We start from the raw sequence: 57,671 nt of genomic DNA on the forward strand, positions 1-57,671 counted from the left end.
TGATCTGGATTATGTCCCGAACATTGCGCGAAAAACTGATCTTACTATAGGAATGTCTAACTCCTTTGGTTTCGGTGGGCATAATGCGGTCATTGTAATTCGGAAGTTTGAAGACTAACCGTTCATCCATAAAATGGGGTTCCAATTAGTCATTCTCAGGACTAATTGGAACCCCGTTTCTACTGTTAATTCCTTGGAGGTTGCGTTACAAGATTGCTGAGTACATCCGTAATTCCATACTCATATCCATATACACATTCGTAGTGAGGTTCCGCTTACGGACCATATTGCACTTATTCCCTGCTATGAACGAATTAGTCAATACCCCTGTTTTCCCCTTTAAACCAAAGGGTTTTCAATTCCTTGGGCACAGAGACAAAATGCGAGTCGTCGGCTGGCAATCTGCTATCCGTGGGTTGGTTACCACATATTATGCCTACGTCGAAGGAGCTTCCGCAAACTAATTTCGCACGTCAGATCTGGGATCCTGTGCATAGGGAATTCACGGATTCTCCTCGTACCTTTCTCTTTGTCTCCATGCCCCAAGAATTCAAATCTTTTGGGTATACTTTTTGTGTTTTTTTCATTTCACCTACGCCATTTTCCGTTCTGCATCTACCGCTATTGACCAGATGAATCCAACTAACTCACGACCTACCGCAGCCATAGTTAAATTTCGGTGTTTCCCACGTCTGACTAACTTTAAATACTTGCTGTGTAACCGTTCTTGGGCTTTCCACGACGTTTCATGGACATGAGCACTCTGACCCTCTAAGCGCACTGCTAAATCTCCTTTAACTGCAGGACGGTGACGGTAACTCCATGCGGACTCCACCAGTGCACGTCGCACACCGGAATTTCCGGTTTTTGTAAGACTTCCTCTTTTGGTACTTGCTCCCGATGAATACTCCCGTGGCACTAGTCCCAGGTAACTCATGAGCTGAGCCGGTGAACGAAAACGCTCAAAATTTCCAATCTCGACAACTAAAGTCATAGCCGTCAGCAGGGCAATTCCCCGCAGACCTTGCAACGCTTGAATGACAGGTGCGTATGGACAGATCTGTGCTTCTTCTCGCATTGCGGCTTCAAGTCGCTTGATTCGCTCCTCCACTTCCCGGAGCTGTTGCAGGGATTCCGCGAAAACTTTTTCTTGAGCTACATTATTAAACTTCAACATAGACAGCCATTCCCGGTACCTTTTGGTCCAACGTTTTTTCATGCCTTCTGGCTTGTGAATCTGGTGACGCAACAGAAAATGAATGAGCCGTTGCCGAACCCGATGTAAGTCCTGCCTAGCATCTTCTCGTGCACGAATGAGATCTCTTAAGGCTTCGAGTTCAGGAGTCGGCACATGGATCGCAGTCAATTCTCCTGCGCGGTGCAGTTGAGCCAGTTTTTCAGCATCCCGTCGATCGGTTTTTATAGCATCGCCGGGACGCTGTGGCATACGCGAAGGTGCGATTACCACGCAGGAAATCCCCATTTTCGTCAGCCAGCGATATAAGTCGTACCCCGTAGGCCCGGCTTCATAGCAGACCTCCAGTGTAATCCCTGTACCTTTGATTTTCCGAATCATTCGAGCCACAGCATCTGGGGTATGAGATATGGCTCCATAATATCGTGCGGGTTCTCGACCCTCATCTGCAATCGCCACCGCAATTTTTTCTTTTGATACATCCAAACCTACGTATTTTATGGTATTCTTCATATTAACAGCTCCTTTCGCATGTAGCTCTGAAATGGTTGTCCTTCAACTTCCATTTTAACCTACGGTGTGCGAACAGGGGCTGCCTTTCGTTCATCATAACTAATAACAAGCCCATTCCCGGGTGATTCAGGGCGGATAACGGCGCAGGCTCGTTTACGTTACCGGCGGCACTTTGTATTCGGTTTTTCGCATACATTTGGCTCGTTTACGTTACCGGCGGCACATTGTATTCGATTTTGCGCATACATTTGGCACGTTTACGTTACCGGCGGCACTTTGTATTCGGTTTTTCGCATACATTTGGCTCGTTTACGTTACCGGCGGCACTTTGTATTCGGTTTTTCGCATACATTTGGCTCGTTTACGTTACCTGAGGCACATGTATTCGATTTTTCGCATACATTCGGCTCGTTTACGTTAACGGCGGCACATTGTATTCGGTTTTTCGCATACATTTGGCTCGTTTACGTTACCGGCGGCACATGTATTCGATTTTTCGCATACATTTGCCTCATTTATGTTATCGGCCGCACATTGTGTTCGATTTTTCGCATACATTTGGCTCGTTTACGTTAACGGTGGCACATTGTATTCGGTTTTTCGCATACATTTGGCTCGTTACGTTAACGGCGGCTCATGCTACGAAATATGGTACTTCTTTAGCTTCTTCCGGTACTCAGCGGAGGCAAACTGGCTCCCGCGAACCTAAACAATAAAAAAAACGCCAAGCCATCGAAATGGCCTGACGTTTCCTTTTATATTTTACGTAAACAATCTGCTTAATTAGCGCCTTCTTGCACCAAAACAGGTTCTGGATAAGCGTTCTTAAGCACACGTTGTCTATTCTTAACAACTGCCGGCGGTTCCACCTTAGGAGCCATCGGATGCATTAGCCAAGACTTCACCATATGGGTATCCGAAACCTTATACATAGGGGGCTCTTTCTCCATATCGATTTGCATAGCATAAGTACTACGAAGTGCGAAAGCATCGCCCTTAGGCGGTTTGATCAAATCTGGAGGCGTACCAGGAATTGCTGTAAGCAAAGAACCTTTGCTCTCCAAACTTGGCATGGAAGCTAGCAAGCCCCAAGTGTATGGGTGTCTTGGATCATAGAAGATCTCTTCCGCTGTTCCCATTTCGACAATTTGTCCGGCATACATTACAGCTACACGATCTGCCATTCTTGCTACAACCCCGAGATCATGGGTAATAAAAATAATAGCCGTATTAATCTTCTTCTGCAATTCCTTCATCAAATCAAGGATTTGTGCTTGAATGGTTACGTCGAGCGCTGTTGTAGGCTCATCCGCAATCAGAAGTTTAGGGTTCGCAGCAAGTGCCATTGCTATAACAACACGTTGACGCATACCACCACTGAATTCATGCGGATATTGAGTGAAGCGACGTTCTGGTGAAGGAATACCTACAAGATTGAGAAGCTCAATCCCACGTTTATTCGCATCAGCCTTAGAAATGTTCTCATGCTTGAGCAGCACTTCAGTAATTTGTTTGCCGACCTTCATCATTGGGTTCAGAGAGGTCATCGGATCCTGAAAAATCATACCGATCTCTTTACCGCGAATTTTCTGCATCTGCTTCTCAGTCTTGCCAATCAAATCTTGTCCATCGAACAGAATCTGTCCGCGTTTATATTCTCCTGGCGGTGTAGGAACTAGCTTCATAACCGCTTGTGAGGTTACACTTTTACCGGAACCTGATTCTCCAACAATCGCAAGAGTTTCACCTTTATCTACATGGAAGCTAACACCACGGATCGCTTGTACCTCTCCACCGTGTGTTTTGAATGATATCGCTAAGTCTTTTACCTCTAAAAGGCGCTCCATCTTGTCACCCTCTCATTTCCTCGTCAATTATGATAATGATTCTCAGCATGTTGTAAGCAATAAGTATTATTTTATCTAGTTTTAAGGGCTCTAGTCAAGATTTTTCTGAAAAAATACGGCTAGCCGCATACTTTAGTACTAGTTCTGTTTATTGCGTGTAATATCAATGACAGATACTACGTGAAAATACGCATAAATAGATTAGGAAGAACTACTAGTACTGCTGTAACCACGCCAGGTGTAAACATTTTCAAATGAATAGTCTTTTCCAGATGAGTGAATACATGGAAGAAGATTGCTGCAAGCACTGACAAATACAATAAATAATATGAAAAGAATGCTGCGATGCAGATTAATCCCACTATCAAAATATACACGAACAACACTTCTAAAGCAAAGTTACGAGAAGTCACGTGCATCATCGAGTGATACATTTTGCGCAAAAATGCTCTAGAAACATAAGTTGTATCGGCAGCAGCCACAGCAAGCTTACGGTATCTATATGTACACTAAGCCATTCAAGCGTCAGTATCTCCCTTTTCCTGCTCTTCCTCCTTATCTTCTATATTGTACTTGTGTCAAAATTGTGTTAATTCATAAACCGATCCCAGCCCTCAAGCAGATTATCATGCGCCCATTTAAAGTGTCCTTGGCTGTCGTACTTACGCGAATAATACTCGATGAAGTAAATTAAGTCGATATATAAGTCGTAGAGTTTTTTGCGGGCACATTCATTTGGGCTGTCGAAGCTATTCCCATACCCTCTGCAGAAATGCTCTGAATTCTCAATATAACGAAAATAATATTCCATAAGTGGATCGCCCCAAAGTGCCCGCTCCCAATCAATCAACGCAACGATACGGCCCTCTTGCACAAACACATTGCCATCCCATAAATCCCAGTGTATTAGACGAGGCTCAGTGACTGCGTCCATAACATGTAAACGACTTATGATCTCTGCCTCAACGATTTCTAACGGAATGGGCATCTTCGCTTCTAAACGACGTGCATCGTCAAGCAAATTCATCATCAAATGCTTAAAGGTTTCCCGCCATGAAGTCCCTTTTACTTGTGTGGATGCACTAAATAGCCCGAAACGTTCACCATGAATCTCATTAATTAAGCGGCAATAACGACCTAACTCTGCCTCAATACTAATTCTCTGCTGCGGACTTAGTTCTTCCTTAATTTCATTATAGGGCTGGCCGATTATTTTCTCCATGAAAAAAAACTCACTCGAAATCAAATTTTTACTGTTATCATAAGCGTATACCTCAGGCACAGGTACTGTCGCTTTTGACTTCATCAATCGCATCGCCGCAACTTCAGTAGCCATAATATCATGTTCATAACTAAGGGTGTCTGTTTCATCTGATGGCGCGATCTTTATAATCATTGCTCTACCGTCTGACAATAGAAGGTCATATGCTGCGTTAAAATAACCTCCCGTCAGTTCCGTACTTCGAATAATGCTCACATGATTTCCAAAAGTAGCACCAACCAGAATATTCTGTTGCTCTGTAGTTAATTTCGTTTTAGTAGAACTTTCCAAAATCTCACCACCATAATGAATTAAGTATCAAACCATAAACAATCCTTCTCCAATGGATCAAAAATTGTTAAAATTAGAACTATCGAGTATCTTTAGCCAGCTTTTCATGAAAGAGAGGAAAAACATTATCATGATTATAAAACCTAGAACACGCGGCTTTATCTGTACTACCGCCCATCCGCAAGGTTGCGCTCGTCAAGTAGAGCGACAAATCGAATATATCCAGGCACAACCCGAGATCAAAGGACCACGTAAGGTGCTTGTCATTGGCGCCTCTACAGGATATGGCCTCGCCTCACGGATTACAGCCGCCTTTGGGGCTGGAGCCAGCACAGTAGGCGTCTACCGCCAGAGCAGCAGCAACGGAGCCCGTACAGCCTCTGCTGGTTGGTACAATTCAGCAGCTTTTGAAGAGCTTGCAGAGAAATCGGGTCTTCAATCCTTTAGCGTAACCGGTGATGCCTTCTCCAAAGAGACTAAGGATAGAACTATACAGCTGATTCGTAGTGAATTGGGACAAGTTGATCTAGTCATCTACAGCGTTGCTTCCGCTCGCCGAACAGACCCTATGACGGGTGAAATTTATAACTCCGTAATTAAACCAATAGGGGATACCTATACCAATAAAACTGTAAACTTTCATACGGGTGAGGTAAGCCAAATTTCCATTGAGCCCGCTACCGAAAAGGAAATCGATGATACCGTTCGAGTCATGGGTGGTGACGATTGGCAGCTTTGGATTGAAGCACTTCAACAAGCCGGAGCATTGGCCGATCATGCCACCACAATCGCATTCTCTTATATCGGACCAGAAATCACCCAGTCCGTATATCGCAAGGGCACGATTGGGCGTGCAAAAGATCATCTTGAATCCACAGCACATAAGCTTAACGAAGAACTATCTATTATAGACGGTCGGGCATATGTAGCGGTTACGAAAGGTCTCGTCACACAGTCTAGCTCAGCGATTCCTGTCGTACCCTTGTACACTTCTGCTCTATACAAAATCATGAAAGAGAAAGGACTTCATGAAGGCTGTATTGAGCAAACCTATCGATTGTTCGCAGAGCGTCTATATGCACTAGAGGGGACTCCTGTGGATGAAGAAGGCCGCATCCGAATAGATGACTGGGAGATGTCCCCGGCTGTACAAACTCAAGTGGCTCAAATCTGGGATGAACTCGCTACAGACAATATCTATGAATTGACAGATCTGCATAGCTACAAACAGGAATTCTTCCAGTTATTTGGATTCGAGACTGAAGGTGTAGATTATGAAGCAGAAACTGACCCAGATGTAACGATTACCAATCAGCGATAAACAATAAATTATGTTGCGGACTATCTTCTATCAGGCGTTAAAGGTTGCTCAAGTGCATACAATTCTTCTTCAATGGAAATCATCCTTTGCTCAATCACTTTACGGGCGTCTGCCAGTGCCTGATTATAAATATAAGGCGAGAGTTCTTTGAGCATAAAATCGAGAAGATTCTCACTTGCTAATTGACCAATTTCGCTGGACAACTCCGAATCAAAATAATCTTGAATGCTGGATGTAATCTGGAGCTTGTGTTCTCTTTGAATTTTTATCGGTTGCATGCTCGTCCTCCAATGGGTATGTTTAGTAATTCAGAATATCAATACAGGAAAAATGACGTGCTTGCGCACGTCATTTCTTATGTTCTATTAGACCCACCACATTTCTGTCAGTGGCTCCTCAATCAATACTTGTTGAAGATTACTTACAGCTTTGGAGAAGCCTTCTTCCACAGACATTAACCCATCTTCATGCTCAATACTAACCACATAATCATATCCTACCAAACGAAGAGCACTCATAATGTCAGCCCAAGTCTTAAGATCATGTCCAAAGCCGACCGAACGGAACTGCCAAGCGCGATCAAGCATTTTGGTATAGGATTGCATATCTGTTAAGCCATGCATATTGACATTGACTGGATCAATAACCGTATCTTTAGCGTGGAAATGATGAATTGCACCTTGGCGCCCCAAAATATGAATCGCCTGTACCGGATCAATCCCTTGCCACCACATATGACTTGGATCAAGGTTAGCTCCGATCACTTCACCCGCAGCTTCTCTCAAACGTAGCAGAGTACCTGGTGTGTGAACGGAGAATCCGCCGTGTAGCTCAAGACCCACCTTTACATCATGCTGAGCAGCAAATGCTCCCCACTCCGTCCAGTACGGAATCACTTTATTCTCCCATTGCCAATCCAGAATTTCTTGATAATCATTTGGCCATGGAGCTACCGGCCAGTTCGGATACTTGGCACCCTCATGATCACCCGGACATCCTGAGAACGTATTAACGACTGGAATACCTAGCTTCTGCGCCAATTTGACCGAGTTTACGAAATCCTCATGATCTTTCTGTGCAAGCTCTTTTTGTGGGTGCAGCGGATTTCCGTGACAGCTTAGTGCACTGATCGTTAATCCACGAGATTCTACAGCATGCTTGAATTCTTTCAATGCCGTTTCATTCTCGAGCAACATCTTAGGATCACAGTGACTGTTGCCAGGATTACCACCCGTACCAATTTCTACTGCCTTTAGTCCTTTGGACGCTACATAATCAAGAGCATCCTCCAGCTTACGGCCGCCAAACAAGACCATAAATACTCCAAGTTTCATTGTAAGTCACCTCTCATGCTAATAGTTTACTTACCTTCACCATACAAATCGAAGTCTTTCAGCACTTGATTCTTCTCAGCAGATTCAAAAATAGCCTCAATTAAATTCTGAACACGCAGTACTTCGGCATTCTTAACGATTGGTTCTGCTGTTCCCTCAATTACGGCTGCGAAATTGTCATAGAAGCTAGAGCCTAGCTCCGCTGGTTGAGGTAAAGCTTCAGTAATCGTAGCCCCTTCCGAAGGAGGCGCCATAGTTTTAGTTAATCCAACACCTGCACGTATAGGCTTAGGCTCGATCTTTTCACCTTCATGGTTTCTAGTTACTAAACGTCCAGTTAAAGACCAATCCTCGATAATTCCAGTTCCTTCAATACCCTTCACATACCATCTAGGCAGCGTAATAAAGTTGGTTGTGCCAACCTCTACGATTGCTTTTATCCCATTCTCAAATTGCAGGATAGCCTCAAAACCATCATCTACATCATTGCCGAGAATAAAGCTCAGACTGCTGCTCACACTGGTGACTTTGCTGTCGATCATAAATAAGAGCTGATCCAATAAATGAACGCCCCAATCCAGCAGCATTCCTCCACCTTGTGCCTTGACATGGCGCCAGTCTCCTGGAATACCATTCGCCCCGTGTACGCGAGATTCGATCTGGAACAAAGAACCGATAGTCTCTTGATCATACATTTTTTTGATGGTTAAGAAATCCTCATCCCAACGTCTGTTCTGATGTACCATGAACACACGTCCTGCTGCATCTGCAGCGGCCAGCATTTCTTGAAGCTCTTCACTCGACATAGCGACCGGCTTCTCACAAATAACATGTTTGCCAGCTTGCAGCGCACGTATAGCAATTTCTTTGTGCACATCATTTGGTGTAGCAATAAGAACAATCTCAACTGCAGGATCTGCTAATACTTCTTCATAACTTTCATATACCTTGTAGCCAGCTTTGATGGAGTCCGTACGACGTGCTTCAAGCAGGTCGTACGTTCCTACCACTTCTAAGGAATTATTCACCTTAATCAATTCTGCGTGATATTTCCCCATTCCTCCAAAGCCAACGATGACTACGGAATGTATGTTTGAGCTCATGACTTCCACTCCTATTTCCCTATTAATTATCTGATGTGCCGTCAAAATACACAGCGCGACCTGTACGTGAAGATTCATAAATAGCTTCCAAGATTTGAGTAACGACGAGGGCCTGCTCAGGTTTAACTACAGGTTCCTTATCTTCTCTAACCGCCTCAAGCCACAAGCGAGCTTCACGATCAGATTCATTTTCCTGTCCTCCATCAAAGAAAGCTACTCCACCAGCAGACAAGTCTACTTTGGTCTCATACAGACGTCCACCACGGTCACCATTTAGGCGCAGACCATCCTTCATATCTGCACCACCTTCTGTACCTGCAAGAAGCGTCTGAGCTTCACGATATTCAGATACATTAAGTGCCCAGCTGGATTCAAGTACAATTGTAGCACCATTTTCCATGGTAATAAATCCAAAAGCCGAATCTTCTACCTTAAATCGCTCAGGATCCCAAGGACCAAAAGCATTTCCAGCGTTCTTTCGGTTACTCAGCTTATGGAAAGACGAGCCCATAACACTGCGTGGTTTATAATTATCCATCATCCATAAAGTAAGATCAAGCGCATGTGTACCGATATCGATCAGTGGTCCGCCGCCTTGCTTTTCTTCATCCAAGAACACTCCCCAAGTAGGAACCGCACGACGACGTAGCGCAATTGCTTTTGCATAATAGATATCTCCAAGTTCGCCGTTTTCGCAGAGCGCTTTCAGGTATTCACTATCCGAACGATAACGATTCTGGTAAGCGACAGACAACTTCATACCTGTACGCTTGGCAGCATCCAACATTTCTTGTGCTTGAGCGGTAGTTTTAGCCATTGGTTTCTCACACATTACATGCTTTCCAGCTTCCAATGCTGCAATAGTAATCACGGAGTGACTGTCATTCGGTGTACATACATGAACAATATCAAATCCGCCAGCTTTTAAAAGCTCGGTGTAATCTGTATAGACAGCAGCACCTTCAGCGCCATAAGTCTTTGCCGCTTCTTGTGCACGTTCTTCAACGATGTCGCAGAAAGCTACCATTTCAGCATCCTTCTGACGTGACAAACTCGGCATATGTTTTCCATTCGCGATACCACCGCAACCTACAATAGCAATTCTCAACTTATTAGACATTAACTTTTCCTCCTTGATTTGCGTATGCTTTTACCCATTTCAAACTATCTTCTACACTTTCTAATGGTGAACGTCTGCAGAAATCTTGCTCTACTACCGCCCACTCCACATTTGCCTGTACAGCTGCATCTAAAATTGCTTTAAGGTTCACTTCACCTTCACCTAGCACAACTGTTTCCGGAGTACCATCTTCCTGTTTCTTCAAATCCTTCAGATGGATGATCGGTAGTCTACCTGCGTATTTATTGATATATTCAACCGGATCATAGCCAGCATGATGTACCCAGCAAGTATCCATTTCCACTTTCAGTAGGTCAGCTGGCACTTCTTCAAACAATCCATCAAAAGCTGTGCGGTCACTATCACCATATTTTTCTGTTAACTCGAAATCATGATTGTGATACAGAAGAACTGCTCCACCCGCTTTGCACTTTTCACCAATAACTTTTAGATTCGCAGCAACCTCTTCATAGTTACGTTGTTCTTCTGACAGATAAGGAACAATCAAATTAGGATTTCCAATCTCAAGATTGTAAGAGATCTCTGCTTCTGTATCATTCAGCAATGCGTCATAAGGGCGATGTGCGCCAAGGGCTACCAGTCCAAGCTCATTTAGCAATTGTTTAACTTCTGCTGCGGTACGACCGAAAAAGTGAAAAAACTCTACGCCTTTATATCCAAGGGCTGCTACCTTGCGCAGTGTTCCTTCAAAATCCTGTTCCAGTTCTTCTCTAAGTGTGTACAATTGCAGACCTATCTTCAGCATTTTCTAATCACTCCAATGGGTTTAGGGTTAACTTGCTAATTCGTATAAACTTCCTTCCGCTGCTCGTCCCCTAAGAGATTAATAGCGGATTTCACTTGAACAATAATGCTGTTGCAGAATTGACTAATCTGATTCCCATTAGTTTCCTTTAACTACCATTCTTGTTTGCATAGCTAATATCGACTCCGCATAGCGTTGATGGTCGATTTCTTTCTTTATTGCTTAGGTACATAGTAATATGAAAGCGTATATAATAAAATGAATAATATGATTAAAACATGAACAATCTGATTATCATTTCTAGACATCAAGGAGGAGCTATGACTCAATCAACTACCTGTCACGTATTATCAGCTGGATTCTCATTTCATCGTAAACCATTTCATATGTCTCATAGTCATGGAAATCAGAACTATTTAATTCGTCTGCAAACGGAGGGCCGAAGCCGAGCCTTGATCGACGGTGTCATGACTCCAGTAGAGAGCGGCGATATCATGCTGTTTGCTCCTAACGATCCTTACTATTTAATCATTGATAAGGAAGAGTATCCTGTAGGTAAGCCGCGAATTGAAAGCGGAGATTATCATATTTTTTGTGAAGGAACTTGGATTGAGGAGTGGTGGCAGCGCGCTCAAAGACCCACTCGTCTAAGTGTGCCATTAAGTGAGAATTTTCTTGGTCTGTTTCGGCAGCTGATTCTTGAGCACAGACGTCTATCCGATTTCTCACCAGCGATATCCGCCTGTTATCTGCAAATCCTATGTATGGAAATCGACAGACTCATTACAGATCAACCAGCGATTACGCCTAAAGGTTATCTAGCCTACCGAATGAAGCAATATGTTGAGGAGCATGCAACCTTACCATTTTTGTTGGAGGATGTTGCCGCTCATGTAGATATCTCCGTCTCCCGTGCCGTCCATTTATTTAAAGAAGCCTTCGACACGAGCATTATTAAATATGTAAATGATGTCCGGCTAGAAATGGCAAGAGAACGAATAACCTTCAGTCCTATGCCGCTGGAGCAAGTAGCAGAAACCTGCGGGTTCGCAAATTACACCTATTTTCACCGCGTATTCCGTAGTCGTTTCGGCATGTCACCTAGACAGTACCGTGTGCATAGCAGAGCACAAGTATAAAAAGATACGAGACGCATAAACAAGCAAAAACGCCTACGGCGTCCCTAAAGGACGGTAAGCGTTTATGCGAGAAATATAAGGATAATGTATTACGTGAAGCGTATCTTCATAAATTTTAAAAATAGGGCTGTCCCTTTAGTAGATAAACTACTTCAAGGATAGCCCCTGCTTCTATACTCAAACAAAAATCATGATAGTGAGATTATAATTCTTTTACGGCTGAAATGATTAGGAACATCGGTCTTCGATCCTCGTCCTTCATCCATGGATCATTGCACATTTCTTCAGAAGGCTTAGGCTCCCTAACTGCTTTGATAGCAAAACCAGCACCAATTAAATCATTGAAGTAGGTTGAAATCGTACGATGATATTTAATCACATGTTCTGTTAAGAATGTGGTTTCACGCAGTCCCTCAGACTGATAATGATCTACAGGCCAATGGAGGCGATTTCCTTGGTCATCCACGTACCAGTCCTGTTCATTTCGAGAAGTAAAGATGGGATGTTCCACTGAAAAAATAAAGCTTCCGCCTGGCTTAAGATAAGTATTAACCTTGCGGCAGATGGCTTCAAAGGACTCGATATAATGTAAGGCCAACGAACTAATGACCACATCAAATTGCTCGCTTGCAAATTCAATGTCCTCAATCGGTTTCTGGATAAAGGTTATGGCAGGATCGTCTGTTTTTTCACGCGCTTCTTGAAGCATTTTTTCAGAGATATCCACTCCTATGACCGAACTTGCTTGCTGCTCACGTGCATATAAACAGTGCCAGCCAAATCCGCAGCCTAAATCAAGAACACTTTTATTATGTAAATCTGGGAGAAGTGACTTTAATACATGCCATTCCCCCGCAGCTTCAAGTCCACCAATGGAACGAGGCATTTGTTTATAGGCTGAGAAGAAATTTGAGTCATCATATTTATTTTGTTTCATCAGTTACACATCTCCTATGCAGTATGTCTTCAATCAGTATATTCTTAGTGACATATTCTTTTCAAATCGCCAAATGAAAAGGAGCATCATCTTGGAAGATCTGCTCCTTGTGTTTATTCTTATTCAGTTGCTGCTGCTTGCTCGGTGTTAACCGTACATGCTGTGAAATGGCGCCATAATCCCCATTGGATCTTCGACTTTGAGCTGCGCACCAGGTTCCTGAGCGCTCTGCCTTTAGCAAGGCTTTTTGTGTTTTGGTACGTGCCATGTGGCACCACACTCCTATTCATTGGTGAACTATGAGACAACTACATTTTAACATATTCCAGACTATGAGTGCAGCCAGAATTCCGTTACAATGAGATCACTGATAGTTATCTAACTTATCTAAATAGATTCGGAGGTTTTTTAGGATGAAATATGATGTTTTGTATGAGGGTGCTTTTGCTATGCTGAAGGTATACCTAAACCCAGGCGAAAGCGTTAAAGCTGAAATGGGCGCAATGGTCGCAATGTCACCAAACGTAGAATTAAAAGGAACCGCTGATGGTGGCATAATGCGAGGCCTAGGCAGAATGCTAAGCGGAGAAAAGTTTTTCTTTCAGGAACTAAGAGCTACACGTGGTCAAAGCGAGGTACTGCTATCTCCTGGCTCATTAGGTGATATCCAAGCTATCGAATTAGACGGATCCTATAAGCTGTTAGTTCAGAAGGATGGATTCCTAGCTGGAACTGAAGGCATTCAAGTGAATACCAAAATGCAAAATTTAACGCGAGGTCTCTTCTCCGGTGAGGGCTTCTTTATTGTTGAAATCAGTGGAAGAGGAACTGTATTCCTGTCTTCCTTCGGAGCGATCCACGCCATTAATTTAGCACCTGGTGAAGAGATGGTTATCGATAATGGGCATCTTGTCGCGTGGCCAGATTATATGGACTATAAAGTTGAAAAAGCGGCCGCCGGTTGGTTAAACAGTTTAACCAGTGGTGAAGCACTCGTCTGCCGATTCCGTGGAGAAGGTGTTATCCTCGTTCAGAGTCGTAACCCTGGAAGCTTCGGAACGTGGATTAAATCCTTCGTGCCTACTCGAAGCTAAAGAAAAAACGCATGCTGTCTCCATAGCTGGATTTCCTATATCTATCAAAAACGCAAAGCAACGCTTCTCCTGTTAGTTGAGACGCGCTGCTTTGCGTTTTTTTGCCTCACTGTGGCTTACTCAAGCATGTTCTGGAAGAAGATTGTACAACGGTGCGATCGCGGAGTGTCCTCAAATAAATAGGGAATTTCTCCCTATAAATTAAATGATTTATTATGAAATATAGGGAATTCGCCGATTTATAGGGAGGATTTCCCTATGACCATTCATATAGGTCAATTATCAGTTATTTTCAGAGAGTTTTTCCCCATTTACTCACAGAAAAAGAAGCTGCCCCTAAGTAGCATTTACTACTTTTGAGACAGCCTCTTCTTTTAGTTAGAAAGCGGGCTTATGAGACCGCTTTGTTTGCTTTTTCTTTTTTGCAGCCCGTTCGTTTACACGTGCCATAAGTACCCTTGAAATCAAGACGGTGATCCGTGACGTTAAAGCCATATTCACGTTCCACTCTTTTCTCTAGCTCCACCAGCCAGTCATCCTTAATTTCCTCCAGCCTGCCGCACACGCTGCATATCAAATGATGATGCATGTGAGCATGATCATTCCCGCGCAGATCGTAACGTGCGACTCCATCTCCGAAGTTCATCTTCTCTACAATGTGAAGCTCACATAAGAGCTCTAGTGTACGGTATACCGTTGCCAATCCAAGATGCGGATAGCTGAGCTTTACTATCATATATACTTCTTCTACACTAAGATGCTCTTTCTCATTGTCGAGCAATATGTTCACTATAGCTTCACGCTGGGGCGTTAATTTATATTTTTGCGCCGCAAACAGCTGACTGATATTTGAAATTTGATTCATTTCATCTCCTACCTTCCCGGAATGATTTAACATCCGTACCCACTGAGACGCACCCATGTATGCATCAAAATATTAAGCGTAAATAGTAATCGTTACGATATAATCATAACAAAAATAACCACAAATGAATAGAGCCTGACATCATTATAACATCTCAGCTCATTTATCCAAAGTTCTTCATCCAAACAAGCCCATATTTCTACCGAAATCTACTTTTTCGTGAAATAATGTTGGATTGACCGCAACTTTTCCATATTTTTCTACGTTTAAGGATTTGATAGCGGCCACGAGGCCTATCCATACAACGAGGTGAAATGACCATGAATATGAAAAAAAGTACGTTAGCCGCAATAACAACGGTGACCATTCTCTCCTTCTCTTTGGGTGGCCAGATGTTTGCAGCTGGAAACACCTTTAAGGATATTGACAACATAAACGGCAAAGAAAAAATCATTTCTTTAAAAAATCAAGGCCTAATCAAAGGGGTTAGTGAATCCCAATTCCTGCCCAGCTCCAAAGTAACAACAGCACAAGGTATCCAGTTCATTTCAGGTGGTCTCCAGCTTAGCCTCGCGGCCATCGATTTCAACAAAGCTCCTATTGCCAGCGGCTTGTTTACAAAGGTTAAAGATAAAGCTTGGTATGCTGAAGCCTTCATCAATGCTTACTACAATCGTGTCGAGCTTCCTAAGGATATTGATCCTACCAAAACAATAACTAAAGAAGAGTTCACCAACTACCTTGTGCAAGGGGTTGAAGGCATTGGTAATCTGCCAATGATTAAAATAGATCCAGTAGATATCACTGACGAAGCTGCGCTGAACCCCTCTTATCAAGGCAGTATTCAACGTTCACTTAAATACAAGATCAATAGCTTAGACGCAAATGGGAAGTTTAATCCGAAAAGCGAAATAACCCGCGCCGAAGCGGCAATTATGCTCTATAATGCTTTGGAATTTCTAAAGACTGGCATTAAACCCTAAAATAAAAGAGTCATCTACAGTTCTAAAAAATGCACTTGATGATGCACACGAAAAAGCAGCCCAGGTTTAGTCCTGAGCTGCTTTTTACGTTTCGCTCTTCGTTTATACTTCTTCACCACTAATTCTGTTCAGAAATTGCAAGGCGCGAGGATGCTTCGGATGCTCAAGCACTTCTTGCGGAGTCCCTTGCTCCAGAATATGGCCACCATCCATCAAAATGATCCGGTCAGCCACATCAGCAGCGAATTTCATCTCATGGGTCACAATCACCATGGTCATTCCTTCTGCAGCTAACTGCTTAATAACCTTAAGCACTTCCCCCACCAGCTCAGGATCGAGCGCCGAGGTAGGCTCATCAAACAGAAGTACCTCTGGATCAACTGCCATGGCTCGAGCTATGGCTACCCGTTGCTGCTGCCCCCCAGACAGTTGGTGCGGATAAGCATCCGCTTTGTCAGCCAAGCCTACTTTAGCTAACAATTGGAGAGCACGTTCGCGTGCCTCTTCCTTAGATCGTTTCTGGACAGTTACCTGTCCCTCCATCACGTTACCAAGTGCAGTCATATGCGGGAATAGATTATAGGATTGAAAGACCATCCCTGTTTTTTGACGTAACGCCAAAACAGAATTTTGCGGAATTTTCTTATTATCCGTAAAATTAATTTTAATATCACTGAGCGATAAGCTTCCTTGATCAGGGATTTCAAGCAGATTAAAGCAGCGTAATAGTGTCGTTTTGCCTGAACCCGATGGGCCAATAATAACCAGCACCTTGCCATGCTCCATTTTGAGATCAATGCCTTTTAAGACCTGCAGCTCACCGAAGGATTTATGCAAATTAAGTATTTCAATCATAACTATCTCTCCTTTAGCTCGCAGAGTAACGACTCAGTCGTTTCTCCAAGTAATTTTGCAGTGCTGACAACACAGAGCAGAATAGTAAATAGAACAATCCTGCTTCGCAATAGATCAGCAGTGGCTCGTAGGAGGTGGAAGCAACCTGCTGTGCTGTTCTGAACATCTCCGTATAGGTAATGGTCGCTGCAAGCGATGTGTCTTTAACCAAGCTAATAAAGGAATTCGATAACGGCGGTACAGATACACGAGCAGCTTGTGGCAGAATAATGCGACGCAATGCTTGCGCACGAGTCATCCCAACGGAGAAGGCCGCTTCCCACTGACCTTTATGTATCGACAGGATAGCGGCACGTACGATTTCTGATGAGTAAGCCCCTACACTAAGCGTAAACCCAATAGTCGCGGCAATGAATGGGTCGAGCACAATTCCCACTGCGGGCAAACCATAGAAAATAATAAATAGTTGTACCAACAATGGGGTTCCACGAATGACCCATACATAAAAGCGGGCGATTAGCTTCGGAAGTACCCAAGGGGAGAGACGAGCTAGTGCAGTCAATATCGCTAATATCAGTCCCAGAACAAATGATATCAATGCCAAAGGAATGGTAAAAGCCACCCCGGCTTTTAGCAGGGGTAGCAGTGAATCTAAGAAAATTTGTATTTTGCGGTCATCCATCTTCAGACATCCTTTTTTGGCTCCAAGCTAGTCTAGCTTCTGAAGCCATGTATTATTTTGAAACGTCAGCACCAAAGTACTTCTCAGAAATCTTTAAGTATGTTCCATCGCTCTTCATTTCAACAATTGCATCACTGACAGCCTTTACCAACTCGTCGTTGCCTTTCAGGAACACAGCGGCGCTTTGCGAACCGTCAGGAATCTCATCCACCACTTTAATTTTCGCATCAGGCTTCTGTTTTTTCAGGTCCAGATAAGACAAGCCATCATTTACTGTCGCATCAATGCGGCCTGAGGTCAGCAGGTCCATTGCTTGATTAAAGCCGTCTGTTGCTACGATTTCAGCGCCGTTCTCACGAGCGATATCGGACAGGTTGCTGGTTAGAGATTGACCGGCCTTTTTACCCTTAAGATCTGCGAAAGTCTTGATATCATTATTGTCTTCACTCACAATCAATACCGCTTTAGATACGATGTACGGTTCAGAGAAATCATATTTCACTTTACGGTCTTCATTAATGGATACTTGGTTAAAAATAACATCAAACCGCTTAGCATCCATCCCTGCAAAAATACCATCCCACTGTGTCTCAAAAAATTCAGGTTCAACACCGAGACGCTTCGATACTTCTTCAGCGATTTCCACGTCAAAACCGGTCAGCTTCCCCGAAGCATCATGAAAAGTAAAAGGTGCATAGGTCCCTTCCGTTCCTATCCGCAATTTGCCGCTAGCTTTCACAGCTTCCAGACTGTTTTGCCCATTAGATGCTGCTCCGTCATTAGTTCCAGCTGAAGAGTTCGTAGCAGTATCGGTTTTCGTATTATTACCGCAAGCCGCTACAAGCACCACGGTTAACGCCAATAGGATAGTTAAACTTAGTTTTTTCATTATATAATTCCCCTCTCTTTACCCGGAATTATCCGGTAAATTGTATATTACACTGGCATCTGTTTGCCGTCAATGCTTTTTCCGATAATATACATCGGAATTGTAATATTAGGTAAATCTCTATCCTTATATTACCCATTCTTAGAATAATCCTTCACAAGATCCTCTCTTTACATCTCAGAAAGTTATGGTATATTTATAAACAAATTAAATATGGACCTGTTATTTCACTAGGGGAGTCGGCCGACTGAGACGGAGCTTCAAGCTCCGGACCCTTGGAACCTGATCTGGATCATACCAGCGGAGGGAAGTGGAGCGGAATTTTCATCCCATGCATTTTTAGTGTTACTATGCAGAATGAACTTTTTGACCCATTCATTTCCCACCGGAAATGGATGGGTCTTTATTTGTTTACAATCAATCACAAAACTTAAGCACATGCTTCCGAAGCTAGTTTTGTTTGAGGCTTTTCAGGATGAATCTTCATCCACAAAACTTTTAGGAGGTTAGATCATCACAACAATCCTATCCATTCAGGACCTAGCCTACTCTTTTCCCGAATCTAAACAGCCCCCTGTATTCGCAAACTTAACCATGGATATTAGGCAAGGTGAGTTTGTCGCTGTCATTGGGGCTAGCGGATGCGGGAAAAGCACGCTTTTCAAAACTATAGCAGGCTTGCTCGAACCCACTCATGGGAAAATAATGATTCATACGAGTCCATCTGCCACCACTCGCTTAGGTCAGATCGCTTACATGCCTCAGCAGGATTTGTTGTTGCCCTGGAGAACGGTACTCGACAATTGTCTTTTGCCCTGGGAGGTTAAACCAAGGTTCAGTAAACAACAGACGATCTCTCAAATTCGGGAAATGCTGTCACGCTTCGGTTTAACCGATGTAGAGAAGGCATATCCTCATGAACTATCGGGTGGAATGAAACAGCGAGTCGCATTTCTGCGAACGTTAGTGGCTGGAGACGGCAGCGGTCTAATGCTACTAGATGAGCCATTTGGGGCACTCGACGCTATGACCAAGCGAGAAATCCATCGTTGGCTGTTAGAGCTTTGGGGTGAACTGAGTCAAACGGTGATGCTCATCACCCATGATCTAGAAGAAGCGCTATTGCTCAGTGATCGAATTTACTTAATGTCTGGAGGCGGACGTAGCGGAGTACAGGAGGTCATCGTTGATTTACCTAGGCCAAGACATTACAAGATGAACTATGAACCCCGGTTTATAACACTGCGGGAAGAGTTGGAGCGAAGACTGTATGCAGCCCATACCTTTTAAAAAACATCTAGACAATTATGGCCCCTTCATTCTACTCGTATTATTCATTGTTGCGATCTGGGAGTCAGCTGTTCGCCTTCACTTGATTCCAGCCTTTATCCTCCCTGCACCTTCATCAATATGTATCGCTTTGATTGAGCACAGGCAATTATTAATTGGACAGCATTTATTGGCGACGCTACAGGAAATATTGTTCGGTTTCGTTCTTTCAGTTATCTGTGGTGCACTATTGGGCACCGGAATGTTCTTGTTTCGACCGCTTGAAAAAGCCATCTATCCTTTCCTTATTATCAGTCAGACGATCCCATTAATCGCTCTATCCCCCATTTTTATTATGTGGTTCGGATATACGCTGTGGAGTAAAGTGGCTGCTGTGTTTCTAACTGCTTTTTTTCCAGTCGTAGTGAGTACATATGATGGACTTCGTACAAGTGGACAAGCATACAAGGATTTATTGTTAACCTTGGGTGCAAATCACTGGCAACTACTTGCTAAAACCCAAATTCCGCTAGCGCTGCCCTCTTTTTTCTCAGGATTAAAGCTATCCATTGTGTACTGCGTCATTGGAGCAACCATCGGTGAATGGCTTGGCGGCAGCAAAGGACTCGGTTACTTCAGTAGAAGGATGGCTGGAAATATGCAAAGTGCCGAAATGTTCGCCGCAGTATTTCTTTTATCCGCACTCGGCGTGGTGCTGTTTCTGTTGATAGCTCTGCTCGAATCATTATTTTTAAAGAAAAGAGGCTCTAACCGATGAATCATTTGAACGTCCAAAGAAAATGGCTTATTCCCTTGTGTTTCTTCTGTTCAGTCCTAATCTTAAGCAGCTGCGGAAAAGCTTCCAACATAAATAACCCTTCTGCTAATTCTTCCAATAACGAAAATACGCAAACACACAAGCTGACGATTATGCTCGATTGGTATCCCAATGCCGTTCACTCTTTTCTATATGCCGCTGAGCGCAATGGGTATTTCAAAGAAGAAGGTCTGGACGTAGAGATCCAAATGCCCTCAGACAGCAACGATGCTCTGAAACTTGTGGCAGCGAATAAAATCGATTTAGCACTTAGTTATCAGCCTCAGGTGCTCATGGCACGCGGTGAGAACATTCCAGTCCGCTCGATCGCAGCGATTGTGCGACATCCGCTTAATCATTTAATGGTACCTCAAACTGGAGATATCCATAGTCCCAAAGACCTCACAGGTAAACAGATTGGGTATTCTTCCATCCCTCTTTATGAGGCCATGATTCGTACAATGATCCAGAACGATGGGGGTGACCCAAACACCAGCAAATTAATCGACGTAGGCTTTGACCTTATTCCAGCGATTTCGACCGGCCAAGTAGATGCCATTATGGGTGGTTTCATTAACCACGAACAATTAATCCTAGAAAAAGAAGGTCATCCGGTTCACTCGTTCAATCCCACGGATTACGGTGTACCCGATTATTATGAGCTTGTACTTGTCGCCAGTGATCAGGGATTAAAAAATTCTCAGTCCTCCTTCAAAAAGTTTCTAACCGCCATTACTAAAGGACAGAAATTCGTAGAAGACAATCCGGAAAAAGCGCTAAACCTGCTGCTTGCACATGAAGATGCGACCTCTCCACTCGATCAGCAAATTGAGAAAAAGAGTCTAGAAATTCTACTGCCGCTAATGAATGCGGGAGATCAAGAATTTGGATATCAAGAGCCCGCTTCTTGGGAAGAGGTACGACAGTGGTTATCCGACAATGATTTACTGTCAACTGATATCAAAGCTGAGGACGCTTTTATTAATCTGTAAACTCTAGCTATTTGCTTATAAAACTTGAGGAGGAATTATCATGAGTTATCTATCCAAAGTACGGGAATCCAATCCACTGGTCCACAATATCACTAATATCGTCGTAGCCAATTTCTCAGCCAACGGTCTTTTGGCACTCGGTGCCTCTCCCTTTATGGCGGATGCCCACGAAGAAGTAGTAGATATCGCCGCATTTTCGGCTGCAGTGGTTCTAAATATTGGCACACTGAATGACTATGCTATTCAAGCCATGCTGCTCGCAGGACAATCAGCGAATAAACATGGAGTTCCCTTAGTGCTTGATCCGGTAGGTGCGGGAGCAACTTCCTATCGAACAGCGGTCACACAAAAGCTAGTAAATGAGATGCAAATTACCGCGCTACGTGGGAATGTAGCTGAAGTCGCTAACGTAATCGGTGAGAGCTGGTCTATTAAAGGGGTAGATGCAGGCGAAGGAGATGGCGATGTAGTCGTCTTAGCTGAGACTGCCGCGCGGAAGTTAGGCTGTGTAGTGATCGTCACCGGAAAAGACGATGTGATCACCAATGGAGCTAACACCTACATCGCCAGTAACGGTCATCCTATTCTAACAAAGGTTACTGGAACTGGTTGTTTGCTAAGCGCTGTTGTCGGTGCTTTTCTTGCGGTAAGTGAAGGTGCCTCGCTGGAGGCCGCAGTGGAAGCTCTCTCCTTCTACGGAGTAGCTGCTGAAATCGCTGCCGAGCAAACGGCTGGTCAAGGCCCGGGAAGCTTTCAAATTGAGTTTATAAATCAATTGACATTGGTGACACCCGAAATCTATAAAGAGAAATCCTTAATTAAGCAACTCAGATAACAACACATAAAGGAGTGAATGCAATGATTATTTCTAAAGCTCTAACCATAGCCGGCTCTGATAGCGGCGGTGGTGCTGGTATTCAGGCAGATCTAAAAACGTTTCAAGAGCTCTCTGTATATGGCATGACCGTACTTACAGCTGTGACAGCCCAGAACACGCTAGGTGTTCAAGGCGTATATCCGTTGACACCGGAAGCTATTACTCAGCAGCTCGATTCCATTGGGCTTGATCTGATGCCGGATGCTGTGAAGACGGGGATGCTTTTTAACAGTGAAATCATTCGTATCGTAGCAGAGAAGATTCAGCAATACGGCTGGCGTAATCATGTAGTTGATCCTGTAATGGTTGCTAAAGGCGGGTCCACCCTACTGCAACAAGAAGCTGTCCAATCCTTAATCAGTCATCTACTGCCACTAGCCTTAGTGACGACCCCCAATATTCCCGAGGCTGAAATGATTACAAATAAGAGCATCACTACTATGGATGATCGTCAAGAAGCAGCTAAAATCATTCATGCCATGGGCTCTAAATATGTAGTGCTTAAAGGTGGGCATGATACCTCAACTACGGCTGTTGTAGATCTCTTATATGACGGTTACGAGTTCATCTTTATGGAAAGTCGACGAGTTCAGACCAGACACACGCACGGCACAGGCTGCACCTATTCGGCGGCAGTCACTGCCGAGCTCGCCAAGGGAAACTCGGTTCCTGAGGCTATCCACACAGCTAAAGCATTTATACAAGCGGCAATTGAAGACGAGCTTGGCATAGGGGCTGGACACGGGCCTACGAATCACTTTGCTTATCAGAATAGATTGCGAGGGATGAACCATGAAGCGAATAGACAGTGATCAGCTGCGGGATTTATTAAAAGTCTATTTCATTATGGGTAGTGTGAATTGTCGTAGATCTCCTGCGAAGGTGTTAAAAGAAGCCGTCGCTGGCGGCATAACGATGTTCCAATTTCGCGAAAAAGGAACGGGGGCACTAACCGCCCAAGTTAGGTTCAATCTAGGAAGACGGCTCCAAAAGATTTGTCATGCAAACGGAGTCCCTTTTATCGTTAATGACGATATTGATTTAGCCATCGCCCTTGATGCAGACGGTATTCATGTAGGACAAGATGACACCCCCGCGCTAGCGATTAGACAGCTGCTTGGGGATGATAAGATCATTGGTGTGTCCGCTCACTCGCTCGCTGAAGCTCAGCAGGCAATTGCAGATGGAGCCGATTATCTTGGCATTGGGCCAATTTATCCTACCTCTTCAAAGGAGGATGCCCAAGCTGTTCGAGGCACATCCGTTATTGAGGAAATACGAAATAGCGGCATTACAATTCCTTTGGTCGGTATAGGAGGGATCACGGTGCACAATGCAGCCCCGGTATTAGCTGCGGGTGCGGATGGAATTTCTATTATTTCTGCCATTGCAGGGGCTGAGGATGTTACCCTCGCCGCTAGGGGATTTGTTCATGAAGTTAATGTAAGCGGGACATAAGCTCACTCAGCTCTTCATCGCTCAAATGCCGCCATTGTCCTCGCTCCAAGCCATCTAAAGTAATATTCATAATTCTTATGCGCTCTAGCTTTAGAACTCTATATCCTAACTCCTTGCACATTCTGCGTATTTGCAGATTAAGGCCTTGAGTTAGGATAATTCTAAACTCACATTCCGTGATTCGATCGACCTCACAAGGTTTCGTTGTGACGCCAAGGATGTCCACCCCACTAGACATTGCTTGTAAGAATTTTGACGTTATTGGCTTGTCTACATGAACTACATATTCTTTTTCATGCCCATTCTCGGAACGCATCATTTTGTTTACAATATCTCCATCGTTGGTTAACAAAATGAGACCTTCCGAGTTTTTATCTAATCTTCCGATCGCAAAGATTCGTGAGGGATAGCCTACAAAGTCTATAATATTCCCTGCTACCTGCGGAGCAGCTGTACAAGTAATGTCGATCGGCTTGTTCAGAGCGAGGTATACCGGCTCTCCTTTACTGCTTGTTATTGGCTCTCCATCGATCCAAACGATGTCCTCTGGCTCTAAAAGAATATTCGCATCACAGACGATGCCATTAACAGCAATCCGGCCTGCGGCAATTAATCGTTTTGTTTCCCTTCTGGAGCAGAAGCCTGTCTCGCTTATATATTTATCGATTCTCACTAATGATCCTACTTTCTCTCTAATACTGATACTTGCTTATATCCATAAAAAAACACCTGATTTTAACGATCAAAATCAGATGTTAACCTTCAGGAAGTACCCATTTGTAAGGGAGCTATTTCGTGTTTCCGCTTTTTTTCACGTTATTGCCCTTGCTTCCACTTGCATCTTTAGCGCCTGGACCCGTGTTTGGAGCACCTTTTGCAGGTCTAACTGGCTTTGCTGTTTTGTTCCAGCGTGTCCAGCCTTTACTCCCCGTACCTCTTCCCGTGCCGCCACCTTTACTTTTTGCACCCATCTTATCACTCCGTCAGTCATTCAGAATTCGTATAGTTTATACACTCTATCTATCTTACCACACTCTCATTGTTTCTGTTTAAGCATCTTTATTCATTTCATAAATACTAAAGGTATTTTCATGTATTTCAATAGCAATTATGGTACCCTCTTTCTCAAAAAACTGCACATGCCCTAACCGCTTATCCTCCAGCTCTACCCACCCTGAATCCCATAATTTATTGAAATAGCTTTCAGGTGGATAGAGACCTTGCTCTCCCCCTATATTATCCAATTCGTACTTTACTCCTATTTTTATATTGGGGTTACTTGAAGTTGTCGTCACTTCGATTTCTTTGGCATTCTTCGGAATAGGAATTTCAGCATTTATGGAGGACACTCCGTACTCTTGTTCCTCTTGCGTTGATGAAGTACACCCGCTATTGAATAGTATTAGCGGTAAACATATAAAAGCTAATAAATATTTAAACAAATATATCAGCTCCCTCCCTAACTAATTTTAGCAAATTATAATATAAAAATAAAACACCTCACCAAAGACTAAGCTTTGACGAGGTGTTCCTTATAACCTTAGCTTGATAGCTCAGGGATACTACTGCTTTGGCTGAATATAACCTTCAGCTTTCAGAAGCTCAGCGATCAACACGGCTCCGCCAGCTGCTCCGCGCAGTGTGTTATGGGACAGACCCACGAATTTATAATCGTAGATGGCATCTTCACGAAGTCTGCCTGTAGATACGCCCATTCCGTTCTCAATATCACGATCCAGCTTGGTCTGTGGACGGTTCTCTTCTTCGAAATAAGTAATGAACTGTTTAGGTGCACTAGGCAGTTCAAGCTCTTGAGGACGTCCCTTAAAGCTATTCCAGAGATTCAGAATCTCTTCTTTGGAAGGTTTCTTCTCAAAAGAAACAAATACAGCGGCCATATGACCATCGGCTACAGGTACACGGATACACTGGGAAGTAATGGTTGGTGATTCGCTTTTCACAATCCCGTCCTCTTGTACACTACCCCAGATCCGCAAAGGCTCTTGCTCGCTTTTCTCTTCTTCGCCACCAATGTAAGGAATCACGTTATCCAGCATTTCAGGCCAGTCAGCAAAAGTCTTGCCCGCACCGGAAATCGCTTGATAGGTTGAGACTACCACTTTAGATGGGTTAAATTCTTTAAGCGCATGAAGCGCAGGAACATAACTCTGAATGGAGCAGTTAGGTTTAACCGCTATGAAACCTGTCTCTGTTCCTAGACGTTTTCTTTGCTGCGCAATAACCTCAAGATGCTCAGGGTTAATCTCAGGAATGACCATAGGCACGTCTGGTGTCCAGCGATGCGCCGAGTTATTTGAGATTACTGGAGTGCCAGTGCGAGCATAAGCTTCCTCTAGCGCTTTAATCTCATCTTTTTTCATATCTACAGCACAGAAGATCAAATCTACGTCTGTAGCTACTTCCTCTACCTTAGATGCGTCTTGAACCATAATATTCTTCACGTTCTCAGGCATTGGAGTGGATAGCTTCCATCTGCCCTTGGCCGATTCTTCATACGTTTTCCCAGCAGATCTACCACTGGCAGCAATCGCAGTTACTTCAAACCAAGGATGATTCTCTAAAAGGGCTATAAAACGCTGACCCACCATACCTGTGCCGCCAACTATGCCGGCTCTTAGCTTTCTTGACATCAGATAATTCACTTCCTTTTGATTAACTGTCCTATTGAGAATAATAGGCCGATAATTAATGATATACGGGTAGAGAACATTTGGCGAGTGTTAACATCAAAATAACATTAAAAAAATTAAATTTTAACTGCTTATATTGTGTTTCATGAATGCTCATGAACCAAATAACTGCACTCAGTACAATTATAAGTGCTTATTCTGCTTAGACAAATTAGTTAATTGCATTCTATACAACTATTTCCCGGCAAAATAATGAAAATGTACTCCACGTTAACTGATAGTTGTATGAAGTACAGTTAAATCTCTTCAACTCAGCATTTTATTGCATATAGTTGTACGAAATACATCTATTTGCGCTTTGCGATTGCAATCTGCTTCAAACCAAACAAATCATCATTCGTTGATTTTCATTTAAACCAGCCTTTTTCCTTAAATCGAGTAATCGCTTCAATACGATTGCCCACGTCCAGCTTATCGAGGATCACCGAGATGTAATTCCGAACTGTACCAGTGGTAATGTACAGCTCGCTTGCGATTTCTTTCGTATTTTTACCATCGGCGATCAGTCCGAGTACTTCCTTCTCCCGCTGTGTCAACGGATTCACTTCGCCGCTGTAGGCTTCATCCATCAGCTCCGGTGCATACATGCGTCTGCCAGCCATTACATTACGAATAGAAAGTGCCAGTTCTTCACTAGGACTGTCTTTTAGCAAATAAGCATGAACACCCGCCTTAAGCGCACGTTCGAAATATCCTGCACGGGCAAAGGTTGTGAGTATCATCGTTTTACAGCCACTATTCTTCAATGCTTCTGCAGCGTCGAGACCACTCATCGCCGGCATCTCAATATCCATAATACAAATATCCGGTTTATGCTGCTTAACCATCGCTACAGCTTCTTCACCATTGCTTGCACGGCCCACAACCTGCATATCTTCTTCTAAATCCAGCAAAGAAGCTAGCGCCCCAAGGAGCATTCGCTGATCTTCTGCGATCACAATTTTTATCATTATAGGATGACCTCCTGTTCCGGTTGCTTGAATACATTGGGTACCTTAATCACGATAGTAGTACCCCCATCTCTCACGATATCCATACAGCCATTTACAAATTCAAGACGCTCTCGCATACCTTGCAGTCCATGACCTTTGAAATTAAGATCATTACCCGGAATGCCGATTCCATCATCCTTTACTTTAATGACTAAATCCGTCCGAGAAGGCTCAATTAGTATAGAGCAAGATTTTGCCCCACTATGCTTCACAACATTTGTGACAGCTTCCTTTATACACATGCTGAGTACATTTTCTGTAATCAATGAGGTGTTTGTTAGCTTCGGGTTCCCCTCTAGATTATAATCAATCTCCGCAGCCGTAAGGAACTGCTGGATATGAATCAATTCATCATCTAGCCGAATGCCGCGCATTCGTGTAACCATTTCCCGAACCTCTTTCAGCGCACTTCTCGCGGTCTGTCGTACATCATTAATCTCTGCTTTTGCTTGCGTAGGATTTGAGTCAATTAGCTTTCCTGCCAAGTCACTTTTAAGACCAATTAATGAAAGCTTCTGACCTAATGTATCATGAAGGTCTCGCGAAATTCGTTGACGTTCTTCAATCTTAACGAGGTCGGATATCCGCTTATTCGCATCCTCCAATTGGTCTTGCAGCTTCTCTTGATTATTTCGGTTATAAGTACTGATTGGAAGCAGAATCACTGCAATCATACTAACAAGCACGAACGGAAGCTGACTAATAAACACGGAATTACGTGAGAGCAGCTCATAATTGATTGTAATGATCGTAGTTAACAGATGAATAGAGTACAGTGTGAAGAACCCCACTCGATTCTGTATGTTCCCAATAAAAAAGGCTAGAAAAAGTGCAAAATACATATATCCGAAAAAAAGCGTCATCGTTATAGAAACTAGAATTTGAACACTCGTCCAGAAATATACCAGCCAGCCCTTAGAAACAAAAGAAAGCACATAACAAACAAAAAATACTGCGATCATCAAGATTCCCAAAATTACCTGATAGGTAGAGGAGGAACGGAATATAAAATAGAACGGTAGAATGTAAAAAACGACCCACACATAAGGGCTGAGACCTGTGCTTTTATGAAAAATATGATGCCACTTTTGCATGACCGCTCTCCTTTTTAACATACATTACTCTCCTTATTCTAGCACAAATTCAGTGAAAATCTGTTTAACCACTACTATCAAATAGAAAAAGATTAGAGCACGATTGATTTCACCGGCTCTAACCTTCCTTTGTAATCCTATTTTGTTCGAACCAATGATTATTATTCTCCCTGGAGTCTAGTCTTATGAACTTGTAAGACTTCTCCCGCTACCTTCGGTTTGCTTAGTCTCGACTTTACCTCTTTAAAGCCGATGAAGCACTTATTCTCCTCATCCCATAGACGGAAATGTAGAGCCTTCAGGCTTGAACTAAGCGTTATGGTCGTCGCTTTTTGCAGTGGCGGTGTAGCGTTATGAGCTTTTTCTAAATTATAGTTGGGTACCTTCGGACTTAAATGATGGACATGGTGGAAACCGATGTTCCCTGTGATCCATTGCAGCAGCTTAGGTAGCTTGTAATACGAGCTTCCCTCTACTGCAGCCATAACATAACTCCACTCCGATTCATTCTCAAAGTAGGAATCCTCGAACTGATGCTGAACATAGAACAACCATATCCCGAGAAATCCGGATACAAAAGCTATAGGCAATTGTACCATGATAAAGGCTTGCCAGCCGATCGCCCAAATAAGCAAACCATAGAGAGCTGCGATAGATACATTCGTTAAATAAGTATTCATCCGCTCTTTACGTCTGGCCCCTTTTGCATTAAAGCGATATTGAATCATAAAAACAGCAATTGGACCAATACCGAACATCACGAGCGGATTACGATAAATCCGGTAATATAGACGTTTCCAGAATGAAGCTGCTGCATATTCGTCGACAGTCATAATCCATATATCGCCAATCCCTCTTTTATCGAGGTTACTGGAGCTGGCATGATGAATGGAATGACTATGCTTCCACTGCCGATAAGGAACAAGTGTTAATACACCTGTAATGGTTCCGATAATGTCATTCGCTCTACGGTTCTTAAAGAACGATCCATGCGTACAATCATGGAAAATAATAAAAGTTCGAATAACAAATCCTGCTGCAGGAATGGCCAACAGAAGGGTGAGCCAGTAGGAAATGGATAAAGAGAAATAAGCTCCGCCCCATAACAGCACAAGTGGTCCTAAAGTATTAATGAGCTGTCTTATGCTCGCATTGCGATCGTTTTTCTCGTAAGGGGCTACACTCTTTTTAAGACTGGAGAGCTGTGATGTCTCTTTCGTAGTCATCTTTATCGTTTCCTCCTTGATGTGTCTGGCTAAGGATCTTTTCTTCTACTCTTAGTATAGGTGTGAAAGTGTCATCCTATAAGTCATAAACATCAAGTAAAGAGTATGACAAATGTCATACTCTTACCCTTTATCTATCCCTTTCACTATACAAACCCATGAATTTCTTCGTTAATTGGCTTTCCTCGCATGCTCTTCTCGGAATTCCGTAGGTGTCAGACCACTAGCTTTCTTAAAGACCTGAGTAAAATATCGTGGGTCCTGATAACCAACAAGCGGAGCGATCTGATACACCTTTACGTTACTGCTCTGCAATATATACTTCGCCTTCTCCATTCGACAATGAGTAACATACTCCAAGAAGGTATAGCCTGTTATTTGTTTAAATAAAGTACAAAAATGACTAACACTAAGATCCGCAAGCTCCGATACTTCTTCAATACTTAAGTCTTTATGGTAGTTACTCTCAATATAACGTTTCGTCTTCTCGATGGTGCTACGTGCGTCCTCACGATTCACAGGTTTAAGTCCTTGATCCAATCGCTCCCCAAACTCTTCCTTCAACGCAGACATCATTTCACTCAAGGTACCCAGATTGTGTAGCTTACTTAGCAATCCATGCAAAGACCAATCCGAATGCATATTCAAATGTTCAAAATGTCTGTACAACACGACAACCATCTCCACAAGTAGGCGTTCAGCAACCTCCTTAGGAATAACTTGTGTTTCAATATATCGCGCCATCTCATCGAACAAAGTCGACATTCGGCTCCTATCTAAGGTACGGATGCTCTCAATCAGCAAGGTCTCTAGCTCTTTGGGATATTTCACTTCTTTATTGCCCTCGAATGTTGTTTCCTCATCCATAAACACCCCGGCAAGACCAGAATAGAAACGTTGATACAAAGCCTTAGCAGCCAAAGGATAAACCGCACTTAATTGATCGATACCTTGTGTACAGCGGCTGATACCTACAGAGCAACTCAGCTTGGAGTATTTTTTGATCCCTGTAATCAAATGTTCGCCGAGTTCTCTTCTGCTAGCGCTTAAAGATCCTGGAAAGAGCAATACCCATTCCCCGTTATGAAAAGGGAAGACTGTAAGCACTCCATGCTCCAGTGACCACTCTTCAACAATGTTGCGGATCGCAAATAACCACAGTCGTTTTTCTTCCACACTCCACTGCCCGGTCAGAATAGAATAATCATCCAATTGGACTACAGCCATGAAATATCCACCTTCAAGTTCACTGTTCTCCAGCCATTTCAGGTGCTCAAGCGGCCTAGCATTTCCCAAAGTGATTTCAGCAAACATCCGTTCACGAGCGAGCATCGACAGCATCTGTACGGAATGCATCAATTGATCGTTTTCTTTCTGCTCATCCAGCCTTGTTTTCGCTCGGTTTATCATTTCAATCAGTTCGTCATGGTCGATGGGTTTCAGTAAATAATCAAAGGCTCCTTGACGCAATGCTTCTCTTGCATATTCGAACTCACCATAGCCACTTATAAAGATAAATAAGAGCTTGGCGTTCTTTGGTAATACTTCCTTCATTAAAGTGATTCCATCAATCACAGGCATACGGATATCGCTGATAATGATATGTGGCGTAGCCTCTTCTATTAAGCGGAGGGCAAGCTCTCCATTTCTAGCCTCTCCCACAATCTCCATCTGAAGATCATCCCATGGAATAGCTACCTTTAGACTACGAAGAATGATTGGCTCATCATCTACGAGCAAAACTTTATATTTCTGTTGTATCTCATCCATTCCGGCACCTCCATGCTTATTGAACACTTGAGCTTTGGATCAGATTCCAGTATTCCATCGATGATGCCTGCACTTGCTTTAATGCGTGATTCGCAGACATTTCTCCGTTAATCATTTTTTCGATAACACTAAGGAACATTTTTTTAACTTCGGGTGACAATACGTTATCGTATGGCACAAAGCTATTGCGATTAACCTCCATCATTTCCATCACTTGCGCGAATACCGGACCCGTCTTCTCCGGATCAAAGGCAATACGCATCGATGGAATTCTCAGTCCTTCATATACAATTCGAGTCTGGACCTCCTGTGTGTAAAAAGCCTTCAAAAGATCCAAAGCAGCTTCCCGTTTGGTCCCATTTAGCTCGGAGGATAGACCAATGCCAATGGTGTATCCACCCGCAATCGAGGGCTCCTCCCCCTGCTTCAAAGCAGGAAATGGAATAACGCCTACCTCATTCTGAAAATCAGTTGGAGCCGCAGCCCCTGAAAATAGATTAATATCCCAGTTCCCGTTTAAATACATTGCAGCTTTGCCACCTGTAAACAAACCTACTGCATTTTCAGTTGACAAATCATTGGATTGGGTGCTAAAGGCTCCTTCTTTAATCCATTGATCTAAATGCTCAAAAGCCTTTAAATAGGACTCATTTTGAAAGCTAGCTTGATCTGCACCAGTGATTAGCTTCTGGAACAGTTCGGGTCCAGCATAACGATCCATTAAATAATGTGCAAAGATCCCCGCGGGCCAGCGGTCCTCGTTCCCGAGCGCAAATGGAATGTATCCTCCAGCCTTGAGCCTCAGTATGGCATCATCGAGTTCTTGAAGCGTTGTAGGCGCCTCGAGACCAAGCTTGTTAAATAGCGTCTTATTAAAATACAGCGGTTCAGCATTCCCTTCGATAGGCAAACCATAAATATGGTTGTCAAAGGTCCAGAGATGCAGGTCCTTAAATTGGTTGTTTAGGCCGTTCTCAAGGACAAAATCAGTCAGATCAATCAGACGTTTAGAACGTACATAAGGCTCAATCTCTGCGCCACCGAACAGAACGAACATATCTGGTGGGGTGCCAGTAACCATCTCGCTTTTCAGCTTTTGTTCGCGGTGTATCGTCTGGTCAAGTCCTTCAAAATTAACTTTCACATTCGGATGCGAAATTTGGTATTTGTCCACGACCTCTTCAAAGATGGCTAGCAGTGGCCGATCATGCTCTTTAATCCAAAAATGACGGAAAGTCAGTGTTATTTTTTCTGGCGAATTATCTTCAATCGGTTCCTGATCACCTAAAGTAATGAATAATACAGCACCAGATATCAGCACTAAATATAACCACATCCAGCCCCACTTTATTACCCACTTCATGGAATCTCCCCCTACTTCCTTCTGTATGATTGATTATGGCAGTATTTTTGGTATTCGGATTCGAATCGTTGAACCAAATCCAGGGGATGAACACACAAGTAAGCCGTATGGACTACCGAATCGGATATTCAAACGTTCATGTACATTTTTAAGCCCTACTCCGCTGTCACTGTATTTCTTCTGAGCGATTCCCTCGTTGTCCCAAAGATTCATCATCTTGGCTAGATCAAAGCCCGGACCGTTATCTTTTACGATAATGATCATATCCGCGCCCATTTCATAGGCTGTGATTTCAATGATACCAGGGTCCTCCATTTGCTCAATCGCATGGTACAACGCATTCTCTACAATCGGCTGAACGATCAGCTTCTGTGTCATGAACGTTTTGAGACCCTCAGGAAGATTTATGATGTACGAGAACTTATCTTCAAAACGGAACTTCTGAATATCCAGATAATGACGAACATGCTCAAACTCCATTCGCAGCGGAATCAGCTCTTGATTCTGACTAATACTTATTCGGAGCAGCTTGCCGAGTGAAATGACCATCTTACTTATATCTTTATTGCCCTGCAGCACGGCCATAGAATTAATCGATTCGAGTGAATTATAAATAAAATGGGGATTAATCTGCGCCATTAGCGCCTGCATTTCTGCTTCCTTCTTCCGCCCTTGCTCAGTTTGTACCTGCACAATCAGCTCGTTGATCTGCGTGCTCATCCGGTTAAATCCATCAATCAACAAATCACTTTCATCATCGGCACGATAACGTGTTGTTATAGGTGTGAAAATCCCTTGTTTCACCCTCTTCATCCCGTTGACGGCGCTGTTAATGCTAAGAACGAGCCTTCTAACGAAATATCGATCAAACAATATGGCGGATAGCAATGAGACCGTGCCTAAAATAATCGCAATATTACGGATAGATATAGATTCAGAGGAGATTAGATTCATGGGTGTAATCGCTGCCAAATACCAGTCTTTATTATGAGAAGGAAGGAAGGTTATAAGCGATTTTTCCCCCTGATAGTTGTCGATGTAATAGTTTTGTTCCTTAGCATAATCATTTTGTAAAAAAGGGAAATCGGTGCGCTGCCCAATATGTTCACCGGATTTGTTAAAAACGACATTCCCTAGCTTATTGACTAGCAGAATATCTCCCTTCTTCAGCGTTGCCGCCTCCCAGAAAATCTGATCCAGTAAATCAGGCTTAACGGTAACAACCAGATATCCAATATTTTCGAGTGAATAATAATCTTTGATCACTCTTGCTTGCACGAGGACCGGATTGCCGGATAACGCCGAACCGTTCTCACCGGGTCCAGACCAAACAGGGCGCCCCTCAGCGCTTTCCATCGCGTTAAACCAACTCTGCTTCTTCATATCCTCAAAGGACATAGGTGCATTGTATTGATACAGCAGCCTATCTTTACTAAATAAACTAAATGAAGTAATCATCGGATGATTAATGAGTAAATTGTTGAGTTCCTGCTTTCGATCATAGGTGAGCACAAAGCTCGTCTGCTTGAGGGATTGTTGAATAACCGGTTGTGTGATCGCTGAATTCGTGATCGAGGAGATTTCACTAAGTGCGAATTTGAGCTTACGGTCTGTTTCAAGCAGTGAAATCCAGTAGAAGTTACTAGATTTTTTCTCCATAGCATTAGAGAAGTTAACGTATGTAACAATCCCCATCAGAATCACTGGAATAAAGACGAGAAGAATAATAGCGAACAAGATTTTTCGGCGGAGCTTCATGGTATTCCCCTTCCCCCTGCTGTCTCTGTCCTCTAGTATTCTTCACGAAACCGCCTATTCCCTTGTAGAGACAAAAAGTAAGATCAGCTCTTAATAGCTCCTGAAGTAAGACCCGCAATCACCCAACGGCTAAATAACAGAAATACAATCAGCAGTGGCAAGGTCGCCGTGAACGTAGCTGACATTATCATTCCATAATCCAAACCATCTCGATTGGAGAATAACTGCTGGAGCGCAATTTGTATTGTGAAATTCTCTTGATTCTTCAACACGACCAAAGGCCAGAAGAAATCATTCCATACGGTCATAAAGTTCAGTATACCTAGAGTCGCCATAGCTGGAGTGATGACTGGAATTGCGATGTTCCAGAAGATTCGGAAATGTCCCCCACCATCGATCCGTCCAGCTTCGATCAGTTCCGTATGTACAGCTGTGGAAATATACTGCCGCATCCAAAAGATCCCGAAGGCATTAACCATAGCCGGAACAATCAGCGCCTTGAAAGAGTCGATCCAGTGGAGCTTGGCCATAATTACATAAGTAGGTAACACACCAAGCTGCTGGGGCACAAATAATGTAGCAATGACAAAGTAGAATAGAATATTTTTAAACGGAAACTCATATTTAGCAAAAGCGTAACCAGCCAGTGTACAGAAAAATACGACCGATATTGTTACCATGGACGAGACGAATAATGAATTTCCTAGGGCTTGAAAGAAATCCGTTTTATCTAGTACCCGCTGGAAATTCTCAAAGAACTGGTTCCCAACCGTAAGCAAAGGCGGTACATGGAATACTGCGCCTCTGTCATTTGTGCCAACCACAAACATCCAGTAAAAAGGAAAGATGGACACGAGCGCACCAAGAATCAGAATGAGATAAAATCCTATTTTGCCGAAAATCCCAAGATCATCCGGATCTTTTTTTAATAGACGCAGTGTACTCACGCTTTACCCCCTCCTGTATCTCCACCCATGCGGCTTGAGACCAGCATATTAAGGACAGAGAATATAATCGTAACCACGAATAGTAGAACTGCCGTAGCCGCTGCCGTACCGAAGAATCCATTGCGGAATGCCTCGCTGTATAAATAAGTAACCATAGTGATTCCTTCCTGACGTGTAGATCCCGTTCCTGATTGTCCTAAGAATACATAAGGCTCAGTGAACAGCTGCAGGGCACCTATGGTTGAGAGCAAGGTGACGAATACGATGAATGGTTTCAGTAATGGCAATGTAATGAATGTTAATTGTTGTCTTCTGTTCGCACCATCAATTCGTGCCGCTTCATATAAATCTGTCGGAATACTTTGAAGTCCTGATAGAAAAATAATGGCATTATATCCTGTCCAGCGCCACATTACCATGGATGATATTGCGATTTTGACTCCCCACCAGCCAGAGTTGAAAGCCACACTTTCGAGCCCTAAACCGTTAAGCATCCAATTAATCATCCCGTTGTTCCCAAACAGCGTACTAAACACCAGAGTAACCGCAACAATGGACGTAATATTTGGCATAAAAAAGAGAATACGGAACGTTTTCTTGAAACGCGTCATCCCGGAATTCAACAAAATAGCAATCAAAAGCGCCAAAATAATCTGTGGAACCGTTCCGAGCAGTCCCATAATTAAAGTGTTGCTAAAAGAAATCCAGAAGGTAGGATCGCTTGTGACCAGCTCATAATTCTTCATTCCTACGAATTTCATAGGGTTCAAGGCATCCCATTTAAAGAAGGAGAGATAGATCGTAAAGAAGATCGGATATAGTCCAAATATCGAGAACAGAATAAAAAAAGGAGAGATAAATGTATACGCAGTGATGCGGCTCCTTCTTTGTTCAGTTAAAAAGGGGCGCTTGCTCTCGGCATGCGGACTCGAAATAACAGGTTGTGCCATGTCACACCTCCAGGTAATCTAACGTATCAAGGATAAAGTATTACGTGAAACTTATACTTTCTTATAATTAAATCCGAATTCATAGAGAATGCTGTTCTCCATGAATCCGGACCTACTAGAAATTGAGTTCTTTTGTTAGCAGTCTTAGCTACGTTCAGCCAATGTCTTCGCTTGTTTTACAGCTTCATCCCACTCTTTAGCCGGATCAGCCTTTTTCTCCAGCACGTTTTTCAGTGCATTTTTGAAGAAGGTATCGGTTTGGTCATGAAGTGGGCCATAGTATACAGGTTTTACACGATTTGCTGCCTTACCAAATTCAACTGCTGTTTGTTGTCCACCGAAGAATTCATCCTTGAAATCAACGAATGCAGGGTCTTCGTACAGCGCAGGAATGGAAGGCATAAGTCCTTTTGTTTTGAATGATTCCAGTTGATTGTCCTTGTTATCCATCCAAGCGATGAAGTCATAGGCTTCTTTCGAGTGTTTGCCTTCTTTAGGCAGTGTTAGGAACGAACCACCCCAGTTACCAGCACCTTCGGGAAGCTGTGCGATTTTCCATTTGCCAGAGGAATCAGGGGCGTTACTCTTGATGTTTCCTGCCATCCAAGCAGGTCCCATGACTACTGCAAATGATCCGTCGTTCATCCCTTGGCCCCATTCAGGAGACCAGAGCAAAACATTGCTGATCCAGCCTTCTTGGATACCTTTAACCGTGAAATCATAAGCTTTGCGGACTTGCGGATTTGTATCTCCGATAAAGCTTCCGTCTGCTTTGCTGAAGTAGATTTCATCCGCGGATTGGTCACGTAATGCGTTAAATGTAAGATCAGTAAGATCTACAAATGTCTTGCCTGTCTTTTCCTTAAATGCCTTGGCTACAGTGGCAAATTTATCCCAAGTATCAATCGTTGCACCGAAGCCTTCCGGGTCACTTGGCAATCCGGCTGCTTCAGCCAAATCTGTCCGGTAATATACAACCGTTGGGCCGATATCTGTAGGAAGTCCAAGCTGGAAGCTGCCATCTACGGAAGAAGCTTGTTTCCATTTCCAATCCAAATAGTTCGCTTGAATATCTTTGGCCCCGAGATCATTCAGGTTATAGAATTTATCCTGTGCATTGATAAAACGCTCCATGAAACCGATTTCAAGTTGGAAAATATCAGGTGCACCGGATCCTGCCGATAACGCAGTGGTCAAATTATTATGGTGAGCCGTTTGGTCACCAGTATTTTGCACCTTGATCGTAACGTTAGGATGTTCCTTCGTGTATTCCTTCGCTAAATCCTCATAGTTCACGTTGCCTAGTGTCCAGAAAGAAAGCTCGACTTTCTCAGCAGGCTCTGTACCCTCATCTTTCGCCGGCTCACTTGTGCTTGCTGCGTTGTTACCTGTATTTTTACTTGATGCATTGTTCTCGGCGTTGTTGCCTCCGCATGCTGCCAGTGAACCTACGAGCATGATAGCGACTAACGAAAGTGCCAAGTGTTTTACTTTATTCATTCCCCTGTACCCCTCTCAAAGGTTTCTCTTACAAGACTTAGTGTACAGGAGTTTTATTCTTTTTTTGAGGAGGCAAACTTCCGATTTATGGTGGAAATAATTACGAACACAAGATAAGCCTAATATTCTTCTGTGGTTTGAAGCCACCCCAATAATGATGCTGGAACGCCAAATGCATATCTAGACAAAATACTCGTCAGCTTCAAGAAGATTGGATTTCTTACGCTTCCGCAGGTATACTATTTTTATTTATAACTTCATTAAATGATCAAAAGGAGTTAAATACTTATGCCAATAAACCGCCCGCTGCTAACAGACAGCGATTTCCAAGAAGCCGTTGACCGCAAACTACCCGTTCGTGTGTTTCAGGACGATCATTTGGTGAATTCAGGGGCCACTGTTGTCCGCTTCACCGATTCTGATGTAGTTATTCAGTCGAGGGTTAGCGATCTGACTTACTACGCTCGTAAGAGCTGCCAATTCTATGAGGTTAGGCCCTAAAAAAATCCGGAACATAGTGACCTCTAGGATCACTACGTTCCGGATTTTTTTAGCACTCATATGTAGTAGCTCTTACTTAATATTTTTGTATGTGCTATGCATTTTCATTTTCTCATTCAATACTTCCTGAAAACTCTGCTTCTTCTTTTTAGATCTCTCTTGCTTAGGATTGACCACGGGCTGAGGTCTAAAAAACTGATGATTGTAAGCCATAAGATTATGTACCATCACATTCATTGAAATTCAACCTCCTTCGGTAATCATTTCCTGTAGTTCACGGAGCAACCATTACTAGTATACTGTTTCTTACCCACCTTAATAATTACATACCCAGCAACATCTAGATCGAAACAAATTTATCACATGCTCATATGAAAGAGGCTGTCCTCTCCACTTTAAGCGAGAAATCCATCTTTAATCTTCAATCTTTAATCTTCAATCTTCAAAAAAACACAAAAAAAGAAGGCTCAACGCCAATATTAGCGGTTGAGACTTCAAGAACAAGATTCGCGGATAAATTCTAAGTATATTGATCGCGGCTTAATCGTAATTAGGGAAATCTTCCCTATAATTCAGAAAATCATGGTCTTTCAGTGCATAATTAGGGAAATCCTCCCTGAAATATAGCTGATTTACCCGTGAATTGAGGTTTTCAGGTAATAATTAGGGACAATTTCCCTAATTGTTTGTTTTTTAGCGTTTTAGAGTGGTTTTTAGGGAGGTTTTCCCTAGTATGCAAGAAGCATCCGTCAGCACGGTTCAGCGCACGCATTAGGAGGCCCTTTCTACAGAAAACGAACGCACGCTAATGCAAGCATGCTAGAAGCATCCGTGAACACATTTCTAATATTCGCCTTAGCGTTGTGATGGAAATCTAGCGTTCCCATTACCTTCATTACTTTGATCGACTCGACCTCTCATCAGTTCAAGTAAATATTCGGGATCAGAGTTCATATGTAACATATCCAGCGCATTTTTTGGAGCAAACCCTTCACTTACACTATGAGTGATCATGGCTAGCAACGGATTAAAATAACTTCTTATATTCAGCAGCCCTATGGGCTTCTGATGAATACCAATCTGCATCCAGCATAGAATTTCAAACAACTCATCAAAGGTGCCAAGCCCACCCGGCAGGGCAATAAACGCATCCGCCATCCCGCTCATAACTGCCTTACGTTCATGCATACTAGAAACCTCAATCAGATTCGTTAGCCCGGAATGCCTAATTTCATCCTTAAAAAGATCCACTGGCATGATCCCAACGACTTCTCCACCATTTGCCAGCACTCCGTCCGCCACCTGTCCCATGAGACCATTTCTTGAGCCTCCATAAACCAGTCTACAGCCTTGTGCAGCTATATGATAGCCCAGTTCTCTAGCCATTTCCGTATATTCTGAGTTAAGACCTGGATTCGATCCGGCGAACACACAAATTGTAAAAGCCATACCTATCACTCCAGACTTGTTATTATGGTTCAAATGAGATAATTCACTTATTGTACATCAGAATATTAAAATAAGTGTTAAATGAAAGTCATCTTTTTGTTTGTAACGTTAATTGGTACAGCTTACTATTCCACTCTGCAGCATCACCTAGTGCCTTAGCCAAAGCTGCAGCTGGAACAAGTGATGTATAACTTACTTTAATGGCGCTCTCTTTAAAAATGATTTTCTTGCCTTCTTTCGAGAGTGTCATATCTCCGTCCCATGAAAGGGTATAGCCTAGACTTTCCGCCACTTCCCTAATTGGTACTCTTACACTTCCATCCAAGAATATAGCAGACTGTGCGGAGTCGATCTTTTTCCCATCCACAATCACAGAAACAGGCTTCAATATAGGAGATACAGTAAAAGGACGTGAATCAAGCGTACTAATTCCAAGTTGACCAAACATATTCGTCCCCCAGGCCACTGCTGTTCCATCCTTCAAAACTGCATATTTACTATTTTCCCCTGTAGCAAAAGAACTTGGACTGCTCAAGCCTTTAATTTGTTTAGGCTGAGTAAAGACCCATTTACTATCGGTTGATGATTGGGTATTCCATGTCCACACGGTTCCATCCTGCTTAACCGCTACAAAGCCGTCTAAATCCAGCGTAAGTTTGGAGATTGGCTTTACGACTGTGATCTTTTGCAGACCTTTCAATAAGGTACCAGCTTTCCATCCCCAGTATTCTCCTTTTTTATTCTTAACAAGATTGAACCCATTTTTAGTCTGAACAGATACAATATCCGAAAGTCCCGTCATTTTCTTCATCGTGATTTTATTATAATTATTGCTGTCAATCGTTCCCCAAACGCTTCCACTCTCGGTTAAAGCCAGTATACTGCGATCGCTCATAGAAACGGACTTCACATGGTATAAATCCTTAACTGGTGTCGGTTTCTTCACCGCGTTTGTATTCTCTATTTGCGGGTTAGCGCTCCATGTCCACAGGGTACCGTTTGTTCGAATCGCGGCCTGATAAGCACTGCTCCCGATCCACTTCACCTCACTTAAACCCTGCACCTTGGTGGCAGCAGGAAGCGCTGTATAACCTGTGTCAGAAGCTTCTGGAGAACTCCACTGAAGTACACTTCCATCCTTTTTCAAAGCTAAAGTATTGTGTAATCCTGAGGTTATACTAACTACATCTGTCATCCCCGAGATCAACTGAGGTAGCAGAACCTTGTGTTGTTTGGAGCTTGCCCCATTTCCAGCTTCTGCTGCATTCTTGTCCCGATAATCTCCCCAAGCCTTAACCGTTCCATCTTCCTTCAGCGCTACAAAATAAGCTCCACCGATTTCTAACTGCTTCGTATGATCAAGCGCTGTTATACTATGGGGAGTAATCGTCCAACCCTCAGGACCTGCAATTCCATTAGCAAATTGTCCATAAATATTACTCCCCCAAGACCACACGGTTCCGTCCGTCCCCACTGCAAAGGAGCTCCCTCCCCAAAAACCAGACGTAGCAACAATTTCCTTAATTCCACTCAGCTTCGCTGATGATGGAGCTGCATTTATAGTTTGCGGGACTGACATAACTGCCATAAAAGTAGAACAAACAACCAAACTACACAGCCGTAGCTTCCTTGCAAATAAGTTCATCATATTTTTCCTTTCATATGATATTATTGTAATTATTATTCATATTACACTAAGACATATAAACCTGCTTAGAGTTGTATTATTTTTATATCCCGGGATTCAGATTGTTTTGAATTATGTTATAATTACGCTGCCTTAGATCTACTCTTTTCAATCGCAAAACCGGAACCAAATGATTATGGAGGGAAGTTATGCTTAAATTTATAGGTGTTTTACTGCTCTTCAGATTAGTGGGTAACCCTTTTCTGGCTATATTCATCCTGCTTTTAATCTTGTATTTCTTGGATCGGCGATATGTGGGCATCTTCCCCAGCATTACAAAGCCCTTCAAAAGAATGCGTCAAATTTCCAAGCTACGTACAACCATTTCTTTGAACCCTAATGATGTCTCATCCAAATTTGATTTAGCGCGGAGTTTGGCAGAACGTAAAAAATACAGAGAAGCGAAGGATCTCCTACTCCAAATCGAGGATCGCTATGAACAATCTGCTGAGTATTGGGTAGAGCTCGGACATGTGAATCTTAAGCTAGGCGCTTTGGAGGAAGGCGAGGCACAAATGCTTCATGGTCTGGAGATCAACCGTAAGGCTCGATATGGACAGCCGTATCTTTGGTTAGCGGAAACTTTCCGCCATACGAATCATGATAAAGCATTACATTACGTTACTCAGTATCAAGAAATACAGTCTTCTTCTTCTGAGGCGTATTATCTAGCTGGCTCGATGTATAAAGCGCTTGGTAGATCAGAGGATGCAAAACGAGCTTTCGAAGAGTCCACCGCTGTTTATCGTTCACTACCGAAATATAAAAAACGGCAGGAACGCGGATGGGCGTTGCGCAGCTTTTTCGCCAAGCTGAAATAAACTTATCGACTCTTCAACTCAAAAATACGGAAATCATTTCTTATTATCAGAAATGGTTTCCGTATTTTTTATTAGTTCGTTACTAATTTCCACAGTGACAATGCCGACTCAGGATTCCAGTTGTTATCACCATAACTTCTAAATGTCACTCGGGCTTCATAAAGGTTACCCTTGTATTCAACTTTTGTTCCTACAATGTACAAGCCGGTTGCATTCCAAGCTGCTACTTCTGGTAATACGGGTTTCACAAGCGTTGTAACTGTAAACGAAGCGCTCTTATCTGAAGCATTACCAGCAGCGTCTACAGCTCTCACCTGATAATTGTACGTGGTGGAAGCTTGAACAGTTAAATCCGTATAAGCAGTTCCATTGGTTTGGGTCAATTCAACACCATCTCGATACACAACATAATGATCAACACCTACATTATCTTGGGCGGCATTCCACATTAGATTAACACTATTGTGCTTCACAGACATGGTATGCAGTCCCTCTACCATCGAAGGCTTTACAGTATCTGGTGTTTCCACTGGAGGTATAACCACTTCCGGGTTGGGCGTATTAACAACGATAATGTTACTTGAATTGGACTTGTTTCCTGCACGATCCACCGCAACGATATAATATGTATAGATTTTATCTGGTTCTACAATTATGTCTTTATAGCTCGTTGTGGAGGATGTACCAATTTGTTTCGCTATACCTACGCTATCCCCGCGGTAAATCACATAATGATCTACGCCTACGTTATCTGTTGCAGCATTCCACATAAGGTCTACACTGCTGGATTCTACACTCATCGAATGTAACCCTGTTACAGTTGACGGCTTCTCTGTGTCTGGTTGTACCCCAGATCCTGAATCACCGTTCTTTAAATTCACGTCAATTACTTGGTAGAAAGCATTCGCCGTATCCTCAATATCCCACACTGCCAAAATAACATGGTATCCACTGCGGTCTGTTGGGACATTTACTTTATGTGTCACAGAACGCTCAGGCTGTTTACCGCCATTCTCAAATGTTCCAATGAGCTCTAAATCAGCACGTTTAATTGGTGCATTGGGGTTCCAGCCTTTTTTTGTGATGTAATAATGCCATTTTGTTGTTCTATGCTGTGCTGTATGATACCAAGTGATATCATTTACTCCGCCAACCATATCGTGCTTAATCCAGCGATTACTTGATTGTTGATCCAGAATTCCTCCGAACATACCACCCGCAGATGCAATCTTCCCGTCCGCAGGACCCGCCAATGGGAAGCCTTTGGGTGCTTCTAGGCTCTGTGGCTCATATTGAACAGAACCCACATTATTCGCAGCACCAAGCTTTGCACGACTTGCCGGTTCGGATACATAACCGTGACCTAATGCTTTATCGGTATCGATAAGTCCTATTCCAGCAATAACCCCCGCTGTAATAACAAATGGAGCAACCTTCTTTACAATAATGCTGTTCTTCATGCTTACTTTCATCATTCATCATCTCGCTTTCTAGTTGTAATTTGGATGCTTTGAAAACGTATTCGAAGTTATTATAAATTTCCGAAAACATATTAACAATAACCTAAAGAACCAGACGACAATGGATAAAGGACCTATGACAATAGAACGGTTAGAGACTCCTCCCGCTGATAATATCCCATCCCATCGAATCGTTTCTTTCTACACATCAAAAAGCCAGCCACCAATAAATTAATCGGTGACTGGCTGCAATAAAACTGCTTTGTTTGACTACTGACTCACAAATGGGATTCAGTCCCGGGTTACATATTTAAATCTTGCTTGGAAGCTTCCCCGCTTTGTTTAACCGAAAATGGCCACCAATTTCCCCGCCCGAAGATCCGTACCATAACAGGGACAAAGAACGGTAGGAATATTAAAGCATACAAGGCTAATCCTACGAGCACCACTGTTGCAATCTGCATCATCGACAATACCCCTGAAGGATACATCGAAGCAAATGTGCCGCCCAAAATAACTACGGCCGAAAGAATAACTGTACCCATATTGCGCATGGCGTGTAGAATCGCTTCTTTTACATCCCAAGTTTTATTTTCGTTAAACCGGGCCATTAAGAAAATGCTATAATCCACACCCAGTGCGATCAGCATAACAAAACTAAAGAATGGCGTTGTCCAGGTAATCCCTTCAAAGTGCAGAAGGTTAACGAATATAGCCTCTGTAACGCCCAACGCTGAAAAGTAAGTGATCAAAAGTGAAATAATAAGGTAAATCGGCATTACAATGGAACGAAGCAGCAACACTAATATGATGAAAATACCGCTCAGCATCAAGATAACTGTACGTGTATAGTCTTCGTTGGAAATGTTCCGCAAATCGCTTTGACTGCTTGTAACTCCGCTAATAGCTGTTTCAGCATTTTCAAGCTTCGTACCTTTAACCGCACGATCGACAGCTGCTTGAATATCACCTACACTGTCTATAGCCTCTGAGCTATATGGATTCTCGGTGAATACCACATCCAAAGTCATAACCTTACGGTCATCAGACAAGTAAGTATCAAATACCTGCTCCATGCCTTCAGCTTTAAGTGCCTCAGCTGGTACGAAGAATCCGCTCAGCTCATCATCCTTAGCCGCTTGAATCTGATTCAAGTATTCTTGTGCTGAGCCCAGACCGCTTGTGATTTGCTTCAATCCATCCGCACTATCGCTTAGTCCAGTGGTTAAGGCTCCTATCTGCCCTGTCAATTCACCAAAACCATCCGCAAGCTGCTGCTGCCCCCCTTGCAATTGATCAAGACCACTTGAGATGGATGGAATCTTATCTACGATCTGCCCTTGGCCTGCTGCCGCCTGCTCGAGTCCAGATTGTAGTTGTCCGATTCCGGCTACAAGCTTAGCTAAACCTTGCGCGAGCGCGGTTTGCCCGGCTGCAGCTTTAGCATAACCGGCATTCGCCTCATTTAAGCCAGTAGCTGCGCCTTTAAGCTGTTCTGAAACTTGACCAAGACCAGCTGCCAGCTGTGCTGCACCCGTACCACTCTGTGCTACTGTACCTTTGATCGTCAAATAATTTACATCCTGAACAATTTCCGGATAACTGCTCTCTAGGCCAGCGAAGGAACCATCCAGTCCCTTTAATGCCTCTGCAACACCCTGTAGCTGCTTCGGTAGCTGCCCGAGTCCTTCATCCAGCGAACTTAAGCCGCCACCGATTTTTTTATAGCCCTCTAGTAGCTTTGCATTAGCATCCGCTAACTGTTTAGCACTTGTCGCCGCCTGCTGAAGACCGGCTTTGATCTCACCTGCACCGGCAGAGCCACTCTTTATCCCACTCTCAATCCGGGTAAGCCCATCGCCTAAAGCAACGATTCCATCTTTAAGATCTGCTGTGCCTTCCGTTAACTTAGCACTACCAGCAACAGCTTCTGTAAGTTTTGGAGCATTATCGCTAAGCTGTTTACTTGCTTCAGACAACCCGGTTTGAATCTTGGTTAGTCCTTCGTTACTTTGATCCAGTCCATCAGAAAGAGTGCCGACCTGATTCGGAATTAAGAAATCACTGATCAGCTCACCTGTTGGACGTGACATGCTACGAACGGATTTTACACTATCCACTTTTTCCAGCTCACGGCTGATTTTTTCCGCAAGTCCCAGATATTCTGAGTTGTCCATGCGGTCATCATTCTTAATTACGATCTTGCCAGGCATCGATTCACCTGGTCCGAAGCTCTCCGAAATAATATTAAACCCTTTTACCGAAGCATATTCTGAACCAATTTCCTCCAAGCTGTTAAAGGACAGCTTACCGCTATAAGTAACTAGGAATGGGGATACGATTACTGCAACGATTAGAAGAGCGGCCCACGGTCTTTTTAAGGAAAAAGAACCTGCCCATCCCCAAATACGGCTCTCACTATGCTCCAGCTTGCCACGGGAAGGCCAGAATAGCTTTTTGCCTAGAACAGCCATAAAGAAAGGAACAATCGTCACAAGTGCCAATAGCATAACTGCAATACCAACTGCAACAGCTACTGCTGAACGATAAAGGATAAATTTCGATAACCCAATCGCTACAAAACCTACAAACACCGCTAAGCCTGAATAGAACACCGTTCCTCCAGCTTTTCGATACGTTGCAATGATGGCACTTTTGGTATCTTCTGCGGTCATCAATTCTTCTTTAAAGCGACTGATCAGCAGAATACAATAATCCGTACCGATCCCGAACATGACCGCAACCATAAAGATTTGAGTAAAGGTAGATAAAGGAAAATCATAACGATCCACCAAACAAGCCACAACAGATTGGGATACAATATAACTGATACCTACTGTCAGCAGCGGTACAAAAGGCGCTACGAATGAACGAAACACGACGAATAGAATAAGTAGAATAAAGACCACTGTAATATACTCCGACTTCTTTAGCCCTGCTTCTGAGCTTGCGATCATATCCTCTGTTATAAGACCTTCACTGGTCAAATAATGATCTGCTTTAACACCCGAGAGCATCTCATCCACTTTATCTGGCAGCGCAGTAACAGCCTCTCCTTCACCTTTTACAGACAACGCCACCATAATGGTCTTGCCATCTTTGGCAATCAGCGTATCCTTAAGCTCGCTTTGTGAAAAAGGATCGGTGATGGAATCTAACTGCAGAGCTTCCTTATTTGCAGCCAGCTTCTCAACGCCCTGCTGAATACTTGCTGTTTCTTCTGCTCCGATTCCCTTTGGGTTATTAAATACAAGAGCTACTTGATGGAGCGATTCTCCTCCCTTGTCATTTGCCGCTTCCTTCATGATTTCCGCTGCTCTAGATGAAGGGTATCCCTCTGGAACGGTAACCTGCCCCTTCTCACGGACAAGATCAGAGAACGATGGGGCGGTCATGACTAGCACTACCGCTACCGCGAGCCAGATTGCGATAACCGCCCATCTTGCTTTTAGAATCGTCTTCATTGATTCTTCCCTCCATCATCTTGAATTAAAATCGCCAATTTCTCGAACATCATAACGAACATCTCAATATCCTTCTCTTCAAAATGTAACAAATACGGGGCTACCACTTCATGTACTTGCGTTTCTGCCGCTTCAAATACTCTTTTACCGTGCTCAGTCATCGATAAATACACCTGACGTCGGTCATTCTCGTCACGTGTTCGTTCGATTATTCCCGCCTGCACTAATCTGTTGATTATCGCTGTAATAGAACTTTTACCTACACAAAAAGTTTCTGCTAGATATGTAGAAGTACATTGTTCCTGAGCATTAATCAGACGCAGAATCTGATACTGATCATTCGTTGTATCTGCAGCAATGCTATCTTTAATTCTTGCGGCTACTTGTCTGGTCACCATCATATAAGCATCCATGTAACGGTTAATCCAATGCTGAACTTCATCCTCCAAAGCTTCCTACCTCCAAAATATAGTTCAACTGTAGAACAGTTTCATTGTCAAACTATAATCCCATTTATTTCAAAAGTCAACTTACAAGCCTGCTGATCAATTTATGGTGTGGCTAACAAAAAACAGGCCGAGAATTCGTCTCGACCTGCCATTGTATGTTTTCTAAAAAAACTTTATTCCTCATCCTCAATCTCTTCTACTTCATAGACACATCTCAGTGTTTCAATGCCAGCTGGATTTTCTCCGAGACTGTACACCATGAACCCAAGACTACGGTAGAAATCCGCAGCGATCTCATCCTCGGTTTCAGCTACCAGATAACGCGGCTGACGCGTAGTAAGCAGCTCCAGAATCATCCCACGTGCATAACCTTTTCCTCTGTTCTCTGGCAATACAGCAATATGCCGAATATCCAATGAGCCATCTTCTGTTTCTTCGAAGCCTACGAGACCAAGCAGTAATTCTTCTTCTTCCCAGCCATATAGCTTTAGCCCGGCTTGTTCGCTATACTCAGACAAAGTCTGCTGCAGGGCACTCGGATCATCAATGACCGCATAGGTCAACAGCTCGTTCACCTCAGGTGTACCGATGAGGGGTTTAAGATCCATCAACATTCTTCACATTTCTCCTTCTTTGTTACTTCTAAAGCTAATCACTCGAAACAATCCGTAGCCTGTCCAAATACCCAGCATGTTTAATAGTAAATCATCAATATCGAAGCTTCCCACATGTAACAGCATTTGCAAGCATTCCAAAAGCAGTATACAAGGGACAGCATATAGCGAGATCCTAAGCCAAGATATCCGCGATGTCTTTACAAAAGGTGAAAGAAAACCAAATGGAATAAAAACCACGATATTTCCCAGTAGATTTACTAGCCGATTGATCAGCGATAACCCGTTATCCAAGTTGAAATACAGTGACACCGTACGTAATGGAGCCAGATTGTAATGAAGAGATCCTCCGGTATGAGCTTCTCGTCCAAATCCGATAAACATCCAATAGATAACAGTAGCACTATACAGAGTTAGCACTATCCATGTCAATCCTCTTAGCAGCTGTGAACGGCTAGCTTCTCTATGTTTGCGGTTACTCAATTCCTCGGCTGAGCTTCTATAATTTCAATACTTCCGTCATTTTTACCAATGATAGCCATCGCTGCGATTCCAATAAACAGACCGTGATCTACAACACCCGGGATGCTTTGAATGGTCAAGGCAAGCTTCGGCGCAGATTCAATCACTTCAAATCGGCAGTCCGCGATGTAGTTGCCATTATCCGTCTTGTACAGCTCATCTCCACTGCGACGCAATTCAGGATTACAACCTAGTTTAGCAAGCTCTGCCACTGTCCATTCCCAAGCAAAAGGAACGATTTCCACCGGTAGTGGATATTTGCCCAGTGTGTTCACGACTTTACCTTCATCGGCAATCACAATCATACGAGTACTGTTACTAGCAACAATCTTCTCACGAAGTAAAGCGCCGCCCCCGCCTTTAATTAGCTGCAGATTGCTGTCAAGCTCGTCCGCTCCGTCAATAGTCAGGTCCAGACTATCAATATCAGCAAAAGCTACTAGTGGAATACCTAGTTCTCGCGCCTGCTCTTCAGATGCTTGTGAGGTTGCTACTGCGGTAATCTTTAGACCTTCGCTAACACGCTCTCCAAGCTTACGGATCGCCCAATATGCGGTTGATCCAGTACCCAGACCTACTTTCATTCCATCTACTACGTATTCCACTGCTTTTTCTGCTGCTAATTGTTTAACATTGATACTCATTTTAATACCCCCATGTTATCTGTTATAAAACTTATATTGTAAAAAATGAAATCCCCATGATTCAGGAGGATTCCGGTAGTGAACCTAAAATCAACATTTTTCCGTAACAGAGGCTATCCGGATCTCCAATATAGGGTCCAAACAATTCAATCGGTCGATAACCATGCTTGACGTAAAGCGCAATCGCTTCCGGCTGCTTAATTCCTGTCTCCAATCGGATCTCCTTAAACCCCGCTGCCATAGCCTGCGCTTCAAGGAATAGCAGCATATTTGTAGCTATACCCATTTTACGATAACTGGGATCTACATAAAAGCGCTTCAATTCCATCGCAGCAATATCTGTGTCCATGTAATGCAATGGTCGAAGCCCTCCGCAACCCACTGGTTTCCCATTAAGATAGGACACTACGAAGGTCATTTCTTTTACTTTGGGGTCCTCGAAATCAACGACATAGATCATCTCATGCGGATAACGCATTTTCAATTCCTCATCCAGAAACGTAATAAGCTTTCTTAAATCAACGTTCTCTGGATCAACCACTTCAAAACTCACTTCCGTTACGGGTAACACTACTATATTTCCCTCTTTTCATGTATCCAATTTCGTATTATCCTCTTGCAGCCGAAAAATCAATATTCTTCATCCTGCCTTATGTATATTGTAATTTCACTACATCCTCTAAATTTAGGATCATTTCTTTTTCAGCGTGGCTAGCAGCCCTATGTAAGTAAGCTCTACACTCAATGAACGCATCCGAGAGCGCTGCCATTTGAATGTGGTCCAGCATACTACGTTCGACATCAGCCAGAACTAAATCTCCTCTACCCGCTCTAACTCTACATAGAATTATTTTTGCTAAAGGCTGATTCATAACTACTTGCCCGCTCGACTCTACAGATACGGTGTATTGAAACAAAGGAATTACATCTGGATCTTCAACACTAGCAGCGCAAGATTGGTCAAAGATTGAATACATTAGGGATGGATTGTGTAATAAAGTTCCTGATCTCCTCTGATTAGATACCAATTTGCTGTTCTGGTAGGCCAGAAATCCGGCAGCTGACAATATGAGCACTAGCAAAATCACTAATATCGAGTTCATCATTATAACATCCCACCCATACTCCAAAATAATAATACCGATTATATATTATCATGGATAGATGCTTAGACCAATCCTATATTATCTACAATTCAATAATTGTAAGCGATACGAAATCTATAAAGTTATTTTGAAATATTCAAAATAACAGTTGAAACTTTGATTGGCATGTCTCATAATGTAAATATGAATATTGTTTGTCAATCCATATGGAAATCAAGGGAGGAAACTTAAAATGAAGTTTTTCTTGGACACCGGTAATATTGAAGAAATCAAACGTATTACTCGCCTCGGATTAGTGGATGGCGTAACGACTAACCCGTCGCTCATCGCTAAAGAAGGAAGATTGTTTAAAGATGTGATCAAAGAAATCGTTGCAATCGTTCCAGGTCCTGTAAGCGCAGAAGTAATCGGATTGACAGCAGAAGAAATGCTTAAAGAAGCGTATGAAATTGCTGAATGGGCTCCAAACGTTGTCATTAAACTCCCTATGACTGAAGATGGCTTGGAAGCTTGTTATGAGCTTACTAAAAAAGGTATCAAAACTAACGTAACACTTGTCTTCTCAGCGGCTCAAGGCTTGATGGCTGCAAAAGCAGGTGCAACTTATATCTCTCCATTCGTAGGACGTCTCGATGATATCGGTGTTGACGGAATGAAACTAATCAAGGATCTGAAGACCATCCTGACCAACTACGGCATGACTTCCGAAATTATTGCAGCTTCCATCCGTAACATTGCGCATGTTGAGCAAGCAGCACTTGCTGGTGCTCACATTGCTACCATCCCAGGTTCGCTCCTGCCTACCCTCTGGAAGCATCCGCTGACAGATAACGGTATTGAACGCTTCCTGAAGGATTGGGAATCCGTACCACAAGCATAAGACTGGCTTACATTCTTCATTAAGAGGGCTATCCCGCAAGCTTCGGCAACGTAGCTTTAAGGATAGCTCTTTTTTCTATCAAAGGACATTGCAGACGTTTGACGAACACGCTTTGACAAGAGGCGAGGATTGATCTGCTCGGTTTCTTTCACGCCAGATTCTCCTTTGCTCCCCTTGCTTGGCGTTACTGCAAATAAGGTCAGCAATCCACCGACTGCCCCTACTGAAGCCATCAATGCAAACAAGACCCAATGCCCACTGCTTAACAGCAGGGATACCACTGGCGGCCCTAAGGCTACCCCTATAAACCTCATACTGCTGTAAAGAGCGGTTATCGTGCCACTATTCTCCTTCTCGATCCCCTCCGTGATTAAAGCATCCATACAAGGAAGCACGATTCCGATTCCAACGCAACCTAAGCCCATAAATCCTACTAAGAAATAAATACCTTTATTGAATCCCGCAAAAATCATTGCCGCAGTCAGCAATACCATTCCTCCAAAGCCTAGCCATTTCATCAATGTTTTGTTCTGACCAATCATCTTCCCTGTTCCATATGACGCCAGACATAAGAGGGCAAGTGGTATCGCCAGCACAAAACCTTTCATCGCCCCATGCATTTTATACTTAGTTTCCAGCATTTCAGACAAATAGAATTGAACGCCAAAGGTCACAAACATACAGATACCGCCTATGGCAAAAATAGCATATAGCCAACGTCCCTTTTTACGTAAAACACTCACAATTCCGGATAAAAATTCTCGTACGCCCTGTTTCTCAGGTTCATCCTTCGCCTCGGGCTTTCGCACTAGGAACAAAACTAAAAAAAATGAAATCAGACATAGAACAGGAATTGCAATAAATGGAGCAAACCAAAGCCATAATCCGAGATAAGCGCCAAGGATCGGACTGAGTACTTTACCAAAAGTATTAGAGGTTTCAATAATTCCCAAGCTTTTGCTTACATCCTCTTCTTGCTTGAACAAATCGCCTACAAAGGGGATTACAATTGGAAAGGCACCCGCAGCACCGACTCCTTGCAACAAACGGCCCGCTATGATCACCCAATAAGCACTAACCCCCTTCATAAACCAAGCCGCAACCACGCAAACAACACCACCAATAGCAGCTATGATCAGACTTGGAAGAATAACCTTCTTTCGTCCATAACGGTCTGACAGATAACCTGCAATAGGAATCATTACAATCGCCATCAATCCATACACGGTAATCAGCATACTGACTTGAAAAGCGCTAATGCCGAGTTCTTTGGAGATCTGCGGCAGTATAGGTAGCAGCATGGAGTTACCGAGGGTCATTATGAGTGGAATTGATGCCAGTGCAAGCAGATCCCATTTTCTTTCCTTCATGAACTGACCACCTTTGTCATTGTTTGCAACTCTCTATATTGTGGTTTGTTCATCCCTCTTTATTCATACATACAAAAAGACCGTCCCCCGCCAATGCGAAAGGACGATCTTAAGATTAACTTTACAGCGAATTTGCAATCATGGTATTCGCTTCTACGGATGGAAGGAATCGGTTCGGTTCTCCTAGACTAAAAATATGCAGCAAGTGCATGGCCCGAGTGCAAGCTGTATAGAACAGCTTACGCTCACTTTCTCTGCCATATCGTTCAGCTGAACCATCATAGATAATGACAGCATCAAACTCCACACCTTTAGCTAAATAAGCAGGTAATACCAATGTTCCCTTCTGGAAATTTGGTGTTTCCTTCGTAACGAGTCTTACTGGCAGCTTACTATGTAGTTCAGCATAAACTCGTGCGCTTTCCTCTGCTGTTTTACAGATGACAGCTACATAATGATACCCCTTGGATTGAAGATTCCGAATATCTATTTCAACTGCATTCAGAAGCTCCTCCTCGCTGGACACCACACTTAGCTGAGGCTCTTCCCCTCGCCGATTAAACGGCACAATCCGTTCCCCTCCAGGAATCATTGCCCGCGTAAATTCCACAATTTCATAAGTGGAACGATAGCTTCGGGTTAACGAGATCACTTCTGTATTTTCTTCACCATAAATGCTTACCAAACCTGACAAATCACCAAGCACCTCACCTTGTGCATAGATCGCCTGATTCAGATCACCCAATACGGTCATTTTAGCCCTTGGAAATAAACGGCGCATGAACTCTAATTGGAAAGGTGAATAGTCTTGTACCTCATCGACAATCACATGACGAATCAGCGTGTTGGTTCGGAAGCCTTGGCTTAGCTCCTTCAAATAAAGGAATGGAGTAGCATCTTCATAGGCGAGCTCGTTCACCACAATAGATTCCAGCGTTTGCTCACAGATCTCATCCCAGACTTCCGGAAGCGGATAAACACCGTTGAGGCGTTCCATAAGCTCGCGGTCAGTAAAGAGTGTACTGTACAATCCCTTAACATCCACAAAACGGCCTCGCTTAGTCCACCCGCGCAGTGGTTTCAATCGTTGACTGACTACATAACGGGAAAGCACTTCTTTTTCAGTATCAAAATCGTCAAAACTATCCTGCGTGGCTTTCTTCTTACGTCGCAACATCTGATACGCACGATGGTAATCACTGGAGTCCAGTAACTCAATTTGATCTTCAACCCAAGAACCATTTCTTTCCTCATGGCTAAAATCAGCGATTTTCTTGAGCAGCCAACGTGTCATCAGGTCTACACGGTTCGCAAGCTTAATGGCTGGATCATAGGCGTAGAAATGGCGTTCCATCTCTTCTTTAGTGACTACAGCCCTCCCCTGAAACATTAAGGGTTTGAAAAGCATTCCCTCATGCTCAAGCATCGTAGCATAGCGACGAATCACATCGAGAAAAGGTACGGATGATTTATATGCGATGCCTTCTCTGCGAATAGCCACTTCAGGACCATCAGGAGCGTTAAGAAGACTTTCAGTCTGACTAAAGACATCTTCCAGCTGGAATTCATGTCCAAGACGATGTTCCAGATACATTTGAAAGGTAGTTTGCTGCATATTTTCTTCACCTAGCTCTGGGAGCACTGTAGAAACATAGCTGTTAAACAGCGGGTTCGGCGAGAACAACAGCATCTGGTCTGCTTGCAGAACTTCACGATATTTATACAAAAGATAAGCTACCCGCTGCAAAGCAGCTGAAGTTTTCCCGCTCCCCGCGGCACCCTGAACAACCAGCATTCGGCTTTTATCGTTGCGGATAATGGCATTTTGCTCTTTCTGGATGGTAGCTACGATACTCTTCATTCGGTCATCAGCACTATGGCTAAGCACCTGCTGGAGTAACTCATCGCCGATCGTTACACCGGTATCAAACATGACTTCAATAACACCATCAGCAATCACAAACTGTCGCTTAAGATCCATCGTGCCGGAAACGAGACCTCCAGGTGTTTCATAGGCTGCGGGGCCAGGAGCTCCGTCATAATACAAGCTCGATATGGGCGCCCGCCAGTCATAAATCAAGAAGGTGCCATCATCCTCCATTAATGATCCAATCCCTAGATAGATCTTTTCCGTTTCACCATTTGGTTTTTCTGTAAAATCAATACGCCCAAAGTATGGAGAGACGAGCAGCTTTTTATATTTTTTTAGAGCCTTGCTCGACTGTAAGTGATGGCGTTCCCGTTCATTCAAAATTTGGGACTGTTGGCGGAGACTTGTTGAAGTTTCCCCCAAATCATCTGGGCTGCTGAAGTTTACCGTTACTTCTTCCCAGAAGTCTTTCCGCATATCCACCACATCACTGCGATGAAGTCCAAGTTCCTCTGATAAACGCCGGATATGAGCAGACAAAAGCTTAGTCACGTCGTCTACTCGCAGTTGTTCCTCTTTCCACTCATTTTCATGATTCCCCACTACATTTCATCCCCTTTTGGAAGGTTGATCTTTCTATGTTGAACATCGCAAGATTATGTTTCATGCTTCACGATCTGTTTCTTTTTCCTCAGTCGATATACGATTGATCTGATCTGCTACTTTATCCAGTCTTTCTAATTGATATCCATAATCGTAAATCGCTGCGGCTACAACATATAAACGTAGCTGACCTATTTTCTCCGCATTATACCCCAGGATCGTTGAATTCAAAAATCCATCATTCTCGTCTCCCAAGGGCTCCGATTCATTGGTGTTCGGTTTTAGTTTATCTTCAAATTTCAACAAGATCAGTTGATGATATTTGATTAACTGCTCCAAATGACTGTCAAACAGTGCATCTGTCTCTTCGCTTCGATCCGCTTGAAAATAATGGCGCTCCACAGCCTCGAGGACCTCAAAGCCTTTCTGTAAAGAAGATAACAGGTTCTTATAGACAACCATTTGTCTAGTCTGGCTGTACTTCGCCCGCTTTAACTGTTTCTGCTCCTCCTCAAACAAAGCATACTTATCTGCTAAAGCTTTAATGGATGACTCTAGGGTATTTTTTTCGTCACGGAACACACTTTCCTTCATCTCATGAGAAACAGCTGTTCTTAGCAGCAAGGAGAGGCTGGCAAAGACGTTCTCAATTTGCTTGATGTATTGTTTCCGTGGTTTCGGAGGAACTACTATAATATTGATTAGAAATGCAGAAACAATCCCTGTCAATGTTAATAAGAAACGATCCAGTGCGAACTGCCATTCACCAGAAGCCTCCATCACTGTAATAACAGTCACTAGTGTCAGGCTAATTGTATCCGCTCGGTTAATTTTCATACTGATCATAATGACAAGAATACAGACCAACCCAACCGCAATTGGACTATTGGATAACAGCATTCCTCCCAGAAGGGCAAGTACCGCACCCATTGTGGTCGTCGTGAGCTGATCAAGAAAATAACGCCAAGAGCGATAAATAGATGGCTGCATAGCGAAAATTGCTGCGATCGCAGCGCCCACAGAAGATGGGAAATGTAGCAGTTCGGCTAAATACAAGGCAAGCGTAACTGCCATTCCTGTTTTAAATATGCGAGCTCCAAAAGCCAAAAATATCCCTCCTAAAAATCGGCCCACATCTGCGAATCCTTCGTTCTTCTAATTACCCAAGCCTAGAGTTGATGAATTTTAAGATGATTTAAGCTCTCACTCATGATTCTTTCAGCTTTCAGGGAATACTAATTCAAGTAAGTACCTATCACATATAACATACGAGGTGAATGAATGAAAAACAACATCAAAAAATATGCGACCATCACGGCTGTTCTTTTTCTCAGCTTGTCTTCAGCACTTGCTCCTACTCAGAGCGCCTCAGCTGAGAATGTAACCTCTACTCCCCCTGATTCTCATCCTTCGGAAAAAGGTCATCGACCCCATCCAGAAAAAGACGGGAAATTCAGAGCCGGCGGACATTTCATTATTTTCGAAACAGCCAAGCTGCTTGAGATGGATCGTACGGAGCTAATCAACAGCCTTAAAGCAGGAAAAACGCTCCCTGAGCTTGCTCTTGAGAAGAAAGGCTGGACGGAAGATCAATATATTCAGAAGCTCAGCGAATCTGCAAGTCAAAGACTGGATCAAGCCATCACCGAAGGACGTTTAACGAAAGACGAAGCCCAAAAGCTTAAAGCAGGACTTCCTTCTATACTGAAGAAAAAAATAGCCAAAATGGGTCATTTCCAAGATCGTAAACCTTCAGAACATCATGTGATGAACCCTTAAAATATCCCCATATAGACGGGTATCTTCATTCTTTATGAGGATATCCGTTTTTTATAGGCTTCAAATAGACAGATAGATAACATCAGCCACGCGCCACTTGCAGCAAAACCACCAATAACATCACTAGGATAATGGACACCTAGATAAATACGACTCCAGCCAATGCCCACAGTCATGAATACTGTAAATATAATTAACAGGATTCTTTCACTGCTTCGCGGCAGATGACGCCACAGTAAATAGGCAATTACCCCATACAAAGAGAAGGCTGCCATAGAATGTCCACTGGGGAAACTATAACCAATCTCTTCGACAATCCGATGGAAATTTGGACGCTCTCTTTGAAACCATAACTTCATAAGCGTATTCAATAGCTGTGAGCCTAATCCAACCCATAGGAACAGAATTAGCTCAAGCCGATGTTTCAGTAGAAAATAGAGCAGAGCCATCGTACTGATAGATATTCCAATTGCTACCTTGGAGGAACCAATCAGAGATAAGCCTTTGGCGAACGTCGTCATCCCAGGTGATTC

General features: G+C 43.3%; 58 protein-coding genes and 1 riboswitch (2 of these 59 cut by a window edge). Of the genes, 15 read left to right on the forward strand and 43 right to left on the reverse strand.

The window, feature by feature from the left end:
* On the forward strand, positions 1 to 118 hold the 3' portion of the coding sequence (gene fabF / locus NSS67_RS20895; protein WP_339315518.1) for a beta-ketoacyl-ACP synthase II. 1,121 nt of this gene lie to the left of the window's left edge; only the last 118 of its 1,239 coding nucleotides appear in the window; the start codon falls outside the window, past its left edge; it ends in the stop codon at positions 116 to 118.
* Between the two features lie 474 nt (positions 119 to 592).
* On the opposite strand, the gene NSS67_RS20900 is transcribed toward fabF, so the two are convergent.
* The 4 genes from NSS67_RS20900 to NSS67_RS20915 all read right to left on the reverse strand — a co-directional run bounded on the left by NSS67_RS20900 (position 593) and on the right by NSS67_RS20915 (position 5,107).
* On the reverse strand, positions 593 to 1,708 hold the full coding sequence (locus NSS67_RS20900) for an IS110 family transposase (RefSeq protein ID WP_339315492.1): 1,116 nt from the start codon (positions 1,706 to 1,708) through the stop codon (positions 593 to 595).
* A gap of 779 nt (positions 1,709 to 2,487) precedes the next feature.
* Complete coding sequence (locus NSS67_RS20905; protein ID WP_339315519.1) at positions 2,488 to 3,555, reverse strand: ABC transporter ATP-binding protein; 1,068 nt, start codon at positions 3,553 to 3,555, stop codon at positions 2,488 to 2,490.
* Between the two features lie 176 nt (positions 3,556 to 3,731).
* Complete coding sequence (locus NSS67_RS20910) at positions 3,732 to 3,989, reverse strand: HXXEE domain-containing protein (protein WP_339320653.1); 258 nt, start codon at positions 3,987 to 3,989, stop codon at positions 3,732 to 3,734.
* 155 nt (positions 3,990 to 4,144) lie between these two features.
* Positions 4,145 to 5,107 (reverse strand): phosphotransferase, encoded by a 963-nt coding sequence (locus NSS67_RS20915; RefSeq protein ID WP_339315520.1) that lies wholly within the window; start codon positions 5,105 to 5,107, stop codon positions 4,145 to 4,147.
* A gap of 130 nt (positions 5,108 to 5,237) precedes the next feature.
* On the opposite strand from NSS67_RS20915, the gene fabV reads away from it, so the two are divergent.
* Positions 5,238 to 6,428, forward strand: a complete 1,191-nt coding sequence (gene fabV, locus NSS67_RS20920; protein ID WP_339315521.1) for an enoyl-ACP reductase FabV — start codon at positions 5,238 to 5,240, stop codon at positions 6,426 to 6,428.
* 20 nt (positions 6,429 to 6,448) lie between these two features.
* On the opposite strand, the gene NSS67_RS20925 is transcribed toward fabV, so the two are convergent.
* The 5 genes from NSS67_RS20925 to NSS67_RS20945 all read right to left on the reverse strand — a co-directional run bounded on the left by NSS67_RS20925 (position 6,449) and on the right by NSS67_RS20945 (position 10,751).
* Positions 6,449 to 6,706 carry a DUF2164 domain-containing protein gene (locus tag NSS67_RS20925; RefSeq protein WP_339315522.1) on the reverse strand — a complete coding sequence of 86 codons (258 nt, stop codon included), beginning with the start codon at positions 6,704 to 6,706 and terminating at the stop codon, positions 6,449 to 6,451.
* An 87-nt stretch (positions 6,707 to 6,793) separates the two neighbouring features.
* Positions 6,794 to 7,762: a sugar phosphate isomerase/epimerase gene (locus tag NSS67_RS20930; RefSeq protein WP_339315523.1), complete on the reverse strand. Its 969-nt coding sequence runs from the start codon at positions 7,760 to 7,762 to the stop codon at positions 6,794 to 6,796.
* Between the two features lie 26 nt (positions 7,763 to 7,788).
* Entirely contained in the window at positions 7,789 to 8,865 is a 1,077-nt protein-coding gene (locus NSS67_RS20935; RefSeq protein WP_339315525.1) for a Gfo/Idh/MocA family oxidoreductase, read from the reverse strand.
* A gap of 22 nt (positions 8,866 to 8,887) precedes the next feature.
* Positions 8,888 to 9,985 carry a Gfo/Idh/MocA family oxidoreductase gene (locus NSS67_RS20940; protein WP_339315526.1) on the reverse strand — a complete coding sequence of 366 codons (1,098 nt, stop codon included), beginning with the start codon at positions 9,983 to 9,985 and terminating at the stop codon, positions 8,888 to 8,890.
* Positions 9,978 to 10,751: a sugar phosphate isomerase/epimerase gene (locus NSS67_RS20945; RefSeq protein ID WP_339315527.1), complete on the reverse strand. Its 774-nt coding sequence runs from the start codon at positions 10,749 to 10,751 to the stop codon at positions 9,978 to 9,980. Before NSS67_RS20945 ends, NSS67_RS20940 begins: the two co-directional genes overlap by 8 nt.
* 320 nt (positions 10,752 to 11,071) lie before the next feature.
* Here NSS67_RS20945 and NSS67_RS20950 point away from each other — a divergent pair, with 320 nt between their 5' ends.
* The gene (locus tag NSS67_RS20950; RefSeq protein ID WP_339315528.1) at positions 11,072 to 11,890 is read left to right on the forward strand and encodes an AraC family transcriptional regulator; all 819 of its coding nucleotides are present in this window, start codon (positions 11,072 to 11,074) and stop codon (positions 11,888 to 11,890) included.
* A gap of 202 nt (positions 11,891 to 12,092) precedes the next feature.
* Here the strand turns inward: NSS67_RS20950 and NSS67_RS20955 are convergent, their stop codons facing one another.
* Positions 12,093 to 12,827 carry a class I SAM-dependent methyltransferase gene (locus NSS67_RS20955; protein WP_339315529.1) on the reverse strand — a complete coding sequence of 245 codons (735 nt, stop codon included), beginning with the start codon at positions 12,825 to 12,827 and terminating at the stop codon, positions 12,093 to 12,095.
* A gap of 61 nt (positions 12,828 to 12,888) precedes the next feature.
* Positions 12,889 to 13,095 carry a hypothetical protein gene (locus NSS67_RS20960; RefSeq protein WP_339315530.1) on the reverse strand — a complete coding sequence of 69 codons (207 nt, stop codon included), beginning with the start codon at positions 13,093 to 13,095 and terminating at the stop codon, positions 12,889 to 12,891.
* A 145-nt stretch (positions 13,096 to 13,240) separates the two neighbouring features.
* Here NSS67_RS20960 and NSS67_RS20965 point away from each other — a divergent pair, with 145 nt between their 5' ends.
* A complete protein-coding gene (locus tag NSS67_RS20965) occupies positions 13,241 to 13,921 on the forward strand; it encodes a TIGR00266 family protein (protein ID WP_339315531.1) in 681 nt (226 codons plus the stop codon).
* Positions 13,922 to 14,312: 391 nt separating this feature from the next.
* Here the strand turns inward: NSS67_RS20965 and NSS67_RS20970 are convergent, their stop codons facing one another.
* Complete coding sequence (locus NSS67_RS20970) at positions 14,313 to 14,786, reverse strand: transcriptional repressor (RefSeq protein WP_339315532.1); 474 nt, start codon at positions 14,784 to 14,786, stop codon at positions 14,313 to 14,315.
* Between the two features lie 320 nt (positions 14,787 to 15,106).
* Between NSS67_RS20970 and NSS67_RS20975 the strand changes: the two genes are divergently transcribed.
* Entirely contained in the window at positions 15,107 to 15,769 is a 663-nt protein-coding gene (locus NSS67_RS20975; protein ID WP_339315533.1) for an S-layer homology domain-containing protein, read from the forward strand.
* A 102-nt stretch (positions 15,770 to 15,871) separates the two neighbouring features.
* On the opposite strand, the gene NSS67_RS20980 is transcribed toward NSS67_RS20975, so the two are convergent.
* From NSS67_RS20980 to NSS67_RS20990, 3 genes are read right to left on the reverse strand one after another with little or no spacing between them, the layout of a single operon-like run.
* A complete protein-coding gene (locus NSS67_RS20980) occupies positions 15,872 to 16,624 on the reverse strand; it encodes an amino acid ABC transporter ATP-binding protein (protein WP_339315534.1) in 753 nt (250 codons plus the stop codon).
* Between the two features lie 13 nt (positions 16,625 to 16,637).
* Positions 16,638 to 17,306 carry an amino acid ABC transporter permease gene (locus NSS67_RS20985; RefSeq protein ID WP_339315535.1) on the reverse strand — a complete coding sequence of 223 codons (669 nt, stop codon included), beginning with the start codon at positions 17,304 to 17,306 and terminating at the stop codon, positions 16,638 to 16,640.
* Between the two features lie 52 nt (positions 17,307 to 17,358).
* Positions 17,359 to 18,195: an amino acid ABC transporter substrate-binding protein gene (locus NSS67_RS20990; RefSeq protein WP_339315536.1), complete on the reverse strand. Its 837-nt coding sequence runs from the start codon at positions 18,193 to 18,195 to the stop codon at positions 17,359 to 17,361.
* Between the two features lie 222 nt (positions 18,196 to 18,417).
* Positions 18,418 to 18,521: riboswitch (TPP riboswitch) on the forward strand.
* Between the two features lie 268 nt (positions 18,522 to 18,789).
* On the opposite strand from NSS67_RS20990, the gene NSS67_RS20995 reads away from it, so the two are divergent.
* The 6 genes from NSS67_RS20995 to thiE are packed head-to-tail and all read left to right on the forward strand — an operon-like array spanning position 18,790 to position 23,608.
* Complete coding sequence (locus NSS67_RS20995) at positions 18,790 to 19,485, forward strand: ABC transporter ATP-binding protein (protein WP_339315537.1); 696 nt, start codon at positions 18,790 to 18,792, stop codon at positions 19,483 to 19,485.
* Positions 19,466 to 20,242, forward strand: a complete 777-nt coding sequence (locus NSS67_RS21000; RefSeq protein ID WP_339315538.1) for an ABC transporter permease — start codon at positions 19,466 to 19,468, stop codon at positions 20,240 to 20,242. Before NSS67_RS20995 ends, NSS67_RS21000 begins: the two co-directional genes overlap by 20 nt.
* Complete coding sequence (locus NSS67_RS21005; RefSeq protein ID WP_339315539.1) at positions 20,239 to 21,273, forward strand: ABC transporter substrate-binding protein; 1,035 nt, start codon at positions 20,239 to 20,241, stop codon at positions 21,271 to 21,273. The genes NSS67_RS21000 and NSS67_RS21005 overlap by 4 nt, the downstream gene beginning before the upstream one ends.
* A 40-nt stretch (positions 21,274 to 21,313) precedes the next feature.
* The gene (gene thiM / locus NSS67_RS21010) at positions 21,314 to 22,108 is read left to right on the forward strand and encodes a hydroxyethylthiazole kinase (protein WP_339315540.1); all 795 of its coding nucleotides are present in this window, start codon (positions 21,314 to 21,316) and stop codon (positions 22,106 to 22,108) included.
* A gap of 23 nt (positions 22,109 to 22,131) precedes the next feature.
* Positions 22,132 to 22,962 (forward strand): bifunctional hydroxymethylpyrimidine kinase/phosphomethylpyrimidine kinase, encoded by an 831-nt coding sequence (gene thiD / locus NSS67_RS21015; protein ID WP_339315541.1) that lies wholly within the window; start codon positions 22,132 to 22,134, stop codon positions 22,960 to 22,962.
* Positions 22,943 to 23,608, forward strand: coding sequence for a thiamine phosphate synthase (gene thiE, locus NSS67_RS21020; protein WP_339315542.1), 666 nt, complete (start codon positions 22,943 to 22,945; stop codon positions 23,606 to 23,608). The genes thiD and thiE overlap by 20 nt, the downstream gene beginning before the upstream one ends.
* Here the strand turns inward: thiE and NSS67_RS21025 are convergent.
* From NSS67_RS21025 to NSS67_RS21085, 13 genes are all read right to left on the reverse strand, one after another.
* Positions 23,589 to 24,281, reverse strand: coding sequence for a pseudouridine synthase (locus tag NSS67_RS21025; RefSeq protein ID WP_339315543.1), 693 nt, complete (start codon positions 24,279 to 24,281; stop codon positions 23,589 to 23,591). The genes thiE and NSS67_RS21025 overlap by 20 nt on opposite strands.
* A 115-nt stretch (positions 24,282 to 24,396) precedes the next feature.
* Entirely contained in the window at positions 24,397 to 24,579 is a 183-nt protein-coding gene (locus tag NSS67_RS21030) for a DUF3934 family protein (RefSeq protein WP_339315545.1), read from the reverse strand.
* 78 nt (positions 24,580 to 24,657) lie between these two features.
* Positions 24,658 to 25,050, reverse strand: coding sequence for a hypothetical protein (locus tag NSS67_RS21035; RefSeq protein ID WP_339315546.1), 393 nt, complete (start codon positions 25,048 to 25,050; stop codon positions 24,658 to 24,660).
* 120 nt (positions 25,051 to 25,170) lie between these two features.
* The gene (gene asd, locus NSS67_RS21040; RefSeq protein WP_339315547.1) at positions 25,171 to 26,259 is read right to left on the reverse strand and encodes an aspartate-semialdehyde dehydrogenase; all 1,089 of its coding nucleotides are present in this window, start codon (positions 26,257 to 26,259) and stop codon (positions 25,171 to 25,173) included.
* A gap of 407 nt (positions 26,260 to 26,666) precedes the next feature.
* Positions 26,667 to 27,269: a response regulator transcription factor gene (locus tag NSS67_RS21045; RefSeq protein ID WP_339315548.1), complete on the reverse strand. Its 603-nt coding sequence runs from the start codon at positions 27,267 to 27,269 to the stop codon at positions 26,667 to 26,669.
* On the reverse strand, positions 27,269 to 28,405 hold the full coding sequence (locus tag NSS67_RS21050) for a sensor histidine kinase (protein ID WP_339320654.1): 1,137 nt from the start codon (positions 28,403 to 28,405) through the stop codon (positions 27,269 to 27,271). Before NSS67_RS21050 ends, NSS67_RS21045 begins: the two co-directional genes overlap by 1 nt.
* Positions 28,406 to 28,566: 161 nt before the next feature.
* Complete coding sequence (locus NSS67_RS21055; RefSeq protein WP_339315549.1) at positions 28,567 to 29,631, reverse strand: fatty acid desaturase; 1,065 nt, start codon at positions 29,629 to 29,631, stop codon at positions 28,567 to 28,569.
* A gap of 171 nt (positions 29,632 to 29,802) precedes the next feature.
* Positions 29,803 to 31,401, reverse strand: a complete 1,599-nt coding sequence (locus NSS67_RS21060; protein ID WP_339315550.1) for a response regulator — start codon at positions 31,399 to 31,401, stop codon at positions 29,803 to 29,805.
* Positions 31,402 to 31,417: 16 nt separating this feature from the next.
* Positions 31,418 to 32,764 (reverse strand): extracellular solute-binding protein, encoded by a 1,347-nt coding sequence (locus NSS67_RS21065; protein WP_339315551.1) that lies wholly within the window; start codon positions 32,762 to 32,764, stop codon positions 31,418 to 31,420.
* Positions 32,765 to 32,797: 33 nt separating this feature from the next.
* Positions 32,798 to 34,522 carry a sensor histidine kinase gene (locus NSS67_RS21070; protein ID WP_339315552.1) on the reverse strand — a complete coding sequence of 575 codons (1,725 nt, stop codon included), beginning with the start codon at positions 34,520 to 34,522 and terminating at the stop codon, positions 32,798 to 32,800.
* Between the two features lie 83 nt (positions 34,523 to 34,605).
* Positions 34,606 to 35,469 carry a carbohydrate ABC transporter permease gene (locus NSS67_RS21075; protein ID WP_339315554.1) on the reverse strand — a complete coding sequence of 288 codons (864 nt, stop codon included), beginning with the start codon at positions 35,467 to 35,469 and terminating at the stop codon, positions 34,606 to 34,608.
* A complete protein-coding gene (locus NSS67_RS21080; protein ID WP_339315555.1) occupies positions 35,466 to 36,419 on the reverse strand; it encodes a sugar ABC transporter permease in 954 nt (317 codons plus the stop codon). The genes NSS67_RS21075 and NSS67_RS21080 overlap by 4 nt, the downstream gene beginning before the upstream one ends.
* Positions 36,420 to 36,563: 144 nt before the next feature.
* A complete protein-coding gene (locus NSS67_RS21085) occupies positions 36,564 to 37,919 on the reverse strand; it encodes an extracellular solute-binding protein (RefSeq protein ID WP_339315556.1) in 1,356 nt (451 codons plus the stop codon).
* A 288-nt stretch (positions 37,920 to 38,207) separates the two neighbouring features.
* On the opposite strand from NSS67_RS21085, the gene NSS67_RS21090 reads away from it, so the two are divergent.
* Positions 38,208 to 38,420, forward strand: coding sequence for a hypothetical protein (locus NSS67_RS21090; protein WP_042187476.1), 213 nt, complete (start codon positions 38,208 to 38,210; stop codon positions 38,418 to 38,420).
* A 72-nt stretch (positions 38,421 to 38,492) separates the two neighbouring features.
* On the opposite strand, the gene NSS67_RS21095 is transcribed toward NSS67_RS21090, so the two are convergent.
* The 3 genes from NSS67_RS21095 to NSS67_RS21105 form a co-directional block, all read right to left on the reverse strand.
* Positions 38,493 to 38,657 (reverse strand): hypothetical protein, encoded by a 165-nt coding sequence (locus NSS67_RS21095; RefSeq protein WP_339315557.1) that lies wholly within the window; start codon positions 38,655 to 38,657, stop codon positions 38,493 to 38,495.
* A 618-nt stretch (positions 38,658 to 39,275) separates the two neighbouring features.
* Entirely contained in the window at positions 39,276 to 39,869 is a 594-nt protein-coding gene (locus tag NSS67_RS21100; protein ID WP_339315558.1) for a TIGR00730 family Rossman fold protein, read from the reverse strand.
* A gap of 88 nt (positions 39,870 to 39,957) precedes the next feature.
* A complete protein-coding gene (locus NSS67_RS21105) occupies positions 39,958 to 41,457 on the reverse strand; it encodes a hypothetical protein (protein WP_339315559.1) in 1,500 nt (499 codons plus the stop codon).
* Positions 41,458 to 41,705: 248 nt separating this feature from the next.
* Here NSS67_RS21105 and NSS67_RS21110 point away from each other — a divergent pair, with 248 nt between their 5' ends.
* Positions 41,706 to 42,377 carry a tetratricopeptide repeat protein gene (locus NSS67_RS21110; RefSeq protein WP_339315560.1) on the forward strand — a complete coding sequence of 224 codons (672 nt, stop codon included), beginning with the start codon at positions 41,706 to 41,708 and terminating at the stop codon, positions 42,375 to 42,377.
* A 71-nt stretch (positions 42,378 to 42,448) separates the two neighbouring features.
* Here the strand turns inward: NSS67_RS21110 and NSS67_RS21115 are convergent, their stop codons facing one another.
* From NSS67_RS21115 to NSS67_RS21150, 8 genes are all read right to left on the reverse strand, one after another.
* Positions 42,449 to 43,852 (reverse strand): lytic polysaccharide monooxygenase, encoded by a 1,404-nt coding sequence (locus NSS67_RS21115; RefSeq protein WP_339315561.1) that lies wholly within the window; start codon positions 43,850 to 43,852, stop codon positions 42,449 to 42,451.
* A gap of 287 nt (positions 43,853 to 44,139) precedes the next feature.
* On the reverse strand, positions 44,140 to 47,301 hold the full coding sequence (locus tag NSS67_RS21120; RefSeq protein ID WP_339315562.1) for an MMPL family transporter: 3,162 nt from the start codon (positions 47,299 to 47,301) through the stop codon (positions 44,140 to 44,142).
* Complete coding sequence (locus NSS67_RS21125; protein ID WP_339315563.1) at positions 47,298 to 47,750, reverse strand: MarR family transcriptional regulator; 453 nt, start codon at positions 47,748 to 47,750, stop codon at positions 47,298 to 47,300. The genes NSS67_RS21120 and NSS67_RS21125 overlap by 4 nt, the downstream gene beginning before the upstream one ends.
* 173 nt (positions 47,751 to 47,923) lie before the next feature.
* A complete protein-coding gene (locus tag NSS67_RS21130) occupies positions 47,924 to 48,364 on the reverse strand; it encodes a GNAT family N-acetyltransferase (RefSeq protein ID WP_339315564.1) in 441 nt (146 codons plus the stop codon).
* Positions 48,365 to 48,367: 3 nt separating this feature from the next.
* Positions 48,368 to 48,847 carry a VanZ family protein gene (locus NSS67_RS21135; RefSeq protein ID WP_339315565.1) on the reverse strand — a complete coding sequence of 160 codons (480 nt, stop codon included), beginning with the start codon at positions 48,845 to 48,847 and terminating at the stop codon, positions 48,368 to 48,370.
* A complete protein-coding gene (gene rpiA, locus NSS67_RS21140) occupies positions 48,844 to 49,524 on the reverse strand; it encodes a ribose-5-phosphate isomerase RpiA (protein ID WP_339320655.1) in 681 nt (226 codons plus the stop codon). Before rpiA ends, NSS67_RS21135 begins: the two co-directional genes overlap by 4 nt.
* 67 nt (positions 49,525 to 49,591) lie before the next feature.
* Positions 49,592 to 50,101, reverse strand: coding sequence for a GNAT family N-acetyltransferase (locus NSS67_RS21145; protein WP_339315566.1), 510 nt, complete (start codon positions 50,099 to 50,101; stop codon positions 49,592 to 49,594).
* 79 nt (positions 50,102 to 50,180) lie between these two features.
* The gene (locus NSS67_RS21150; protein ID WP_339315567.1) at positions 50,181 to 50,636 is read right to left on the reverse strand and encodes a hypothetical protein; all 456 of its coding nucleotides are present in this window, start codon (positions 50,634 to 50,636) and stop codon (positions 50,181 to 50,183) included.
* Positions 50,637 to 50,868: 232 nt separating this feature from the next.
* Here NSS67_RS21150 and fsa point away from each other — a divergent pair, with 232 nt between their 5' ends.
* The gene (fsa, locus tag NSS67_RS21155; protein ID WP_042126959.1) at positions 50,869 to 51,516 is read left to right on the forward strand and encodes a fructose-6-phosphate aldolase; all 648 of its coding nucleotides are present in this window, start codon (positions 50,869 to 50,871) and stop codon (positions 51,514 to 51,516) included.
* A gap of 56 nt (positions 51,517 to 51,572) precedes the next feature.
* Here fsa and NSS67_RS21160 read toward each other — a convergent pair whose 3' ends face one another.
* The 3 genes from NSS67_RS21160 to NSS67_RS21170 all read right to left on the reverse strand — a co-directional run bounded on the left by NSS67_RS21160 (position 51,573) and on the right by NSS67_RS21170 (position 56,466).
* A complete protein-coding gene (locus NSS67_RS21160; RefSeq protein ID WP_339315569.1) occupies positions 51,573 to 52,886 on the reverse strand; it encodes an MFS transporter in 1,314 nt (437 codons plus the stop codon).
* Between the two features lie 121 nt (positions 52,887 to 53,007).
* Complete coding sequence (helD, locus tag NSS67_RS21165) at positions 53,008 to 55,359, reverse strand: RNA polymerase recycling motor HelD (RefSeq protein WP_339315570.1); 2,352 nt, start codon at positions 55,357 to 55,359, stop codon at positions 53,008 to 53,010.
* Positions 55,360 to 55,419: 60 nt separating this feature from the next.
* Positions 55,420 to 56,466, reverse strand: coding sequence for an aromatic acid exporter family protein (locus tag NSS67_RS21170; RefSeq protein ID WP_339315571.1), 1,047 nt, complete (start codon positions 56,464 to 56,466; stop codon positions 55,420 to 55,422).
* A 174-nt stretch (positions 56,467 to 56,640) separates the two neighbouring features.
* Here NSS67_RS21170 and NSS67_RS21175 point away from each other — a divergent pair, with 174 nt between their 5' ends.
* Entirely contained in the window at positions 56,641 to 57,138 is a 498-nt protein-coding gene (locus tag NSS67_RS21175; protein WP_339315572.1) for a hypothetical protein, read from the forward strand.
* Between the two features lie 32 nt (positions 57,139 to 57,170).
* Here the strand turns inward: NSS67_RS21175 and NSS67_RS21180 are convergent, their stop codons facing one another.
* On the reverse strand, positions 57,171 to 57,671 hold the 3' portion of the coding sequence (locus NSS67_RS21180) for a phosphatase PAP2 family protein (protein WP_339315573.1). The gene runs 141 nt beyond the window's last position; 501 of the gene's 642 nt are visible here — the last part of the coding sequence; the start codon falls outside the window, past its right edge; its stop codon occupies positions 57,171 to 57,173.

The sequence above is a fragment of the Paenibacillus sp. FSL R10-2734 genome (assembly GCF_037963865.1).
Taxonomy (GTDB): domain Bacteria; phylum Bacillota; class Bacilli; order Paenibacillales; family Paenibacillaceae; genus Paenibacillus_AQ.

Coding starts and splice junctions, on each gene's coding strand:
- NSS67_RS20900 (WP_339315492.1), bottom strand. CDS start 1,708: ATGAAGAATACCATAAAATACGTAGGTTTGGATGTATCAAAAGAAAAA.
- NSS67_RS20905 (WP_339315519.1), bottom strand. CDS start 3,555: ATGGAGCGCCTTTTAGAGGTAAAAGACTTAGCGATATCATTCAAAACA.
- NSS67_RS20910 (WP_339320653.1), bottom strand. CDS start 3,989: ATGTATCACTCGATGATGCACGTGACTTCTCGTAACTTTGCTTTAGAA.
- fabV (WP_339315521.1), top strand. CDS start 5,238: ATGATTATAAAACCTAGAACACGCGGCTTTATCTGTACTACCGCCCAT.
- NSS67_RS20925 (WP_339315522.1), bottom strand. CDS start 6,706: ATGCAACCGATAAAAATTCAAAGAGAACACAAGCTCCAGATTACATCC.
- NSS67_RS20930 (WP_339315523.1), bottom strand. CDS start 7,762: ATGAAACTTGGAGTATTTATGGTCTTGTTTGGCGGCCGTAAGCTGGAG.
- NSS67_RS20935 (WP_339315525.1), bottom strand. CDS start 8,865: ATGAGCTCAAACATACATTCCGTAGTCATCGTTGGCTTTGGAGGAATG.
- NSS67_RS20940 (WP_339315526.1), bottom strand. CDS start 9,985: ATGTCTAATAAGTTGAGAATTGCTATTGTAGGTTGCGGTGGTATCGCG.
- NSS67_RS20945 (WP_339315527.1), bottom strand. CDS start 10,751: ATGCTGAAGATAGGTCTGCAATTGTACACACTTAGAGAAGAACTGGAA.
- NSS67_RS20950 (WP_339315528.1), top strand. CDS start 11,072: ATGACTCAATCAACTACCTGTCACGTATTATCAGCTGGATTCTCATTT.
- NSS67_RS20955 (WP_339315529.1), bottom strand. CDS start 12,827: ATGAAACAAAATAAATATGATGACTCAAATTTCTTCTCAGCCTATAAA.
- NSS67_RS20960 (WP_339315530.1), bottom strand. CDS start 13,095: ATGGCACGTACCAAAACACAAAAAGCCTTGCTAAAGGCAGAGCGCTCA.
- NSS67_RS20965 (WP_339315531.1), top strand. CDS start 13,241: ATGAAATATGATGTTTTGTATGAGGGTGCTTTTGCTATGCTGAAGGTA.
- NSS67_RS20970 (WP_339315532.1), bottom strand. CDS start 14,786: ATGAATCAAATTTCAAATATCAGTCAGCTGTTTGCGGCGCAAAAATAT.
- NSS67_RS20975 (WP_339315533.1), top strand. CDS start 15,107: ATGAATATGAAAAAAAGTACGTTAGCCGCAATAACAACGGTGACCATT.
- NSS67_RS20980 (WP_339315534.1), bottom strand. CDS start 16,624: ATGATTGAAATACTTAATTTGCATAAATCCTTCGGTGAGCTGCAGGTC.
- NSS67_RS20985 (WP_339315535.1), bottom strand. CDS start 17,306: ATGGATGACCGCAAAATACAAATTTTCTTAGATTCACTGCTACCCCTG.
- NSS67_RS20990 (WP_339315536.1), bottom strand. CDS start 18,195: ATGAAAAAACTAAGTTTAACTATCCTATTGGCGTTAACCGTGGTGCTT.
- NSS67_RS20995 (WP_339315537.1), top strand. CDS start 18,790: ATGGATATTAGGCAAGGTGAGTTTGTCGCTGTCATTGGGGCTAGCGGA.
- NSS67_RS21000 (WP_339315538.1), top strand. CDS start 19,466: ATGCAGCCCATACCTTTTAAAAAACATCTAGACAATTATGGCCCCTTC.
- NSS67_RS21005 (WP_339315539.1), top strand. CDS start 20,239: ATGAATCATTTGAACGTCCAAAGAAAATGGCTTATTCCCTTGTGTTTC.
- thiM (WP_339315540.1), top strand. CDS start 21,314: ATGAGTTATCTATCCAAAGTACGGGAATCCAATCCACTGGTCCACAAT.
- thiD (WP_339315541.1), top strand. CDS start 22,132: ATGATTATTTCTAAAGCTCTAACCATAGCCGGCTCTGATAGCGGCGGT.
- thiE (WP_339315542.1), top strand. CDS start 22,943: ATGAAGCGAATAGACAGTGATCAGCTGCGGGATTTATTAAAAGTCTAT.
- NSS67_RS21030 (WP_339315545.1), bottom strand. CDS start 24,579: ATGGGTGCAAAAAGTAAAGGTGGCGGCACGGGAAGAGGTACGGGGAGT.
- asd (WP_339315547.1), bottom strand. CDS start 26,259: ATGTCAAGAAAGCTAAGAGCCGGCATAGTTGGCGGCACAGGTATGGTG.
- NSS67_RS21045 (WP_339315548.1), bottom strand. CDS start 27,269: ATGATAAAAATTGTGATCGCAGAAGATCAGCGAATGCTCCTTGGGGCG.
- NSS67_RS21050 (WP_339320654.1), bottom strand. CDS start 28,405: ATGCAAAAGTGGCATCATATTTTTCATAAAAGCACAGGTCTCAGCCCT.
- NSS67_RS21055 (WP_339315549.1), bottom strand. CDS start 29,631: ATGACTACGAAAGAGACATCACAGCTCTCCAGTCTTAAAAAGAGTGTA.
- NSS67_RS21060 (WP_339315550.1), bottom strand. CDS start 31,401: ATGGATGAGATACAACAGAAATATAAAGTTTTGCTCGTAGATGATGAG.
- NSS67_RS21065 (WP_339315551.1), bottom strand. CDS start 32,764: ATGAAGTGGGTAATAAAGTGGGGCTGGATGTGGTTATATTTAGTGCTG.
- NSS67_RS21070 (WP_339315552.1), bottom strand. CDS start 34,522: ATGAAGCTCCGCCGAAAAATCTTGTTCGCTATTATTCTTCTCGTCTTT.
- NSS67_RS21080 (WP_339315555.1), bottom strand. CDS start 36,419: ATGGCACAACCTGTTATTTCGAGTCCGCATGCCGAGAGCAAGCGCCCC.
- NSS67_RS21085 (WP_339315556.1), bottom strand. CDS start 37,919: ATGAATAAAGTAAAACACTTGGCACTTTCGTTAGTCGCTATCATGCTC.
- NSS67_RS21090 (WP_042187476.1), top strand. CDS start 38,208: ATGCCAATAAACCGCCCGCTGCTAACAGACAGCGATTTCCAAGAAGCC.
- NSS67_RS21095 (WP_339315557.1), bottom strand. CDS start 38,657: ATGAATGTGATGGTACATAATCTTATGGCTTACAATCATCAGTTTTTT.
- NSS67_RS21100 (WP_339315558.1), bottom strand. CDS start 39,869: ATGGCTTTTACAATTTGTGTGTTCGCCGGATCGAATCCAGGTCTTAAC.
- NSS67_RS21105 (WP_339315559.1), bottom strand. CDS start 41,457: ATGGCAGTTATGTCAGTCCCGCAAACTATAAATGCAGCTCCATCATCA.
- NSS67_RS21110 (WP_339315560.1), top strand. CDS start 41,706: ATGCTTAAATTTATAGGTGTTTTACTGCTCTTCAGATTAGTGGGTAAC.
- NSS67_RS21115 (WP_339315561.1), bottom strand. CDS start 43,852: ATGATGAAAGTAAGCATGAAGAACAGCATTATTGTAAAGAAGGTTGCT.
- NSS67_RS21120 (WP_339315562.1), bottom strand. CDS start 47,301: ATGAAGACGATTCTAAAAGCAAGATGGGCGGTTATCGCAATCTGGCTC.
- NSS67_RS21130 (WP_339315564.1), bottom strand. CDS start 48,364: ATGTTGATGGATCTTAAACCCCTCATCGGTACACCTGAGGTGAACGAG.
- NSS67_RS21150 (WP_339315567.1), bottom strand. CDS start 50,636: ATGATGAACTCGATATTAGTGATTTTGCTAGTGCTCATATTGTCAGCT.
- fsa (WP_042126959.1), top strand. CDS start 50,869: ATGAAGTTTTTCTTGGACACCGGTAATATTGAAGAAATCAAACGTATT.
- NSS67_RS21160 (WP_339315569.1), bottom strand. CDS start 52,886: ATGAAGGAAAGAAAATGGGATCTGCTTGCACTGGCATCAATTCCACTC.
- NSS67_RS21175 (WP_339315572.1), top strand. CDS start 56,641: ATGAAAAACAACATCAAAAAATATGCGACCATCACGGCTGTTCTTTTT.